Genomic DNA, 57671 nt, shown 5'->3' on the forward strand with positions numbered 1-57671 from the left:
TTCGCATATCGTGAAGCTGATGCTCCACTTTTATGCGAATATCGGGGCGGCTCATTAAGCCATAAAACCACTCCCGTGCAAGCACATCGTGGTTTCAGGCTTTTGACCCTGGCATCATTATATTATAGAAACAAAATGTAGGGTATGGATTTTAGATATAATCCTGTGTGGTAAGTGATGTTTGTTTCTGTAATATCAAGCAGATAATTTGCTTTTATTTTGTGTAAAAATCTTCCACTGCCTGGAAGAACGCATTGATATTTTCCCATGGAGACATCGGAGGAATATCACATCCGGAAGAAATTACAAAGTTTTTGTATTTACAACACTCGTCCATAACTTCTTTTGTACGATTGTATACGCTCTCAGCAGTTCCGTTTCTGAATTCTCCGGCCGGATCTACATTACCCATGGCGATAAGGTTTTCCGGAACATGGCTCATCATCTCCGCCATATTGATGGCATTTCCGAAATGATACATCAGGCAGCCATTTGTCACGATAGTATCAATAGTTTTTACTGCTGTATTTCCACAGTTATGATATACCACAAGGAAGTTGTCATCCTGTACCGCATCTACAATCTGTTTTACATAATCAGCAGAAAATTCCTGTGCCAGATCCGGAGATAACAGTCCTGCCAGCGGCTCAGCCATTACGATTCCGTTTGCACCGACTTTTTTATATTCGTTGCAGTAGTTGATCAGGAATTCAGTTACTTTCTGCAGAACGATATGTACCATATCCGGCTCGTCGTAGCAGTAGATCAGTGCTTCGGATACGTCCAAAAGTCTGCCTGCCAGGGAGAATGGTCCGATAACACCTGCCAGAACCGGACGATCTGTGATGAGTTTGCATGCTTTTTCGATAGCATCAATATAAATCTGGGTACGACCTGCGCCGATTTCCGGAACTTTGAGAGCCTCTGCCTCTTCTTCTGTGGAAACGATGGAACCGATAACGGTTGGAACCTCATCATCAGATACACGGATGGTGGAACCGAAAGCTTCTGCCTCAAGAGACAGATCCATTAAACTTACACTGGCTGCAGTCGGACAGGAATCAGCAATGATCTTCATACCTTCTGCCTGTTTGTCGCTGCTATTGATCAGCTCTGATACGGTGATTCCCATTTTCTGGATGGATGGAAAAGAAAGTACCGGTAATGATTTCTTTTTGTCACTTGCGAGTATGTCTGCTACCCACTGTTTCATGTTCATTGTCATGATAAATGTCCTCCTTAATTTCAATACCTATGGTTTTAGTAGGTAAAAAAAGTAAAAAATAATAATGGCCAAGGTGCTGCATGGGGGCAGCACCTGCCAAAAATTAGATTCTGTTGTAATAAAAATCTGATGAAAAATCCAATATGAAAACCGTGACTGGATTAACCTTCGAATACTGCTGCTGCTGCGTCTGCTGCGGAAGCGGCATCTTCTGTGTAGATATCAGCGTTGATGCTGTCTGCAAATGCCTGGTTTACCGGAGCACCACCAACCATGATGGTTACTTTGTCACGGATTCCTGCTTCTTCTGCTGCTTTTACTACTTCACCAAGCATTGGCATGGTAGTTGTAAGAAGTGCGGAACAACAGATGATGCTGCAGTCGTTTTCAATCGCACATTTTACGAAGTCCTGAGGATCAACATCGACGCCAAGATCAATGATTTCAATGCCTTTTCCTTCAATCATCATACGAACCAGGTTCTTACCGATATCGTGCATGTCACCTTTTACAGTTCCGATACAAGCTTTTCCAAGCGGTTCTGCGGCATCTCCGGAAAGAAGTGGTTTTAAGAGAGCGGTACCTGCGTTCATAGCACGTGCTGCAACTAATACTTCCGGTACGAATACTTCGTCATTTTTGAATTTCTCACCGATGATGTTCATACCACTTAAAAGTCCGTCTTTTAAGATGGTTGTTGCGTCAATACCTTCGTCGATAGCCTGCTGTACCAGCTTTGTTACTTCTTTTTTCTTTCCTCTCTGTAAAGCATCTGAAATATCATTGATAATAGACATAATGTTTTCCTCCTCCTGTTTGTCAGTCAGTTTATATCCGAAAAATCGGGATTCTTCTGGTTAATGTTTCCCCATGATTTTCTGCTGAACTGTCAGTTTTTTATGACTTTATATTCTATATTATATAGCAGCAGGGGGAAAGTGTAAAATAAATAATATGCTTGATGTCATAGCATTCTGTTATACATCCGGAACGTGTTTTTTTGTACATCATAAAAGTAATGTATCTGTTACAGATGTATTTATGCGTCTTTGTAAATTGTTTTGCCGCATTTCATGATCTCATCGATCATCACTTCCGTGGACCATCCACCGAATGGAAGGAACATTGGGCAGTAGCAGTATCCTTCAGCGGTTTTTTCAAATACTTCACGTACGCGTTTGCGCAGATCCTCTTCTGTCAGAGTGCCGGCCAGGGCTTCTGTCTGGTATCCCTGATAATCCGGTGTGGTGTGATATCCGAGGTTCATGCCGGTGATGGATTTCAATTTTGGAATATCATTGATTTCCATACCCTGCCATGCGTCAATGCCAAGTTCTACAAATTCCGGAACGACAGCTTCGATCTTTCCACAGGAATGCATATCAAAGAGTACGCCCAGCTCGTGGCAGCGGTCAACGGCTTTCTTGATCTGTGGTTTGATCAGGGAACGCCATACATCCGGGGAGAAGAACATGTTGTTCTGGGTACCCCAGTCATCATGGAACATCAGAACATCCGGTTTGTAATATTCGATGACTTTTTCCATGAGTTTGATCTTCCATTCCATATAAGTGTTGAAGAATTCTTCAACCTCTTCCGGATCTGTCAGTAATGCACATAATGCATTCTCGAATCCCATCAGCATATGGAGACGTTCGAAAGGTCCGTTTACAAACATGATCTCAAATACTTTGTTCTCACGGTCAATCTCGCTGATGTGATCAATCTCTTCAACTTTGGACCAGTCCCATGCATCCAGATCCGGGAATTTTACCAGTTCTCTCCAGTCACAGATGTCTTCCATGATCGGTTCAACAGAATGATCCGGTGCAATGGCATCTACGCTAGATTCATATTTCCACGGAACTCCAAACCAGTCTACTCCGCCATGCTCATGGGAAGGACGCTCCTTGTAAGCTTCCGGATTGAATAAAACGAAGATACCTTCGTCAGTCGGCAGTTCATCTACCGGCTCATGGCGGAAAAAGGCCATTACTCTCTCTTTTGGTGTCATTTCCTTCATTTTTTCAGTTCTCCTTTTTGTTAGATAATTACAGTGTTAGATTGTTTTTCTTTTTGAAAATTAATTGTTTTTGTCCAGTTCTTTCCGGTTCTTTTTTCCCATCTGATTCCATACTGCAGACAGGATCATTAATAAAACCATAACCCCAACAAAACATAACATCCAGATCTGTGTCGTAGTCATTTTTCATACCCTCCCTTATTTGTCATCCAGGTTGACCAGTTCGTCGCTGTCACCGAATTTGTTGAGTTTACCAATGGCAAAGCCGATACCGGTAATTGCAAATACCATGATGGCAGTATACAGAATTGTTGTCACACACATATGCATAATATCTTCCTCCTTTATGCGCGTTTACCGGCAAACAATCCTTTTTTGCCCGGTAATACGGCGGTTGAGATCACACCAACGATCAGAGCAACGATCAGTGAGATGTAGTTTACATGGAAGTTGGCCCATCCGAGTGCATTCTGTAATCCGAAGGTGGACCAGATACATACAACGATCCATGTGATGATAAATGTAATGACAGAAGCTTTTGTGCTTCGTTTCCACCAAAGTCCGATCACGCCCATGATAAATACCGGGATTCCGAAGGAGAAGCACCAGTTTACCATGTCTACAACTGCCGGCTGGAAGTTACAGATGGCAATACTTACGATACCGATGATGATGATGATCACGCGTGATAAGGTGGATTTCTGTTTTTCTGTTGCATTTGGTTTGTACAGTGTGTACATATCATGTGAGATCAGGGTAGCCGGTGCCAGTGCCATAACAGCGAAGGAAGAAAGGTCTACACCCAAAAATCCTGCAGCTAGTAATGCGATGACCGGCTTCGGCAGCAGATCCAGCAGCATGGCCGGTGTCATCATCATGGAACCTGCGTTTCTGTATGCCAGGATAGAGAAAGCAGCTACACCGATGAGGGCCGGGATGATACAGAATAAACCATTGATCGGGCCTGCAAACCAGAGGGATTTTTTTACTTCATGATTGTTTTTTGCGGTTGCTACCGGCTGATAACCGGTCTGTGCCATACCATGGAACATGGTAGCACCAAGTGCGGACGGAATTGCAAATCCGATGATCAGTGCTTTGTTTCCGAAGATGCTCGTCATCCAGGATGTGTCAGCACTTGCTGTCATGGTTGCTTCTACCTGATCCCAGCCACCCGGGAGTTTGAAGCACAGACAGATGAATACGACGATCAGAGCTGCGTACATTAAAATGGCATTTAACAGGTTCAGCCAAGCAATCTCTTTCATACCTGCCAGTAATACATAGAGCATGGCCAGGATACCGCCGACGATGGCACTGATCATATAAGACCATCCTGTCAGGAAGGAAAGTGTGATGGCGATGGTCTCGACTTCCAGACAGACCATTGCGATACTTAATGCTGCGTTTACACAGGAAATCATCGTTCCAGGTACTTTACCAAATACTTTGTTCAGAAAATCACCGATGGTTTTCGCTCCGGTTCTGCGAATCCATGGACCGGTGATCTGTGTGATGACTACCATCATAATTACACATGCGATACCAAACCATGCAGCGATAACTCCCATAGATGCTGCATTCTGACAGGTTCCCCAGTTGTGTGCGGAACCGAGCAACGTCAGGGCAAGTGTGATACCTACCAGAGAAGCCGGGAGGCCGCCACCGGCAAATGCAAAGCTTCCGCTTTCCGCACCGCCGCTTTTCTTATTTTTGTATGCCATAAAGGCACCGATACCAACGATGGATACCACTTCATAAATCAGTACTGCGATCAGTACACCCCAGTTCATAACCTAGTCCTCCTTAAATGTTTGATAAATAATAACCATAACTTAATAAAACCAAAAATACCAATAGAAATGATCAGTTACTGAAAAAGTGGTCCGGACTTTTTTCTATATCTGTATCATAGACCGTATGGATGTATTTGAAAATTCACTAATATGTTTGACTTTTTTATCATTCATTCGTATATTATGTACGAAGGGATTTTTCACAAAGGAGGGCGTTTATGTATCTGAGTATGATGGTTTTTGAAGAGTGTCTGGCCGAATATCATCCGCGTATGATCGGACATTCTGATCTGATAAAAATAAAATTTATGGGTGTTCAGGAAGCGATGGAAGGACAGGAATATCTGCCGGATCACATGCTTCTGGAACATGTAGAATATTTTGTATCACATCCTGTCCCGGCAGCCTGGGGGTGTCTGTGTATCGGTGAACCGCCGGAAGATCTGTTCAAAAATAACATTTGTCTGATTTTTCCGGAAAATACAGATAGAACAAGGCTTTATCATGATGTCCAAAAGATATTTTTCCTATATAATTCCTGGGAAATGGAGATTCGAAAGGCGATGCAGCGCAATGCTACGTTGGAGGAAATGTGCAATCTGTGCATTCCGATCTTTGAAAAACCGATTTTTATCCACGACAGGAACAACGAACTGCTGGCTATTGCAAATGAGATGGCGGGACAGTTTTCCTGGCAGTATGATGAGACGTTCGATAAGTATTATCTGCCGCTGGAAATTCTGAATACCTTCAAATCTTCTGACGAATATCATAAGACATTGCACACTTATGGGGCACATGTTTTCTCAGCAAAAGCCACCGGTTATCGTACATTATATGTGAATCTGAGGATTGAATGGGTGTACGTGGGACGTGTCTGTCTGGATGAGATCGGTACACCGATTCGGAAGCGGGATTATGAACTGCTGGAATTTTTCGCGGATAATATCGCATTGGCGATGCAGCAGGGAATGTTGCTGGTGAGTGATGTGTCCAATGTGCTGTCGATTCTGTTTAAGGAGATGATTGACGGAAAAAGCTATACGAAAAATCAGCTGGCTAAACCGTTTAGTTATTATAAATGGCATATTGATGATATGTTTCAATGCATCACGATCTTCTGTCGGAAGAGTGATAATGCCATCCATACAGCAACGAATCTGACCCACAGACTGGCAAATATGTTTCCGAACAGCTGTGTATTCCGGAATGAGTATCAGATTATTCTGGTATTGAACCTGACACTGGAGAATATGGCGACGGACCGTTTTTTTGCGTATATTGGTGAGTTCTTAAGACTTGGAAATCTGAAAGCCGGTGTCAGTATGCAGGGACATGATTTTATAAATTTCAGATATTATTACCGGCAGACGCAGATTGCTCATGAAGTGGGACTGAGCGAGGATCTGCAGGAACCGATCTACTACTTTGAAAACTATGCGTTCCACTATTTCTTTCGTCAGGCTTCCCAGGTGCTGTTGCCGGAGATGCTGTGTGCACCGCAGCTGTTGAAACTTATTGAGTATGACAAGAAGCATGATACGGAGTTTACATATACGCTACAGCGTTATCTGATCAATGAACGGAATATCAAGATTACAGCATCGGAGCTGCATATCCACCGAAGTACGATGAATTACCGTATTTCACGGTTGAAGGAACTACTGGAGATAGATTTGGAAAATTCCGAGAATCGGTTGTATCTGCTGAATTCTTTCTATATGTTGGATTTCAAAGAATTGTATCAGAGTTAAAGTTCTCATGTATGTCTGTGAAGGATAGAAAAAGAGATCTTTATATCTGATTCCGGGGAAGAATCGTTATAAAGATCTCTTTTTGGGGTTTCATCTTACTTAAAGGAAGGTATTCTATATTGTGTATATTTCTGATGATAAATTAGCAGAAGCTCTGACGTAAATTGCTTTCTGTGCTGTTGTTTTCTGCCTGCATAATATCAGTAAAAAATGTTTTCTGATCTTTTCTCCAAGCTTCTTTTAAATCATCCATTTCAGTAGATAATGCAGTTATGATACTGTTTGTGTCTAATACTTTCTCTGCGCTCATTTCCTGTGCTTTTGTATATAAATTTCTGAACATTTTCATTGTAGTGTCCTCCTTCTATCTATGTTAATTATTTGTGTTCTGTTCCTTTGTTGATCTTATTATATGATACATGATGAAAAAAGTAAAGCTACTGTATCTTAGGGATGAATTAAGTAAAGCTTAATGATATCGTCTAAATGGTATACATCATGCACAAATACTATTTCTATAATTGTGCATAATAACTTATTCTATAATGGGAGTAGCGAAAGCGGATTGCGAATGTTCGCTTTACAATAGAATTAATTATAAAAACAGTAAAGCTGATTGTGACACAGAATAACGTATATCTTGAGTTTGGGTTGAGTTGCGGATATAATGGTGTCAGATCGTTTTTTACCGTGATTGAAACGCATAAACTATGCGAGTCATAAAATGATAAAATAGTAAGATTTTGTATGAGAAAGTCAGCTTAGGAGGCTATTTTGATTGCAGGATAATAGATACTGGAAACAGGGGGAGTTGTTATGGATACATCGAGATATCAGGCTTTTTTGAGTGCGGCAGAAACCGGAAGTATTAAAAATGCAGCAGAAGAACTGGGCTATACGCCATCCGGGGTCAGCCAGCTGATCAAGGCACTGGAGGAAGAACTGGGATTTACACTGCTTTATCGAAGCAAAAAAGGAGTCAGCCTGACACTGGAAGGACGTCGTCTGCGGCCGACAATCCGTGAGATTTTGGAATCGGAAAACAGATTGTTTCAGACAGCATCGGAAATGCGGGGACTGTCTATCGGTGCGATTAACATTGCCGCGTATCAGTGTCTGGCGGCGGTGTGGATGCCATCGCTGATCAGTGGATTTCAGAAAAAATATCCAAACATCCGTATTCAGCTGTACGAGGGTACACAGCAGGATATTTTACAGTATCTGGATGAACGGACGGTAAATCTCGCATTTTTCAACTGTTCCGATACGATCAATTATGACTGGCTGCCGCTGATGAAAGATCGTATGGTGGCGGTATTGCCGAAGGATCATCCCATGGCGAAAAATGAGGTATTTCCGGTGGAGGCCTGCCGTTACGAGCGTTTTATCATGCCTGAGCATGGACAGGACCAGGACGTATTTGACATGTTGGATGAAGTACATGTCAAACCAGATGTCTATCTGTCAACGTTTGATTCCTTTACAGCGATTGCCATGATTGAAAAAGGTCTCGGAATCAGTATTATGAATGAAATCAGTATTCCGACGCGGACCAGCCGGGATATTGTGACACTTCCGACGGTTCCGGAACATTATATTGAAATGGGAATTGCACTGCCCTCTATCGCGCAGGCATCTCCGGCGGTGAAGAAATTTATCTCTTATGCGGTGGAATCCGGAATCTGCAAAGCCACATCGAAGCAGTGAGAAGGGAATATCATAAATTATGAAAATACTGGATTTGCCAGGAGGCGATGAACTATATCATTATAAAAAATCACTGGTTCTGAAATTTTCCGGTCCAAGGGACGTGGTGAGTACCGGACCGAACAATGGCGGATATCGCCGTGATTTGACGGCAGTGTTTAATAATGACTGCAATCCGGGTGGAGGAATGCCCTGCGGGATTGAGGCAGAAACTTATGAAAAACATATGGAGCTTCTGGCATCAAAGCAACTGGGATTAGATCCGCGGACCTGCACCGGACTTTCTACTGCTGCACATATGGAAAATGCAGCAATCGAATGTATGAAATATGAAGATTTCACAGTTACAGCGATTGTCACAGCCGGAATTAATGTAAATGCCGTGCGTGTGGGGGATCCGACGACCTGGCATGAACGTGCCGGAACTTATTTCGAGGTGATGTCCGGAACGATTAATATTTTACTTCATATTGATGCTGATCTGGCACCGGGGGCACTGGTAAATGCGCTGGTGACCTGTACAGAAGCAAAGACGGCTGCCATACAGGAACTTCTGGCACCGAGCAGATATTCCCATGGATTGGCTACCGGTTCCGGAACAGACGGTACGATCGTGGTCAGCAATCCGGAGTCTGGGGTTTATCTGACGAATGCAGGAAAGCATTGTAAATTGGGTGAATATATAGGTCTTGTCGTGAAAAAAGCTGTGAAACAGGCTCTGTACAATCATTGTTATATGGGACCGGAATATCAGCATGACATACTGAATCGAATGGATCGTTTCGGAATTACCCGGGGCAGTCTCTGGGAACGGTATCAGAAGCTTTGTCAGGAACGGCAGCAGCCGGCAGGAACGAGGATAGATTTTATGACCTGCCTTGACCGGATAAAAAGAAATAACCGTCTTGTGACAAATACGTCTCTTTTTGCACATCTGCTGGATCAGATGGATTGGGGAATGCTGGGAATAGAGGAAGTTTCTGAGGCTGCAAAACAGATGTTACAGCTGGCTGGAATGCCGCTGCAATGCTGGAAGTTCCGGGAGGAAATGTTGCCGGAAGATGATGTTGCGGCTAAGGATGTGATTGAATGGTTAGCAGATAATTATGGAAATTGTCTTGCAGAGTTTATCTCAGTCGAGAAGACTCCCACTTCTGCAAGTGGTGAGTAATAACAAGTCTTTCTCAGTGGGAGTACAATCTCCGACTGAGATAAACGCTCCGCGAGGATGTGCAGTGATTCTGAGAAGAATATGTCAGCTTTCGCTGACCAGATTCACGCACCAAGTCTCACGTGCGTTCGACTTGAAACTTGAATATAAAAGTTGCCAGCGTGATTGATACGCTGGCAACTTTTGAATTTTTCCACATCCTAAAGCAGTTCGCCATAATTTAGATACCGACTACCGAATCTATTGGTAAGGACAGAACAATTCCCTGCGCCTCACTGTGCATGCCACATTTTTCACCAATACATTTCATCAGATCCACTTTGTTAGATGATTCAACCAAAATCAAAACAATTTCTTTTTCATCCTGAACGCTGAGTCCCCAAAAACTGGTTGCTTCTTTGTTTCCTATACGTCGGCTGCGAATTACGGTGCCGCCTTTTACTCCTTGCGCACGCACTACTTCCATAACTTCTTCGCTGAAACCTCTGTTTACGATTGCTGCAACAAGAGTATATTTTGTTTCTGACATACTGTTTTCTTCCTTTCCTGCTATATTCAGCAATTCTTTTCCTGTATTTCGGGCAAGAATGCGTAAAATCAGATTATTTGCTCCACTTAATGGCATAGTAAATGCGATACCACTGTTTGCTCTGTTTAATTGTAATTCAGAATTTAATTTATTTAACAGGATTTCTGATAAATTTTTCGGAATCATACTGATGAGAACACTTTTATCAATGTTTCCAAGTCCAAGTACATCCATAATCTCGCTTGTAGCTGTTCCTTCTGCATGAAAGCGGTATTGCAACGGCAGTGCGCCCTTTCGAAACATTTCCGCTGCCCGGTCAGCAAGTTTGGGTGTAGCGATTAATACTAATAACTGAAAGGATACTTTTTTTTCATTTTCCATTTTACTCATCCTCCTCAAGATCAACGATCATATCACAATCATCGGCTATCACTGCTCTTTCTGTCGGGGTGCCTTTTCCGGTTTTTAGTTTGTATACGAGTCCCATCAGCTGTATTGCGATCAATGGTGTTAATGCAACAAGTGCAACCACGCCGAAGGCATCGGTCATCAGGTTTCCTCCGAGAGCCTCACAGACCCCAATACTAAGCGGCAACAAGAAGGTTGATGTCATTGGACCGCTGGCAACCCCGCCTGAGTCAAATGCAATACCAATGAAGATATCCGGAACAAATCGGGACAATACGAGGGCAATAAAATATCCGGGAATCACAAACCAATGAATGGAAACTCCTGTAAGCACACGAAGCATTGCAAGAGCAACGCTGGCAGCTACACCAATTGACATACAGTGATCCATCATTTTTACGGAAATTGCACCGTTTGTAACTGTTTCTACCTGATGGTTCAGTACTTGAATTGCCGGTTCTGCTTTTACGATATAATAACCAATCAAAGCTCCGAGAGGAAGCAAGATCCAATTAAAAGACAGTTCCGCCAATTGTTTTCCCAGATAAGCTCCAACTGGTGCAAAACCAACATTTGCACCGCAAAGAAACAGAACCAGGCCAATATATGTATATATAAAACCAATCATAATACGTCGGATCTGCCATTTATGATAGCGTCCGGTAAGCATTTGGAATATAAAAAATACTACAATGATCGGCAGCAGTGCTATCAGAACTTCACGGGCATATAATGGCAAGCCCCGGGCAAATATGCGGGCAACATCCTGTGTGGTAACAACTGTTTCTACATCTTCAAGAACATACGCTGCTTGTGTAGGTTTATAGAAACAGCCCAGGATTAAAACAGCCAGTATCGGACCTATACTGGAAAGTGCGACCAGGCCGAAACTATCATCTGCCGAATTCTTATCACTTCGCACAGAAGCGAGTCCCACACCTACGGCCATAATAAAAGGCACTGTCATAGGTCCTGTTGTAACACCACCAGAATCAAAAGCTACGGCTAAAAACTCTTTCGGCACAAAGAATGATGTAAGAATCAGAGCTGCATAACAGATAATCAATAATACAGACAGGCTGATCTTATATCGAATACGAACAAGTGCAAGTGCAAGAAAAAGACCAACGCCAAGTGCCACTGTTATAATCAATACCATATTAGGGACGGAGGGAACCTGATTAGCAAGAATCTGCAGATCCGGTTCAGATATCGTAATGATGATTCCCATAATCAGACCTGTCAGTAAAACAGTAATGAGCTTTTTCAATTTTGAAATCTGTACACCTACCCCTTCTCCGATCGGTGTCATGGACATCTCAGCACCGAGCTGAAAGAATCCCATTCCAACAATCAGCATAATTGCACCGGTAAGGAACATCACAATAGTGCCAAGCTCCATAGGAATCAGAAAAATACTGATCATCAAAACAATACCAGTAATAGGAAGAACTGCAGAAAGTGACTCTCGGATTTTTTCTTTTAATTTTAAATTCAATGTATGCCCTCCTTCTAAAAATCATAGTATATGGAATAATAAAATACATGGTTGAGATTGCTTCCAAGCAATTATATTTAACATTCTATTGCTACCTTGATCACGCCGTCTCTTTTATTTTCAAAAAGATCATAGGCTTCGTCGATCCTGCTAAGTGGATAAGTGTGTGTGATCAGCGGTTCTGTATTGATTTTGCCGTCTGCAATCAATTTCAGTGTTTCTTCACAATCGCAGCCATCCACTCCTCCTGTTTTAAAAGTAAGATTCTTGCCATACATATCCGGTAGTGGTAAGGGCTGGGCTTTATCATAAAGTGCCACTATCGTTACGATCGCATTTGGTCTTGCACATTCCCATGCCAGCCGAAAAGTAGATTCTGCTCCTGCAACTTCAAGAACAACATCTGCGCCACCATGCTCAGTGTTTGTCTGAACAAAATCAAAGCATTCTTCCGGCGAAACAGTAAGAACATCAGGATAATGTTTTTTAATGAAGTGTATACGATTTTCATCTTTTTCGCACATGATGATATGCTTCGGATTCTTTAGGATAACGGACAGTAAGGTACAGATACCTGTAGGTCCGGCACCAATGATCAGGACGGTGTCATCTTCTGTAATCTCGGAAATACGTGCTGCCCAATAACCGGTAGCAAGAACATCTCCTACAAATAAAGCCTGTCTGTCCGTAACTTTATCTGGAATTTTATTCAGTCCCTGATCTGCAAATGGCACACGGACATATTCTGCCTGACCGCCATCAATACGGCAGCCAAGAGCCCAGCCGCCATTTTTGTCGGTACAGTTATTTACATATCCTTTCCTGCAGAAAAAACATTCCCCGCAAAAGGTTTCTACATTTACCGTTACTCGCTCTCCCGGCTTCACTTTCGTTACAGCACTTCCAACTTCTTCCACGATTCCAACCATCTCATGGCCGACTGTAATGCCCGGAATTGCTCTTGGAACGCTTCCGTGCTTAATGTGAAGGTCACTGGAACAAATGCTGGCAAGTGTCACCTTTACAATGGCATCCTTTTCATGCACCAGCACGGGTTTCGGTTTTTCCATTAATTTGAAAATTCCTTTTGAAACATATGTATAAGTTTGCATTATTTTCCCCCTCATTTTCTTATAAATTCTGCTGCCCGGAAGATATCTACTTTACTTGTGCGCTAGATTTTAAGTATTATAGTTCACTCTCCGTTTATGGATTATTACCGGATACGCCATTGCCAAATAATAAACAGGATAAGAAGGTGCGCCGGATAAAAAGCATAGCAGAAATACTTGAACCATTTGCTATGGTATCCCTGTTCTCTGTTATATAACCAGATTGGAATAAGTGCCAGTAATGCAAAACTCTGCTGTGGAATCTCAAAATGATGTCCCAGAATAGTTACCGGATAATACAGATCTCCAAGCATAACTACATTTAAATAGTACATTCCGGCAAATTGTGCCACAAAAGAAACCCATGTCTTTTTTCGGAAAAAGTAAAAAAGCAATACTGTCAGTATTCCCGCTGCATTGTAATCTACCATGGATATGGTTCCAAGCAGATAGTCCATGAAAAGAACAAGACAAATTATAAGAAGCAGTATCCATTGCTTTTGTTTCTTTTTTGCTTTTTCAATAATCTGTATTGATAACAGACCTAACAGAAATGTCCACAGTACGTTTTGATGAAACGGGTAAATTGCAGAACTTCCCATAATCAAGTTGAATGGTATTTCTGAAATTACAGCAAATAAAAAAAGTCGCTGCATATATTTTTTTACATTCGAAGTATAATAACATCCTTCCGCAATCATAAATGCAAAGATCGGAAATGCGAGCCTTCCTATGCATGTCAGCCATTCCTGTGCCGGAAATAGTGTCGCCCACAAATGATCGCATAGCATAAATAACATTGCTAAAATATGTAGTGTAAATGAATTGATTCCTCTTTTTTTTTCCATAGGCTCCTTCCCATCTATCTAGGCATATATATTCCTGCAATTTCTTTATTTCGTAAAATTTAAGCTTGATTAATAACTCCAACTGATTATTTCCAAACTCTTGTTAACCACTGTTCATTTTCTTTCCCAAAAACCGAATATGCACATCAAATCGCTTATTTTATTATATCACAGCGACATATTGTCCCGCCATCATTTTTCAAGACATATGTATCTGACGGATTCGCATATTTGGTTATGTCCGTAATATAAGAATTTAATAACATCTGTCGGATTTCCGTCTGTTCTATAGGGCTGTCTTTTGCAGGAATAGCAGGATGCACTTGATGTTATTAAAAAAAGCCATCAACATTCTGGGAAAATGACAGAAACCATTTACCTCGAAGTTACTCTTTCGCTCTTTTTGACTTCATGTTCATTATTGAGCTTGTTGTTAATTGATAATTCAAGTATAATAAACTCTATACGAGAAATGCACGTCTTGCATGAGGACTTAAATATTGATAATCCTCATGTTTGGAGATATACGGGGAGGAAATTCTCATGGGTAAGCAATCCACCAGGGAAAACAAAACAATTTACCAGCTTTGCCGAGAAGCGGCAGGACTTACAAGAGCAGAGGCCAGTGAAAAAATGGATGCCGTCTCATATTCAAAAATTGAAAAATTTGAATATGAAACACAAGAACCTACGCCTTATGATATCCTCCAGATGGCAGATGCCTATAAAAGACCAGAGCTTTGCAATTATTATTGCTCTCACAAATGCGAAATCGGCCACCGTTATGTTCCAGAAGTAGAAGTGACCGATCTGTCAAATATCATTTTGGAGACAATTGCCAGTCTAAATGAAATCAATCCTCTTACCGGTCGTCTGATCCAGATTGCCCGTGACGGTAAGATCAGCGATGATGAAATGAAAGATTTTGCTTATATTAGTAAAAAACTTGATGAAATTTCTTTAGCCATAGACTCTTTGAATCTTTGGGTAGATAAGACCGCCGGAGAACAGGGGCTTAATCTTGAGCTCTTAAATGCCGAGAAAGAAAAATTGAAATAATCCATAACGCGACAAAAGGCAATGAACCATTTCTGACTCATTGCCTTTTCCTTTACATACGCTGTAATTGATTTACGATACTTTCTGTTCTTCGAATTGCTTCTTCTACCTGTCTTTTTGCATTATTGATTCTATCCTGAACCACCCAGTCCACAATAAAGCCATCAAAGAAATAATCCGCAAAAGAAAGAAAATCTCCAGTATCGATATTCAAGTTACATACCATATTTACATCATTTAATTCTCTACTGAAATTACGAAGATCATACTTTGCCTGTTCCATATTCCGTTTGGCCTGATCCATTTTAGAATGTTTTAACATCGTAGTGAAAAAGCCACCGCCAAACATATCTGCCAGTCCCCAGTTCTTTGCACTGTTTAGATTTTCTTTTGCTGTCTGAAGACTGTTCAAAGCTCTACGCCCAGCTTCAATTGCTTCTCTTTTTTCTTTTTCAATATCATATCCCATTCGTTTTCTACCTCCTGATCCATTATGAATGTGACGTCACCAATGCTATAATGCCACCAATGATCAATAATGGAAAAGCAATGTACATCAGTCCACCTACAACCATACCTATCAATATAACCGGGAAGAAAATAACTGTACAAAGTAATTTCATAATTCCCCAGGATGCTTTTAATCCAAATATAAAAAATTTTCCAACAAACCAAATCATACAAATTGCAAATAATAACGATAACATTTTTTTCTCCTTCTGAAACTCATTCTGATATGCGTCTTTCATTTTTTCTGTTCTTTTTCTGATAAATATTTGGATGTGTTCTTTATACCAAGCTTATTACTGAATGCTTAACATCAAACAATTGTTTAAATAATAGCTTCATAACTTTTCACCGCTCTCTCCAACAGACATAATATGTTCTTTATAAGTACCATAATACCATGCCATTACACCTTAAAAAACATGTAAATCGAAGAATTAACCCATCTTATTTCACAGATTATGATAAAACATAGATTTCCGGCTATAAGTCTCTACTTGTTCACAAAAAAATATAAAAAAGACCATCTACTACTTGTTTACGGTAAATGATCTTTTCATTGCAATATTTAATTAAATATCATACTGAGCCGCTTGTCGTCCCTGCGAACTTGAAATAACCCAGTAACGTAAAATCTGGATAATACCACCTGAATAGTAAGCAGCTGCAACCTGTGGCACAATATCTTTCCGGAGTTTTACCGCATCTATTCTGTGTAGTTTCTCCAAAAAGGAAATTTGGATTTCCTCTGCAAGAATATTTTTGAGAGATGTCAATTATTTTACATTTGCTATTTAATTGTACGTTGCTTTTTTGCTCCATATACTTATCCTGATAAATTAGAAGACAAATGTCAAATAAATACGATATCTCGGTTAAAAAGCCAACAATACTGCAGAGTAATCTATAGATATAGATATCGAAATTGACAGTGGGAGGAAGACATGAAAAAATTTTACAGTGGTGTAATCAAATATCGCTATGTGATTATGGTGTTGTTTCTGATAGCTACATTGTTTTGTGGTTACAGCAGAAACCTGATAAAAGTGGACTATGATATGAATGATTATCTTCCAGAAACGTCGCCGTCTACAGTATCGATATACATTCTTCTGTCATAGATGTATAAAGATTTTGCACAGTTCTTTTTTTTCATAAAACTTATTCTGTTTTTCAACTTCTGTGATATAATGCTTTATTATAAAAATTCCCATGGACAAAATGAGGTGAACCAAGTGAAAAAGAAAACACTTGTGCCTCTTATCACTTTTTTACTGGGCATATGCCTTATTAGTTTGATTGTATACAAAACAGACACCCACGAAAAAGAGCAGAGACACATAACAGCACAATTAAACGTAACCACCTATGGCGAACAAATAAAGAATGAAATTACAAATGGAATTGAGATCACAGATACCTTGAAGCAAATCTTAATAAGTGAAGATGGCGAAATCCATCAGTTTGAAACAATTGCAGGAAATCTTATGTCTGATTCTATTGAAAGTGTACAGCTCGCTCCTAATGGTGTTGTTACAGATATTTATCCGGCAAATGAAAATGAGGCAGGTAAGATTGATTTGATCCATGATAAAGACCGTGGAAAAATTTCCTGTTACGCAAGAGACAACCATACAATCATTACGCAGGGCCCCTTCAAATTAAACCAGGGAGGATATGGAATTGCAGTCCGCAATCCCGTATACCTGAAAGATAAAAACGGACATGAGTATTTCTGGGGATTTACTATTGTTATCCTGCGTGTTCCGGATATTTTTTCAGATTCAATCAGTGCACTTTCAAATTTTGGATACGAATACAAAATTTCAAAAACAGACGCTCCATGGAGTGATACTTATAAAGTGGTTTATCAATCAGATGGGCAAATAAATCATCCTGTTTCTTATACTTTTTCAATAGGCGATGAAAACTGGAAATTTGAAGTAAGTCCTAAAAGTGGATGGAGAAACGCCACACTACTGATAATCATCATCGGAATGTTCCTTACAATAACCCTTCTCCTGTCAGTTCTTACCAGAGTATGGTTAGTAGCAAAAGAACATAAGAAAAAGTTTCAGATACTGGCGCACACAGATTCTCTTACAAATATTTATAACCGCTATGGATTTGATGAATTTGCAGAAAAAATGATTCAAAAAAATCCAAAAGCACATTTTGTGGCCGCGCTCTTTGATATCGATGATTTCAAGTTTATTAATGATATCTATGGACATAATTACGGAGACAGGGCATTAAAAAATCTTGCAGACAGCATGAAGGCTTTTTTCCCATCCGATGCATTACTAGGAAGAAATGGTGGTGATGAATTCTGCATTCTTTTACCAAATTGTACCTTTAAAGAAGCAGATGTACAGCTACAGCAATTTACCAAACTTCCTAAATCATTCTCATACCATGGTAAGGAACATGTATTTTATATTTCTCTAGGATATGCAGAATATCCAACTTTTGCATCCAATCGTTCACAGCTCATGCGCTGCGCAGATGCAGCTCTTTATGAGATAAAGCTTCATGGTAAAAATGGATGTATGGCCTACAGGGAAGGTCTTCGGTCAGGTGCCCGCAAACAACTTGGATTCGCATTCAAGGATATCGCGGAACATCTTCCAGGTGCATTCGTTATATACAGAGCTGACAAAGAAGATGATGAACTATTTTTTGCAAATGATGAATTTCTTCATATGTCTGGATATAAAGATATAGATGAACTGTTCAGACTTACTAAGAAAAGTTTTCGCAACTTGATTCGTGAAGATGAACAGCAACAGATAGAATCAAGTATCTGGGAACAGATTGACAATGGTAATGAAAATGACTATGTTCACTTTCATCTTCGAAAAGCTGACGGAACTTATTTTTCTGTTCTTGATCATGGAAGAATTGTAGAGAGCCCGCAATACGGGAAAGTATTTTATGTATTGTTCATGGATTGGGAAGATATGCATATTCGTTACAATGATAAATTCGCAAGATAAAATATTGCAAAAAACAGAGCGTATAACAACTTTATATGCTCTGTCTTTTTATTCCTACAAATCTTCGTGCAGTTTTACATCGCTATTATCTGCCATGCATCCAGGAAAGCAATTACAGCCAGTTTTCCAGAACATCATTCAGCTTATTCATATCCAGCGGTTTCGCGATATGTCCATTCATGCCTGTATTTTTGGCCAACTGTACATCTTCTGCAAAAGCATTGGCAGTCATGGCAACAATAGGCAGTTTTCCCTTTTCACCCGGAAGGCTCCTGATTGCTGCAGTTGCCTCATAACCATTCATGACAGGCATTTGGATATCCATAAAAACAAGATCATACAATCCTTCCGGAGAAGCTTCCACTTTTTCAACTGCGATTTTTCCATTTTCTGCTGTTTCCACTTCTGCCCCTGTCATCTGCAAAAATTCACCAGCAATTTCTCTGTTCAACTCATTATCCTCAACCAGCAGAATCCTTTTTCCTGTGTAGTCTGATTCTGACAACTTCTCCAGATAATTTCTTGCTGTTTTTTCTTTTCTGCCTGAGGTAAACTGCCGTAGTGTTGCTGTCAGCCGGGAACGGAACAGCGGTTTTGCAATAAAAGCATCTATGCCCGCCGCCTTTGCTTCTTCTTCAATCTCGCTGAATTCATAAGATGTCAATACAATGATGGTGATCTCTTTTCCTATCCGTTTCCGGATCTGTCTGGCAGTCTCTATACCATCCATATCCGGCATCTTCCAGTCTAAAATAACAGCAAAGTAATCATCTTTCAACTCATGCCGTGCATAACAGCGCTCAACCGCTTCCCTGCCAGAGAGAACCCATTCACCCATAATACCGATTTCCTTCAGTGTGGCAACTGTACTTTCACAGCATGTCTTATCATCATCCACTACCAGAACCGGCAGATTCATCAGATTTTTGTCCTGTTCTTTTTCTTTTTCCTGAAGCTCCAGATAAATTGTTACCGTAATTCTGGTTCCCTTATGTAAGGTACTGTCCACTTTAATATTACCATTCATCAGGTTCACAATATTTCTGCTGATTGCCATTCCAAGACCGGTTCCCTGGACTCTGGTTGTCCGGTGGTCATCTGCACGGCTGAAAGGATCAAACATGATTTTCTGGAATTCCGGTGACATACCGATTCCATTATCCTCAATCGTAAATTCATAGCATCCAAGTTCTGAAAATCCATTGGGCTTTTCCTCTATCGAAAAAGTAATATTTCCACCATCCGGTGTATACTTGATCGCATTACTCATCAGATTCACAAATACCTGCTGAATCCTCAAGCTGTCACCACAGACAGCCTCATGTTCAATATGATTGATGTGTATATCAAAATTATGTTTATGTTCATCAAGCACCGGTTTCGTAAGTGTAATAAGATTATCTACCAGATCTGACAGATTGAAATCTTCCTGTGCCAGCGTCATTTTTCCGCTTTCGATACGTGCCATATCCAGCACTTCATTGATCAGTCCCAGCAGATGACGGCTTGATTCTGTAATCTTGCTGAGACATTCAATCACTCTGTCCTGACTCTCAATATTTGCTCCTGCGATTGCCGTCAGACCCACAATGGCATTCATTGGTGTCCGGATATCATGGGACATATTGGAAAGGAATTCCGTTTTCGCACGATTTGCATTTTCTGCGGACCGGTAAGCCTCTTTCAGTGCCTGACGGGATTCAATCTCTGCTTTCTTCTCCTGTGTCACATCCATGGATGCCAGCAATACCTTTTCCAGCTTTCCATTCTTCCATTCCAAGGGAATATAAGAAGCGATTTTATAAGTCTTTTCATCCAGGCTGCAATACTCAAACTTATAAATATCATTTTCACTTTTCAGTTTTTTCCGAATATTATCCGGAGCTATCAGGATATCTATAGCTTCCAATGGTTCCAGTGTCTTATATTTTTCAAGAACCTGCATCTGAAAATCATGATAAAATCCCAGAGGTTTATATATCATCTGTCCATTCAGATTGTAGAATTCATATCTGTCATTTTCCAGATCACAGACAACAAAGCGGTCAACCAGACGCACAATACTCTGAATCAGCTGCTCCATGGAAGCATTATCCGCTGCCATCTGCAGATGCCGTGTGCTCTCTACCTTTGCCTCTGTGATATCACGCAGAAAGATCATGGCATATTCTGAATCCTCTATTTCGCCACGTATAACCACATTGCGGACCCATCGTTCTTCTCCATTCAGAGTGATACGGCACTCTAAAGCCAATTCGGTTTCCAGCCCCTTCAGCCTTTCTGCAATATAACCACGGTCGTAAAAAGAGGATACCGCCTTCTTATCTGTCTCCACAACATAGGAATCCACAAAATGCCGGATCAATTCATCCCACGTATGACTCTGTTCAAAGACGGTCATCAGGGACGGTTCAACCTTAAAGGTATCAAAAGTATTCGCTTCCAGATTCACATAATACTCGCACAAATCTGCTTTCGTAAAAGCCCGGTGAAAAGCAGCAGATTTTTGTGCCTGCATGATTTCTTTTTTCTCCCCATCAATGTTAATAAAAATCCCGGCAATCCTGCTGGCAGAACCATCCAGACGGCGTATTACTTCTGCCGATGCCCGAAACCACTGGTATTGATTATCCTTCATTCTCATACGATACTCTACCTGGTATTTTATCTGGTTCGTCTTATCCTTAATTGCTGCCTGAAGTTGCACCATTACTCTTTCTTTATCCTGTGGATGCAGAAGATCTGACCAGGATTCCAGTTTATTCGGAAAGTCCAGAGTGTCATGATAGCCAAGCATTTTTCGGAATTCATGACTCCAGTTTGCATTCACAATCTCACTGTTTTCGTCACAGTCAAAATACCAGAAGCCGGAATAGATAGCCTCATTGAGCAGTGTCAAATTTACATGATCTCAGTTGACCTGTACGGACATAACCCAGATCTGTCTGCCCGCCTCATCTGTCGCATCCTCTTTACAAAGCCGTACATTTTTCACTGTACCGTCTGCTGCAAGGATCTGTGCTTCCCCTGTTCCGTGAAGCTGCAAAAAACGGTCTCGCTCCAGTATATCTTCCTCGTCATAAAAGAAGTTTCTCAACGAGCCTTTTGTCTGTTCCATGAAAGTGTCAAATGTATACCCTGTACTATGCAACAGCAGATTATTCACAGACAAAATAGACAGGTTTTGGTCATAAGATCCTGTCATTATACCTACCCCGCCATTATTTTCCAGTGTTTTCTGTACGGCCTGTGACATGGCCTGTGTCTGCCCCGTTACAGTCTCACCTAAGGAATATATTTTGTCTTCATAAATTTTCATTTTATAAAAATCCTCTCTCCGTCTTATGCCTTTTTCATCTTGCTTTTATCTGTATACAAAAAACCTGTCCCTGCTAGTTTTGTTACCCATTTTTGCATACAAAAAGGACACTTGCCAAAATCTGCCAGTGTCCCTACTATATTTTTTTAAAATCACACATCTATATAGTATAAAAGGTATCGGAAATTCTTTTGTTCAAACATCTTTTCCATATATTATGATGATATGGAAACAGTGGCAACCGGCTGACATGGTCAAACTTTCTGACTTTAGTCCCTTCTGGCTTTGCGACCCTGCTTTTCAACAGGTTTGCCTTTAAAATAATCTCTTTTTTCAAAAAAACATACCACGTGGTTTTCCTCTCGTCAATAATTTTTTTTGAAATCTACACATATTTTACTTCTATTTTTGCGGATATTCGATCTGTGCCAGGCACAGCTGTACCCCCGCCGCCTTTGCTTCCTCTGCCAGGTTTCCAGATCAGCAAAGAATTCTGTATCATGGATCTGTGGATTCAGATTCTTCCTGTTATAAAAGGAATCTTCCAACAGTGTCGCATTGCGCCGTCTGTCTTCATCTATGCTTAAAATGGAATCATCTTCACTTAATACCCGGATAATCACCGGTACTTTTCGGTATCCCAGTTTCTCCGCGGCATGTTTTCTTCTGTGGCCGGATATGATCTCATAGTATCCATCCGGTACCGGTCTGACAAACTATCTATAATTACTTTTCGTTGGCAATATCCCAGCAATATTTCTAAAACTCCAAACTATCCGCATTAAGCAGAAAATACTTCATTCCCATGATTACAAAGCCTTCCTCATTTCTCCAAGGCTTTTTTGTTCCGTTTACTACCACGATCTTTTTAAATGAATCAGGGATATTTCTAAATGAATTAAATTCCTGCTTCTGCTTTTCCTCAGAGGTCATATCATAAGCCACCTGAATATAATATCTCTGACTACCCTGATTGACCACAAAATCAACTTCAAACTGCTTTCGAGTTGTTTTTCCTTCATCATTTTTCGCATACGCCTCTACAATACCAACATCCACATTATAACCTCTGATAAGCAGCTCATTGTAAACAATATTTTCCATGATATGAGTAGGTTCCTGCTGTCTAAAATTCAATCTTGCATTTCTAAGTCCCACATCTGAAAAATAGTATTTCAGATTTGCTCCCACATATTTTCTACCTTTAATATCATATCTGTCAGCTTTAGAAATCAAAAATGCCTCCACAAGATAATCTATATGGTTGGATATGGTCTTATTGCTGTAATTGATGCCTCGTTCACTTTTAAACGTATTTGATATTTTAGTTGGGTTAGTAGGAGCTCCTATCGCAGAAGCAAGGATATCTACTAAAGTATCAATCTCATCAACATTTCGCAGCTTGTTTCGTTCTACAACATCCTTAATATAAACATTTGTGAAAATGTTTTTTAGATACTCAGCCTTTTGGCGTTCCACAGAAAACTGTAGCACCTGTGGTAAACCACCATATATCATATATTCCTCCCAAGCATCATCATAATCTCCATCGAAAGCCGCATAGAACTCTGCGAAGGACAACGGATATATTCTTATCTCATCTCCTCTGCCTCTAAATTCAGTTACAATATCGCTGGATAAAAACTTAGAGTTACTTCCAGTCACATATACATCAATATTGCTGATTCGAAGCAGGCTATTCAGCACTTCCTCAAATCGTGACATAAATTGTACTTCGTCCAAAAGCAGATAATATTTCTGGTCATCTTTCATTGCATCTTTAATATGCTGGTAACACTTCTTTGGATCTCTCAGCTCCTCATTTTCAATGCCATCCAAAGCAATCTCAATGATATGGTCATTATCTACACCACTCTCCAATAAATATTTCTTAAACAATACAAATAACAGGAATGATTTCCCACATCTCCTGATTCCCGTGATAATCTTTATCATCCCATTATCTTTTCTTATCTTTAACTGTTCAAGGTATGCATCTCTTTTAATCTCCATGAGTTCAACTCCTTGTTTTTGTAAAATTACACATTTTTTAGTAATTGAATTATATCATCTAGGATTTATTTAATCAATATCCATTACTATTTTATGTGTATTTTCACATTTCTATGCAGTTGATAACCAATTAACTATCTTTTCATAGAAAAGCAGGTAGTCTTTGATACTTGTTACATACATGACCACCTGCCGTTTATCTATTCTGACATTTTTTCTGTAAATCATCCGTCCGTCAAACTTGAATTTACTTTAATAAATATTTTTCAAACGCTTTATGATTATCAAAGTGGACTTCTCTAAAAAACAGAACTAACCAAATAATATAGGTTGGTATAGCTATATATGGGGTTAAAAAGCAGGATAATAATGCTCCTGCCAACATTATAATAGCCCACATAAAGCACTGATTTCTTATATCACGAGAGATATGAGCTTTATTATACAATGCCTGTTCTTCTTTAGAAAATGAATTAAATCCTGAAACAAATTTTGCTGCTTTTTCCTTAAAAATCGCAAATAACACACCTATAATCAGAAATGGTATTACCAAAATTATACACGACCAAAATCCTATATTCATAATACATACCTCCGCTTCAAACTCCGATTTTACTTTGTAACTATGACTTTTCCTTCTGAATCCAGAAGAGGTGTAATAGCCGCTCCATATCCAGATTTCCAACAAAGATAGTTAACCCCAGTCTCCTTATCTACAAGGATTTGGCGAACTCCTTCATCCTTAAGCTGACTTCCGTCTCTAAATGTAACTTCAAATCTTTCTTCTTTCTTTGCCATGTTTATTTCTCCTTTTTTCAAGCGTTAAATTCAGATTTTTCGTTCTCTGCGACTTCCCAATAAACGGGAAATTGGCTATTTCGTTGCAACAATACTTATCCAATGATTTTTTGTATTTGAATACGTTTTTATCTCTGTAAAACCTGCTTCTTTCAAAGCAGCAATGAGTTGATCAGATGTGTAAATCTTCATACCATCAATCAACTTTGTCCATTTTTCATCTGCGTCATTCGTTCCGTCAGATTCGTTACAAATCAGGAATGTCCCTCCGTTTTTCAGAACTCGATTTACCTCAAAAAAACATTTTTTCAATCCCGGCCAGAAGTAAACTGTCTCAAAAGCAGAAACATAATCAAAAACCGCATCAGGAAAAGGAATAGCAGATACATCACCTTGAACCACGCAACATTTTCCTTGTTTAATGGCGGCGGCGTTCAGTTTTTGAGATTCTGCCACACTGACCCTCGAATAATCCATTCCTGTCACATGTCCATTTCCGCATTTACCCAACCAGGCTACAATATTTGCACCGCCTCCGCAACCAACATCCAGTACCGCAGCGTCCGGATTCACTGAGATATTTGAGAATCCCCATTGTGATAACTTGGCGTGACCGATGTTCATCATCTTCGTCATCAATTTTCCGCCGAAGCCTTGTGGCTTACGAGTATTTTCAAAGAAGTTCATTGCATTATTCCTCCTCTTTAAATTTCGAGTTGTCTCTATCTTTATCTTTTAATTATACACAGGATTTGAATCTTTTTCTACTTATCTATAATCAAAAAATCCTCTCGAAAAATCCTCTTCCTTATCTTTTATAGAACAACATTATCCGGAAAATATTACTCTTTCTAATATTGCTGAAATTGTAAATATCAGTGAAAGAGAAAATCTTCGTTGTTTCAAAAAAATCACAGGAGAATCTCCTATCCAATATCTGTTAAAATACAGATTGATCCGAAGTGCATCTGTACTAACGGAATACCCGGATAAAAACATTTCTATTGTGGCAGAGGAATGTGGTTTTGATTCGCCCGCATACTATACAAAAAAATTCAAAGAATTTTATCTTTGTAGCCCAAGAGAATACAGGCAAGTTCATCAAGCTGTATTTTAAACATATAAAAAATTGAGAAAACGACAGTTTACATCATCGTTTTCTCAATATCCTATTTATTCCCTAATAATGTCCCCGTTCTTTCACATAACATCTGATTTCGATATAAACCATATGTACCAGTAGCAACAACATAATGAGATCTATAGGAATAACTGATTTTATCCATTCCCCAAAGTAAATTGCAATAGCTGTACTCGTTATCGCCACTATGATACTGAGGATATACCAGCAATACTTGCTATCCCTGATACCTTATTCTTTCTACCAGCGTTTCCTTTTTCAGATTACTGCTTAAAACACAGGAAAGCACAATTTGTAGAATACCAACCAGAAGAATCATAACAAGAATCGGGATAAGAGGAACGTGATAAACGTTCATTCCAAAAATCCCATTATGCTTCGCATAGGAAAACAGTGCATAGCCAAGGGGCAGACCGGCAGCAAGTGCGACGCAGATGGTGCCAACCGTAAAAATCAAGCCCTGTATTTGTAAGCTCAGATTCAACTGCTTATTGGTCATGCCTACCGCTTGCAGCACACCGTATTCCTGCTTCTTCGTGGTGATATTGATGATCATGGTGTTTGCCAGATTCATAAACCCAATGAGACCGACAATTGCCATGAACAGATAGCAGCCAAGCTTCATCATACGGCTTGCGTATTCTGCGGTTTGCAATTCTGCGTGATAGGTGTTCAGCTTGATATGAGAAGTATCGGAGAGCAGGTCATTCAGGCTTTGCTCTACAGATGCCACATCTTTTTTAGCACAATCCACCCACAGGTATCCATAAGATGTCCCTTTTGGATTTACAGAGCGGTATACTTCTTCCGGAATGACCAGATAAGTGTCCGCGTTTACAAAGGAGCCTGCGATTTTTCCATGATAGGTATAGGTTCCGCTTCCGTTATCAAAGTTGAATGTAATCGGTGCACCCGCAGAATACCCGTCAGTTTCCATCCACATGGACCAGCCAAAGAAAACATCCCCGTTTTTGACAGCCTGTGCATAGTCCATGGAACCGATATCGCCATCCCCGCGCATCATTTCAAAATCCTCTTGATTTACGATTGCAACCGGAAATTTTGTTCCGTTCAAATCTGCAGAGACGATTTCTCTCGTCAGTACATCCGTTACACCGGGGATGGATTTGATTTCTTTAATCAAAGAATCATTCAGTGGGTTGTTCTGTAGGATTGTGTCCAGATTATTCTCCGAATAGGCTTCATCATAATTCTGGGAATAATCCAGCTGCAACTCAAATTGTCCATGGTTGATTGCAATCCGCGCCTCGTGCTCCGTGTCAATATTCCCAACATAATTAGAGATAATTACAAACAATACACAGGAAAGCCCCATGGTAAGAATCGTAGCAATGGTTCTTTTCGGATTGCCTGTCACATTTGCCATTGCCATGGAGAAAACGGTGACATCTTTTCTGCCTTTTCGTCTGCCCTGTTTTTGCGTTTTGGAGCCGTCAAGATACCGTGTCGCTTCGATGGGTGAAATCCGGGAAACAATTTTCATGGGTTTGCGCAGAGCCAAAACGACCGTAAGAAATGATACAAAAATGCAGATGAGCATAATTGTCAGTGAAAACAGAGGCACCTGATGGTTCTTGATTCCGGACGATACCAGATTTCCCTGCTCCACCAGCCAGTTGAAGCTGACTTTTGCAATCAGGAAACCAAACAGCAGCCCCAGCGGTATCGAAGGAACCGTCAGAAGAATGCCCTCACGAAAGATCAACTGCTTCATCTGCTTTCTGGTTGCACCCAGCGCCTTGATTTTTCCGTACTCCTGAACCTTCTGGGCGATCCCGACCTGGAAGATATTATAAATGACCACAACGGAAAACAGCACGATTCCGAGGATCAGGGTTCCACAAACCACAATCATTTCATAGCTCGGCTGCAATACCCACTGCAGGTAGAGGTCATTGATGATCACGTTTTTCTGGTCAATGCCGCAGGAATCCGCGATTTCTTTTATAACAGGCGCAACATTATTCATAGATACATTTGCAGAATCGCTCAAGGTAAAATAGATATTATATTGCCTGTCACCCTCCGCAACACGCTCATTACAAAAATCCTGCGAACCGAATACAACATAGGAAGCCTCGATGGTATATTCATTCCGGTCATATAAAATCCCGCTGACAGTAAATTCCACCGGTGCGTATTCCGACTGCATGCCGGAACGGTACTCCAATGTTACGGTGTCTCCGACCTTTACATCATGGTATCCCACTGCATCAAAGAAAGCGCGTCCTGCGGCAATTTCCTGCGCCTTTTCCGGATAGGTACCTTCCTTCAACACATATTCCTGATTATAGGGAAGCATTTTCCTGACCGTTTCATCCGCACTGACAAAGCCGCCATTTTCATTTCCTTTCAGGATGCCCTCCGTACACATGATGCCGATATCAGATATCTCAGCTCTGCGTTCCACTTCCTTTAACTGCGAGGCATCTGCTGCGACAAACAGACCATAATTGCTTCCATATGAGCCTGCCGCCTGACTTTTCTGCAAACGTATCATTCCATTTCCCACAGTACTGATAATCACAAGCAGCATCGTAGTCAGACATATGGACATCATAATCAGTATACTTCTTGTCTTGTTCTTTTTGTCATTGCTATATGCAATCCTGCTTATTGTCTTCATCTGAAATCCACCACCTGTCCGTCCTCAATCACCAGAATACGGTCAGCGACCTGTGCAATTTCGTCATCATGGGTAATCATTACAATTGTCTGTCCATATTTTTTTGCTGTCATCTTAAGCAGGGCGATCACCTCATCACTGGTCTTGGAATCAAGATTTCCTGTCGGCTCATCTGCAAATATAATTTCCGGACGATTCACCAGTGCTCTTGCAATTGCTACTCTCTGCTGCTGTCCTCCGGATAACTGATTTGGCAGATTGTAAATCCTCTTTTCAATCCCCAGAGTTGCAATAATATCATTTACATACGCTTCATCCACTTTTCTTCCATCCAGCCCCAGTGGCAGTACAATATTTTCCCAGACATTAACAGATGAAACCAGATTAAATGCCTGAAAAACAAATCCGATTTTTCTTCTGCGGAAAACAGCAAGGGCATCTTCCTTCATCCTGTATAAATCTTTTCCTGCTAAAGTAACACTGCCTTTTGTTGGGGTGTCAAGCCCTCCAAGCATATGAAGTAATGTACTTTTGCCGGAACCTGACTTTCCAACAATTGCGACAAATTCTCCCTGTTCAATCTGAATGTCCACCTGATTGACCGCTTTGACCTGATTCTCACCTGCGCCATAAAACTTACAAAGCTGCTTGGTTTCTAATATTACACTCAATGTGCTACCTCCTTTTCAATTCTGTAAAACGTACCTTTTCAACACGCTTTCTTTGCCTGTTTATATATTTGGTCATTTTTCAACCTACATCCAAATTGTATCAGGATAATCTTTCATTTCACTTTCAAAAACGAGCAGAAGTCTTACAGAATTGTAAGATTTCTGCTCATTTAAAATTTAACTAACATATGGTAATTGAATCACAAACGTGCTTCCTTTTTTCTTTTTGCCGGAGGTTACCGTAATCGTACCTGCGTGTTTTTCGATAATTTCTCTCGATAGAAAAAGTCCGATTCCTGTACCACTCTTTTCCATGACCTCCCTGGAACTTCCTCTGTAAAATCGTTGAAAAATTTTGTGATACTCATTCTGCGGAATACCAATTCCCTGGTCCTCAATTTCCATTCTTACAAGATCGTTTCTTTTTTGTAACCGGATAAATATTTTTGAACCACACGGACTGTACTTGACCGCATTATCCAGAACGTTGATCACAGCTTCACCAAGCCACCTTTTATCCTGCATAATCGTGCATGTTTCCAGCTCTTTTTCATAGTCAAAAACGAATTCAATTTCTTTCTCATCCGCTTTAGGATAAGTGCGGTTCACAGCAGATATGACAGTATCCATAAGCGGAAGTTTTTTCTTATTCATCTGAATCAGTCCAGTTTCCATCTTGGATATTTCAAGAAGCGACTGCAATAATGTCTCCAGTCCATCCAGAGCACTCCGACAACGGATACGAAACTCCTCCTGTTCTGTGGCACTTAAGTCATTCTGCATCAGCACACTAAAACATGTATCCAAAGCTGCAACCGGTGTCTTTAACTGGTGAGAAATATCAGAAACCATTTCTTTCGTGTTCTCCTTTTCTGCCCTTGCTTCTTCCTTTATCAACTGAATATGATGTCCGATTGCTTCAAGCTGGTCATTCAATTTTTCCAGTTCTGCGTAATTTTCCGTTTTCAGTAAATCATCAAATTTATTTTCACGGAATCTGATCAGAATTTCTTCCAACTGGTCTAATATTTTCTGATGACACGCATCTTCTTTTTTCTTCCAATAAAGTAAAAAAGTCAAAAGAAGCGCGCATATCACAGTGCTTACAGCACCGGTCACCATAACCTGATGCCGGAATTGCGAATAAAATGCATTTCCTTTATTCCCCCAGTATCCATATTGCTCCAATAATCGCCTTCCCTGTTCGTTAGTTTCAATATCCTTATCCTTAAGCAATTCCGAAACAGCATCCAGCCCGGAAAATTCTTCCTTTGCAGCAATCTCTGTCATAAGATTCATTTTATATTTGTAATCTTCATAAAACACATACGTGGTAAAGCAATTTAATATTGCAAACAATAATATGACAGGTAATACCAACGACAAGGCTGATGTGAGTTTCCTGTGATATCTTTTTGTCACTGCCTTACCTCCTGATTCCATATATATCCAAGTCCTCTGATATTCTTTATATAGACCGGTGCAGCCGGATTGTCTTCAATTTTCTCACGGAGTCTTCTGATATTGACAGCGATTGTATTTTCATCCACAAAATCCCCTTCCAGATCAAACACATTTTCCAATATTTGTGTTTTTGAAAGAATCTGTTTTGGATTCTGAAGAAAAAAAGTCAGCATTTTCAACTCCGTTTTTGTCAGACTGATTTCACGACTCTTTATCAAAACTTTCATTTCTCCTGTGATAAATACGATATCTCCCGAAATCATCTTTCCGGCTTCCGTTTTCTCCTGTCTGCGGCGGAAATGTGCTTCTATTTTCAAAAGAAGTACCGAAAGACTAAACGGCTTTGTAATATAATCATCTGCCCCTGCTTCATATCCCATAACCTGATCCATCTCCTGATCTAGTGCCGTAAGGCAGATAATGTATGTATTTTGACTGCATCTCATCCACCTTACAAATTCCAGTCCATTCCCATCCGGAAGATTCACATCACAAATGGTAACATCCACATTATGATCACTTGCAATTCTTTTCGCTTTTTCCATTGATTCTGCTGAAAAAACCTCATATCCGGATTTTTTCAGTGAGAATGTAATTCCACGATTTAAATTTTCATCATCTTCAACCACGAGTATACCTGGCATAGCATATGCACCTCTCTTTATTAACTATATATATCAGCTGGGAGATATCTGAAAATATTTTTTAAATCTCTTTTGGCCCCGGCTGTATACATCACTTTATATTTCATATACCAAATTTCTGCTTCATTTCTGCTTCAACTTCATCCGCTGAATACACTCTGCCAGCCCTAATATCTTCCATGCCTTTTTCTATTTCTGCATTGAACTGTTCCTTTGTCAGAGAGCCATATGCAACAGGCTCCTCATAAGCTGGAAGTTTTATTTCAAAAGGAATTCCTCTCTGGAGTACAATCTGTCTCAGAAACATTCCTACCGCATTGGACATTGGAATTCCAAGTCTATCAAGCACCTGCTCTGCCTGTTCTTTCACTTCAGGCTCAACACGTGCAAATACATTTGCTGTTCTTGCCATAGATATCGCCTCCTTTTTTTCTTCATTATATTTTGCTTGATTGCAAATTGCAAGCGGTTCGCAATCTTTTCTTATCATTCATACGCTGGCAGGCGGCAGACGGCAGATAGGTTATCTATAAAATCTGTATTTGCTTCAATGACTCTGCCACCCATCATTCTTTTAATCGAATACTATTTCCCTGCTCTTTTGCTTTTTCTTCCAGGATGGGAGAGTGCCGCGGAGAATTTTTTGCGAAGAAAGAATTGCTATAGCTTTTGTAATTCCGGGAAAACCTTTATCTAAGAAAAAAATACAATATTAACATGAATATCATGAATATAATATTGGAGGCTGTGAATATTCCCAAATACTTCCCTCTCAGATTCCTGTTTTCTTTTGCAATATATTTGAAACTTATCAGGCTTGCCATGGATGCAATCAGAGTGCCGAGACCTCCAATATTGGTTCCGACAATTAAAGCCCGATAATTATCTGTAAAGCCGGATAAAAGAAGCGCAGCGGGAACATTGCTCATAATCTGACTGGCAAGAACAGCAGTAAGTGTTTCCCTTCCTGCCATGATTCTTTCCAGAAAACTGCTGAATTGCGGAATCCTTCCAAGGTTGCCGATAAAAATAAATAATGCGATAAAGGTGGCAAGCAGGGAGTAATCCACCCTGCTTATATTTTCCCTGTTTCTTAGCAGCATATATATAAGAACCAATACAAGAGGAATCTGGTATGGAATGATACGTGCAACAGTGAGCAGGCAGATTGTAAATAAGATCAGGTAAGCGGCCAGGTATTCCATGTTAAGTTCTTTTCTGTCAGAGAATCCCAAAAGAGTTTTATCTTTTTCGGAACCGCATACGTGAGGTGCTTTGGCAGCGGCTACCTGTATCCATATCAGAAGAAGGATAAGTGCTGTGGCGGAATAGGGAAGCATCAGGGTTATTAATTCTGCCGCGGACATCCCTGCTCTGGCATATAGATAAAGGTTCTGCGGATTTCCGATTGGTGTGAGCATACTTCCGAGATTAGCAGCGATTGTCTGCATGGCTACTATTTTAAGAAGCCAGTAATTGCCCAGTTCCTTTGGCAGTTTATGCACAATGATCAGTGCAAGAGGAACAAAAGTAATCAATGCCACATCATTGGTGATCACCATTGACAGGAAGAAACATAAGAGTACCAACAGCCTGATCACACCCACAGTTCCCGATGTTCCCATCAGCAATTTTTTGGCGAGTATATCAAAAACACCAACAGCCTTCAAACCAGCTACAATTGCCATCAAACAGAAGAGGAGCCCGAGAGTCCTGAAATCGATATAAGTAAAATAAGCCTTATCCGGTCTGACCCAGAACATAGAAAGAAGCGCCAGGATCACTGCAATTGACAAAACGGTTTCTTTCCTGAAAAAAACATATGATTTTTGTAACATAATATTTCCTTTCCGGTCTGATACGACCGCGTATAAGTATATCACAGAAACATCCAGAAAAAAAAGAATATCATTTTGTATTGTGGATTTCCAGTTTTATCAACTCTTTTTAAATGATGGGGACGATGCCAGTAGAATAGATTTTTTTTATCATCATTGGTAGCCAACATGGCTACCATTTCACCACATATAACAATCAAACTCTTTCTCTCTATTTTTTCTCCAAGGATTTAGCCAAGGTAGATAAAAGTGCTGCCATTTCCGGATTGGAAAGAACCTTGACTAATAATTCCGCATCAACATCCGTTGGAAGTTCAACAGTCTTGCCGGCAGCATGGGCATGCATACTCGGATTCAGATCTTTTTTCTCGTAAAAAGCTTCTTCAAAGAGCTCTGCATTCTTCCTGCGGTCGTCATCAATAATATGAGAATACACATCCGTACCCATTCTTTTTTTCCTCCCGTTTTCTCTGTCTTTCTTTGCGTTTGCTTTCTTTTTCCAAAAGTTCTATGATTTCTTCTTTCATCTGTTCTGTGCTGTAATACTTTGGAAAGTATTTATACATCTGAGAATTCTTAAAAATCACTCTACTCATATCCGTCTTCTTGATCTCGTTTAAAATTTCGTTGATCTTCTGCGGACTCAGCTGCTTTTCCTGACTCAGTGCTTCCAACAGACCTTCCTGTGTCTTTCGTCTCTTCCCGGTTTTACGCTTCATAGCTTCATTCTTCATGGAATAAGCAAATGCTTTCTCACTGAACAGAATCTTTTCCCTTTTTCAGCTATTCATTTGCAATAAAAAAACTCATCCACAAGACCATAAACAGATCTGTGAATGAGTATTTTCATTCAAAAATTTATATAGAGTTACAAAAGCAACGATTTCTGCTAAGAAAATGCCGGTTTTGACTGTAATTTACTCTACTTAACGCTAACCGTATCGGCGAAAACAATGTCGTCGCCATAATCTCTTAGAAAAAATTATTTTTTTATTTTAGAAATGGGCCCGTTTTTGTTGGAAAATCAGCTTTGCCTATTTCACCCATTCGTTTGCAATTCCGCTGAAAAAGGAAGCGTTTTTCATACGTTTCCAATAAAAAACGGAATGATTTCGCGATTTCTGCTAATCATTCCGCAACGTCCTGTGCGGGAATCGAACCCACATCTAGTGCTTAGGAGCTCGAATTCACCTTGGAAACATATATAATTCTGAGTTAATCCAAGTCAAGGAAAGCCTTGAGTTTTCTAACTATTCTGTAATTCCATGTCAAAATAAGAAAACGTAAAATCATCTGAGAAAAACGGTTTTCGCTGTCAAATCGCTGACATTGTCACCCTGAGGGTTCAACCATTCCGTTCCAGCGGATTCATATATATGGCTATCATTCCAACTACAGCATAGCAGTAATGATAACACTGTTTTCTTATTAGATTATCTATATTATAGAGTGTATGGGGTCGGATGTCGATGGTTTTTTGACCATAATTTGCTCGCATTTTAATAAAGACGGTCTTTATTGCTATTTCCAAAAGTATACTGCTCTATTGGTATTTACTATTAAAAGTAGTATCATCTATTCATATTCCCTAATAAATACATTAAAATAATGCTTATACTCTAATGGAATAATATCATTCCACCAATTAATTCTGCATTGAATATGATTGAAATATTTTAACTTCAATATAAATATATTGAAGTTTGAGCTGACATGAAAGAAAATATTGGAATTGTTTCCTTTCAAAAATATTATTGAAAAATTATCATTTAATTCTTCTATATAATATTCCATTACATTTATACTATAGATAAAATTGATCGTGTTTTGATTCATATCTGCTAAATCTATCAATGCTGGAACATCCACAAATGAAGGCTCCTTATCAATTATTGATTTGTAATGATTTCTATCGGTAAATGTTATAGGAATATATCTAAACCAATTAACGAAAACATCTCTACTTGCAAATCTAAATGCCCTTTTATTATCTATATCAATCGCTAAATACAGTACTGCCTTTCCCGCATCATAATTATCATCAACAAATAATATTTTACTATTTCTAAAAGCATCTTCGATTTCTTCCTTAGTATTTGCATCCTTAATTTCGTACTTACAACGATTACTCACATAAGCCGAAGCACTTAACAATTCATCAACGCAATCCATATCCATCTGATATGATACATATTCCTCTATTTCTTTGAGATTAAGTGGTTTTAACAGACTCTCTGTTACCCAATTTTTAAAATCTTTCCATTCAAAATCTTTAAAGACTTCCAGATGAAGTATTCTGAATATTTTAGATATACTATTTTCATCAAGATTAGCTAAATTAATATTATTATTTTCAATATACTTAATTACTTTGAAAAATCGATAATTTGCATTATACTTATCTGGTTTTTTTTCAATTATATGAAGATATTTTCCATCTAACAGCGCCAATTCATATAAATTAATATTCATGGCATTTATCGCTATAGTTCTCATAACATCTACAGCACATTTATTTTCCTCTATATTACTATTTTTAAAAAGAAATAGCAATTCGCCAAATCTATACTTATTTATATATGTTCCTGTCGAAATATAATAGCTTCTCAACTTAACATATTCATCGTGATCTATTTCTTCTAAATACTTTAGTTCACAAAACACTGCAAACGATTCCTGCACATTAATTGTCGATTTATAAATTCTCTCATATAATTGATCTAGTTTTCTTTTTGTTTTTTCGTCATTTTCGAGTTTAACAATATTTGTAATCAAAAAATCAAGCATTCCCAAAGTTGTACTCGAAGCCAATTCTTGATGTCCAAGTTCGTGCAAAGTAGATGCTTCTACACTACGCATAGTATTATTTTTATTTATATCTATATGCACTCCAAGCCAGTCAAATTCTCCATATAATGCATCATCTTCCATAAAACACCTTCCTATAATGTCAAACCTCTTCTCCCTCAATCATCGGTATATTCACCAACTCTTGCAATTTTTTCTGCAATACCTTCTTATCCGGTAATTGTAATTTATATTCAGAAACCAACATTGGCGACATTGTTCTGCTCATTGCATATTCAACAACTTCATCGTTCTTTGTTGCACATAACAATAATCCTACACTTGGATTTTCATTTTCTTTCTTTACTTGTCTATCCAATGCTTCTAGATAGAAATCCAGCTTAGAAACATATTCTGGTTTAAATTTGCCTATTTTCAATTCGATTGCTACTAAACACTGTAATCCACGATGAAAAAAGAGTAAATCTATTCTAAAGTCATCTCCACCAACCTGAACCTTATATTCCTCATCAATAAATGTAAAATCTTTACCTAACTCTAGAATAAAATCTTTCATATTCTTGATTAGGGCTTTTCTCAAATCATTTTCATGATATTCATTTGGCAGATCCAAAAATTCCATTACATATGAATCTAAAAAGGGATTTTCCCCCAATCTTTTTACGCTTTCTGGCAATAACGTATCTTTTGATAACATATATCTTTCATAATATCCGCTATCCATCTGGCGCTGTAATTGTCTTTTGGAGTATTTTTCTTTAATACATAGCCGAATATAAAACTCTCTTTCTTCATCGCTCTTGCATCCTGACATAATTAACAGATGGTTTGTCCAACTAATTTGTGTCACCAGTGGTGTCACAACCTCATTTTCAGCATAAGTTTCATAAAATTGTTTCATTCTATACAAGCCTCGTCTATTGAATCCCTTTATTCCCGGAAATTCTTCCTGTATCTCGTTTGCAATAGAATCAATATATGAATCACCAAATGTTGACTTTTGAGCTTCCCTATGCAAATACTCACCCACTTGCCAGTACATGCTTATTAATTCTTCATTCACTTTCTTAAAAGCATTTTCTCTTGCTGTATTAATGATATTTATCAAGTTATCTGCCAAACTAATTTCATTTTTTCCCATATTCCACCTTTCTTATTTGTGACACCACTGGTGACACAAATACAAATGCTTAATCCGTAAATACAAAATTTCAAATCCATCTGCTTGCACTCAGCTTTGAATTGGTTTATTTACATATTTTTCTTATTTCAATTAATGATTTAGTATCTTTAATTAATTTTCGTATCTCGCGTGCATTTTCAAGTTTTGATGACTGCTGTAAAAGTCTCTGTCTAATATCTTCTGATATTATTCCTTCCGTATCCAGTAATTCAAGTTCCTTATTAGCTATTGCTGTTTTTGCCTCTATCGATAAGTCTTCAAATCTTATAACACCATCAAATCTATTAAAAATAGGATTTCCCAATTTTTCTTTTATCTCATCCTTTGATTTATAATTAGACGTACAAATAATTATTGCATGTCTTACATCAACTCTGTAATTCTGATCTTCATATATTCCCACATCAAATAACTGATAAAAAGCACTATGGAATACAGCATAGGCTTTATCAAATTCATCAAGCAGAATGACATTAGAATCTCTTGCAATCAAATCTTTAGCAAAACTCTTTTCATTATACTTTCCACCAAACAAATAGTTTGCAAATTCATTATTCTGATACATCGAAAACTGTTTTCTCAATATCTTTCCTCCAATTTGCTCTGTAAGAAACTGTGCCGTTTCTGTTTTACCAATACCTGAATTTCCGTAAAACAAAAGAACAACTGGTTTATATTGTGCATTATTCATAATAGGAAAAATTGATTTCAATATCTGTTCTTTTACCTTTTGTTGATCTATAACTCTTTTATCAAATTCAGAATTAATCCTTCTAATTGTTTCTTCAGTAACCATATTGTAGTTCTGATGAATCTCTTTTATTATATTCTCTTCTCCAAATGCCCTATTTATTTGCTCCTGCAAATGAATAGGCGGATTTTGAATATACATATTAACTACTTAAACTTCCCACACCAATAAGGTGTGCTGAACCTTGAAAATTCAATATTTCAGCCAATAAAAAAAGGCATAAATACAATCCTTTGGTATAATGGAATTGTCCAGAAACATTAAACGCCCCATACTCTTCCAATAATCTGGAATCTATATTAAAAAAGTCACTAAAATATATTTTATTTGAACTCATTAGTCTCCGTCATCAAATCTTTTTTGCCAAAACATTAATCCAGTTTTGTGTGTTATACTCGTTTCTTACATCACAGGTCAACCAACTATCACAAACATCTAAATCAATTACAGATTTAATTAGTTCATTTATTTTTTTATCTGTCATATCACAAAAATAACGATTCGTTACACAATCAAAACGGTTTTTATCCCCATATTTCCAAGATGCATAGAGTACTCCCCCTTTTTTTAGAGCAGCTGCGATGTTTTTCAGCACAGTTACCACTTCATCTTCCGGAATATGAAGAAGAGAAGCACAAGCCCATATTCCATCAAAACAATCCTGATAGTCCATTTCTTGAAAAGTTAGTTTTCTAACTTCTTGGCCTGTCAACTTTGAAGCATACTCACACATGATTCCAGAAGCATCGAATGCAGTTACAGTATAGCCTTTTTCAATAAAATGTTTACTATCCCGGCCGCTGCCACATCCGGCATCCAATACAGAAGCACCTTCAGACAGATACTTTTCAAATCGATCATATAATTTCTGCATATCCAAGTGTGCCGTACTTTCGGCATACTGCTCATCATAAAATGCAATCGTTGTTTCTAATTCTTGTCTCATAGCTACCTCATATAACCAACTGTTTTGGTAATTTCCATAGTCCGTATCCCTGCAAATAAGCAGAGTCATACAATGGTTTCATGTTATGCTCCAGGATATTTATGAACTGCTCCCTCGAATTCCCCTCAATGTATAATCTTTCAGTTGCCCAAATAGCATTAAGATTGTCTCTACGGCACTTTTCAAAGCTTGTTCGCACTTCTCCATGAGAAAAAATAACTTCGTACAATCTATACTGACTCTCAGCCATTCTCCGAAAATACTCACTCCAATCAGGAAGTTTATTATTCTTGCTTGAGTTCAAACTCTTTTCCATCGGAATCAAATTCCATAACTCGTCATTTGCTACATAAGACCACGGAACAAAGTGATCCAAATCAAAGTGCTGAATATCTAACTCTCTACCAGAGTAAATATCATATACAGATAGCTTTCCATAATTGACTGCTGACTTCCACAAATCACGAGCATTACTTAACTTGCGGGTTGTCTCATTTTCCGGAGATAGTTTGTAAATAATACCTGGCACTCCCGGATTACGATCCTGTAAAAAACGAATTTTTTTTAACTGAATCCAGCTTGTAATTACTGGATAATTATCGTAAATAAGTTGTTTCCAGTATTCGTTCACATGTACCTTTTTCTGTAGGCCTTTTCCGTCAATAATAGTATACAAAAGCGGTGTCTTTTTATTAATCATTTCAAAATAGGCAATTAAACGCTTTTGAGAATCCCAAACACGATCACTGCCACTTACCTCGTCCAAGAAAGACGATAGCAAACGATATGGAACATATATAGTCAGACTATTCTTATCTACTCGAAGCTCTGAATCATTGCGCACAATTGCTTCCATGACATCATTTTTTGAGGATGGTTGCTTTAATAAAGGATCTTTTTCCACGATCCCGATAGCATGCTCAAGAAAGTTTTCAGACTTCCCCTTAATTGTCGGTCCAAGATGTAAATGGTAACGTGTAACTGAATGCCATGCTTCCAAAATCATCTCGTTTATAATCTGATCAAATGTTAAATCCTCTTCAGTGATTGTAATCAAATTCACAATCGCTTCTAACCAATAGAATTTGTAACATTGTGATGGATCATCCAGCATCCTGGCAAATTTATCTGTATCCAAATTATTTTTATAAATCAAATCCGAATGAAGTTCTAACTCCATACATTTCACCTCATTACTGAGCTAACATTTTGGCTATATCTATCAGCTTCCTAAAATCTGTTTTCAGAAGGTTTATATCTGTATCTGGTCCCCAACTGATACGAACAGAGTTTTCAATTCTTTCTGGAGATAAACCCATTGCTGTTAATACATAGCTTGGCGCATAATTTTTAGATGTACATGCAGATCCATTAGAAATTCCACAGTAATTCTTAGTTGAAATCATCAATGCTTCTGAAGATACCCCTTCCAGACAAAGATTTAATGTATTAGAAATACAATATTCCAAAGCACCATTAAACGAATATTTAATTCCAGATTCCTTTAATAAGCCAATAATACAGTCTCTTACAGCCTGTGTTTTTATACGATTATCGGCATAAGTGCTTTCAGCCAACTCACAGGATTTTCCACAACCTGCTACCAGTGCAACCGGAATTGTTCCCGGGCGGATTCCACGTTCCTGCTGCCCACCATACATTATCGCCTTTACTGGAGGTAGCTTATACTTCTTTTTGCGTAACACTAAGACGCCTACCCCTTGTGGTCCTCTGAGCTTATGGGCACTAAAGGAAAGCATATCATACGGTGTATTTCTCAATTCATCTACAAGTTTTCCGCAACTTTGCGTGGCATCGATATGAAATAAAACATTCTTTTCACGTAAAAAATGTCCGATTTTTTCTATTGGCTGAATAATGCCAGTTTCATTGTTTACATGCATTAAGCTGACGAGGAGAGTATCCTCCCTAACTCTGCTCAAAATTTTATCTGGATCAAGCTGTCCTGATTGTTCTGGATCAACAATGTCAATCTCAAAACCTTTTGTAACCATTGCTTTCACTGTTTCCAAAACAGCTTTGTGTTCAATGGATGAAGTAATAATATGCTTCTTGCCACTCCGAACTGCATATGCTTCCAATCCTTGAATAGCAATATTATTACTTTCTGTCGCTCCACTAGTAAAGAAAACCTCTCCTGCTGAAACACCTAATAGAGAAGCAACTTGTTTCCTTGCGTTTTCTACAATCCCTCTTGCCTGATCACCATAATCATGAGTTCTGCTGTCTGCATTTCCAATATGATTTCTATATACATCAATCATTGTATCTAATACTGCTTCATCGATAGGCGCTGAAGCATTGTAATCCAAATAAATGCCCATTTTACTTATTCACCGCCAATTTCAATAAATCATCTATATTTTTTATAAATCCAGTTCCGCAAAGATGTGCAATGCCTCGTTCTAAATTCAGATGAAAATACTTGATAATTGTATCATTATCTGTTGGAAGGCCCATTTTTAGGCACCAAGCTTTTGTTAATGCCTCATATATTTCATAGTATTCTCCACCAAACGTATACCAGGACATTTCCAAATTACTATCTGCAACTATTGGAATATCTGTAGGAATTGTATTCTCTGAAAATGAGTATGATAATGCCCATCGGCAGAGTATATTCCAATTCTTAATTCCAGTTTTTGCCTTTAATCTGGAAAGTTGATCCTTTGCTTGCTGAGATACACGTACTTGTTTGATTATCATTTATCCTGAAAATATCCTTTCAAAATCGTAGTACTCTTTGTTTCTTCACTATAACTTAATGTAAATTCATCACCAACTGATTCCTTCATCATGTTATAATAAGTATGATCTATTTCAGAATCTGTTGAGAGAATGATTGTCTGCTCACTTGCCTGTGGAAAATAGGTAGTAACAAGGGAAGTTCTATGCATAGAATCTAATCTAGACAGTGGAGTATCAATTATAACCGGCAATTTTTTCTTAGAACAAATTGCTAACGCCCAAAGTATTGCGATAACCATTAACTGTTTCTCACCAGCAGATAATGAATCTTTTGAAACGTTCTTACCTAAATCATCTAAATATGCAATATCCAGACTTCTTGGATCCATTACAATTTTCTGAATTAAATTCTTCTTATTGGCAAGTTTTTTATAACAAGCAGTAATCGTATCTGCAAGAACATCTGTCTTTCTTTTCTGAAGTTCTACAGTAAATTCCTCGGCAATATGTAATGCAATATTTGAATATCTCATCATTCGATCGGAATCATCAAGAAGTTCCTCGTTAGCCAAATAAGCTTCCACTGCTTTGGAAAATTCAGATGATGCTGCCATAAGCGCACCGTTAATAGTGGTTCGTTCTTGTTGCTTGGAAGTTAACTTTACATTTAATTGAACTAATTCCAATTCCTGTTCACGAATATCTGTAAACAATTCACTTAGCACCTTTTCATTAATATCCAGGGATAAGTAACTTTCCACCTCATCTAAATTCTTCTGCAAGGCTTCTTTTCTTTCAAGCAATTGTTTAGTAGAGGAAGTAACTTGTGTTAAAATCTCCTCGATCAAACTGTTTAACTGAAAGAGTGCATGATCAGATACTCCATATAATGGCTCAGTTGCTGCAGCTTCTGACATTTCCTTTACGAAATTTACAAATGCTTTATTATGTGGATAACTTTCGGTATGCTGAACCGAATACTCTTGGAGCAAAATCTCGATCTGCCACATTGCTTGTTGCATTATAAGATCGTTATGTTCATCTTCAGCTTGCAATTTAATATCAAGTATTAGGTCTTTAACTAATACTAATGGAAGTGCATCTGCAGAAGCGTCAATCAGCAAGGCTTGATTCTGGTCAATTTCAGCTAATAAATCAGATCGTTTTTGCATCAATGCTTTTCTTTGTTCAATCACATCTCCACCTTTTAATTCATATTGATGATGAAGCTCCTCAATTTCATTTTGCTTTTTAGCAACATCCTGAGTAATTTTTTCGATATCTTTATCTGTCTTTTGCAAGGCAATTTCTAGTTCTTCTTTTTTCTGCCTAAGTTCTTCTAAATCCATCCCTGCCCGTCCATGAGTTGTCTTCTTTGATGATTTTCTAAGTACACGACTTAAATCATTCTTTAAAACATCCAACACACTAATGCCAAGCATTGAACGTATAGATTCTTTCATTTGAACATTGGTATCATCTACAGCAAGTTCAGCTATTTTTTCGCCATCAAAGAAGTAAAAACTTGACAGTGCGCTTGGAAGAATATTTTCAATGAACATTGCCCAGTTTTTAGTAAGGAATTCATTGTATTGACCATTTTCCTTAACAGTAATGGTTTCTGCAGTTCTTCTGCTCAACGAGTCCCATTTTCTGTTAATTACATATTCTCTACCAGTGCTTTCACTCATAACAAATTCAAGTTCAACAGAAGCTTGCTGATTCCAACTACTTTTATTAATGTATGAACGCAGGTATTTACCGTAAGTCGAATAATTACTTTCTTTGTATGCAATAGAGTTTGAACCATATAAAGCTAAAAGTATCGCCTCAAGAAAAGTAGTTTTTCCTCGACCATTCATACCTCCGACTAATACAATCGGCTTATCACTTGTAAATTCAAATGAATTTTGACCAGCATAAACACCGAAATTATTTAACGTAAGTCTTTTAATTATCATTCTTCCACATCCTCGACTTCTGAGTCTTCCTCAGATATATAATCCAGGAATTTTTCATTATACTTTCCACCCATTTGTTTTTTTCGATTCATACGATCTGAATAGTATGCTGTTGCATCTTCTTCATTCATGTAAAAAGTACGTCCAATTGCCTTCTCAATATCGTTAAGAATACCCTTTCTTGCATTTAATCCCTGCGCACGATTCTCGATATCTACCAGATTATACATCATCTCAAATGCGAGTTCTTCTTCTCCATATAGTCTGCTGCAAACAGATTGCAATATTTTCCATTCTTCTGAACCGAAATTATCAAAACAAATCCAATCTGGATCATCAAATTCCATTCCAGTAACCTCTTTGTAAATAGTTGGTACTGAATCACAGAATTCATGTTTCTCCTGAACCCAAATACGGCGTATAGCTCGCAGTTCTTCAATTCGAATAAGTTTCAGTGTACTAAATTCTTCTGGTCCATTCAGATTGATATCCTGCTGAATTTCTAAAAGTTCTTTAAGCCATGCTTCGCGAACCTCTTTCTTATATGGTCCATGAAACAATTTGCCGTAATTACCTTGTAAATTTCCATGCATTCTTCGAAAACTTCTCCGTTCACGATCACCTTCAGGATTTCCAAATTTATTTCTAAACTCTAATAATGGAGTCATCCATTCTTTTTCTTCATCATTAGCGATCATGGCCTCCATTGATTTATCGTTTTCTACCATTGTACAAACCCAACAACCAAAACGACTTTTGCCACATGATGGCATACTTTTATCAACCATCAATGGGCATTCATTATCAGCTGTAGCTCCACGATACATGGTCATTAAATCCATATTAGAGTAACCCCAAGGATTTTTATACTGCATTAGAAATACCCAAACATCATCATTTGACCAGGTTTCCAAAGGAGAAAAAACTAATTCATTGGCAAGTGTAGGATTTGGACTCAATAACTCTCGAACACGCTTTTTTTCGAGAGTTGTCATCGTTCTATTTCTACGAGAACTTTCTTGCTTTCTAGTTCCTAATACAAGAATAATTTCTCCATGTTCTGCTATTTTATTTTTTATAAAATTATTAACAGGTTTGATTTTTAAACGATCTGTGCACCAACGATATTTCATTCTTGGAAAAGGATATCCTCTTCCAATCAGATTCACCCAAAACGTATCATTAAAGTCTGGAATCAATTTTTCAGGAATGAATGGAACCTGTTTTTCCTTTGCCATTTCTCTCATAGCATCTAATGATTTTTCAACCCATTTTGAGACGACCGGAGATTCAACTAATGTATCCGTATTCATGATATGTATTGGTTTTTTTCTTAACTCAACCGGAAGTCGTTCAATCGCCATCCAGACTAGCTGAACAGCTGCAGTACTATCTTTACCTCCTGAATAACCAATCATCCAAGGAATATCATCCGATAAGTATAGATTTTGAACTGTGGTAATCAGACCGTTTATATATTCTTTTGTAATTGTAGCCATATACTTAATTCCTATTCTGATAATGTCTTTTTCAGCGTTTTTTCAGCTGATTCTTCGTCCGAAGATAACGGAAGATTCAGATTATTTTTAAGGATATTAGCAATTAACATTGCTGCCTTTTTATTTGTAATGATTCTTCCATTTTGATTAATTGCACGCATTAGCCATTGATTAGAACTTCTGTGCCAATCAACCTTCTCAAGCCCCTTTAAACAGCTATCCAAGTCAATTTCTGGATGAATAAACAAATAATGTCCAATCCTTCCCAGTGCTTGTATTACAATACTTTGGGTAGCAATATAGTTTTCTCGTAAATCTACCTTTGTTATCTCTTTATTTTCTAATTCCTTCCATTGCGACATATGAAGGCAAACACATGACCAAAAGCGGTATAAGAAGACATCAGCCGAATCCAATGAACGACGTCCAATAATAGCCTTGTTGGCAGTATAAAATGTATTCAGTGTAAAAAGGCTTGAAGAGTATTTACCTAGAATATCTTTTTCCTTATCTGTATATGTATTTAAAAATGGGATCTTCCCTATTACTTCTCGTGTAATTACCGCCATTCCATCTCTAGAATCGTATAATTCAGAAATGGAGTTTGATGTCTTTACAGCATTTTTATTTAAATCTGTAAAAATTTGCTGACTTTGAGCCAATCCTTTATCAGCAAAGAATACAATAGAAATTGTTTCATCTCCTAAAGATGGATCTTCCTGAAGAGCTTCCAGTATTGCTGATTTTCTATGCTGTCCATCATTAATTAAAAATTTTGCATCCATACTTATTTCCAAAACACCAACATCTGGTACCTCAGTGGACGAACAAAATTTAAAATCTCCATCTATTGAAGCTGCTAGAGCGGAAAAAACGTAAGATTCTCTGTTATCTAAAATGTACTTACTAATTACAGGAATTCGAGTCTCATTAAGTTTTCGCTGAGCCCTATACTCTGGCAGTACATATTCATCATCTGATGGGAATAACCTAGACAGCATTTTTAGCGGCACCATTGCTATATAGTATTCCTTTTTTGCTTGTTTTCCCCTCACAACAGGGAATTTATATACAAACTCCATTTTCTCTCCTAAAGCATCAAACGAGATATACTTAAGTATCTACTTAAGTATATCTCGCAGACTGAAACATGTCAATATTCTTGTGCTATTATCAGAATCTGTCCTTCTTCAAAATCACATTAATTTTTAAAGTTTATAACAAATTTATTCTCTAAATGCTCCTTCTTAATCCAGCGTATAATATTATCCGTAACATCACTCACGTTAGCTTTTTTATTTGTTACAGAAACAATAAAGGATCTTATTTCATCACTCAGATTCAAGCTTTCCTCTAATTGATCAACATCATCTATACTTTTCTTCAGAAGAGTTAATCTTGAATTAACGCCATCATCAGACAACGATAACCCATTCCAGTCACTTCCATTGGCTATATTGATTCTGATTTTTGATACGCTTTCCGAATCTGATGCCAAATTCCCCAATGTATTGATCTTCGAAATGCTTCCGGCCGTCTTCTTCTGATGGTATGATTTCCATTCCTTCGTAAGATTCGCATTTACCTTTTTGTTTATATGCTGACGTGCGCCGTTCAAAGAATCGGCATCTACTACACTGGACGATATCACATTTCTCAACTGTGTTATGCCTTCTTCTAGGTTTGTGACTGTCTCGCTAGTGATTGAATAATCCATCAACTGAGTGGCCTTTTGTAATTTACTCATAGAAGATGAAAAATCCTTAACTATAGTCGAATAGTCCGAATCATTTTTTGCCTTCTTCTCAGCATCTAAAGCCGCATTTTCAACTATATCTAACTGCTTCATCTTTTTAATAGACTTGTTTAAGCTATCCGATAACATGATTTTTCTTCACCTCCTCGATAACCAGCTGACATTCATCAAGCATTTTAGTCTCGTCAAGATACTTGGTTTCATATGCTTCGCCAGATCCCACTCCCTTATGTTTCATTCTTGTCTCAACCTCACTATTTGCCTTTTCCATATCATTTGCTACAAGTTTCAACAAATCAACGAACGGTTTCAATGTCTGCATTGGATCACGGCTTAACCTAATTAAAGCCTCGATAGAATCTTCTATTTCTGCTATTTGCATTGCATTCTTTATTGAACTCAATATTGATGTCGAATTCTTTTTACAGTTATTAATCCAAGTTGAATCATAATGTACCGCAATGCTGACATGACTCTTTTGAGCCTGTTGATAGAAGCTTCCCACTTTTTTGATGATGTCTTCTATATCGCTGGAATCTTCAAATTCTTCCAGATCAATATATTTCTTCAACACTTCTATTTGTAAAGAAAGCGCAGCTTTCTCATCTCCAACAACGATATCTACTCGATCCAAAACTTTCTTTAAATATTCGCTGAAAATTCGTCTTTTCTTTACCGGATCATTGAGCTGTAAATCAGACTCTTCAAATCGAAGACCTGTTTTGATGGTTTTTCGAACAGCCTTGTTAAACGCAATATGATCGAATTCATAATTAGTGGATGTCAAGGCAGTTCCTTGTGGCAGATTATAATACTGTAATACGCAATTACGTGCATCTTTTCCATCCGCCCCATTCGTCATCTTCATCAGGTCATTCCAGTTTTTTGTATGCCCGTTGTTTGTTTGAACTGAAGGGTTTTTATGCAAAAGCATGTCTGGTGTGAAATTCTGCGGATTCTGATAATTCTTACAGTATCCATTCAAAATCAACCTCAGAAACTCCGCTGCTGTTGCATATGTAAAATAATCAGCCTGAGTATCATCATAATGCATAATTGCATTTACTATGAGCGGCTTTATGCTATCACTCCATTTTTGAACTCGATAAAGGTAGTCTGTAGATCCTTTAAAATTCCATGACTTTTTACCCACTTCACTCCATCGCACAAAGGCTTCAATGATTTTTCTTGATTCTATAGAGGCTGGCAGAGTAACAACGGCATCACTTTTCATAGTCTGACGTTCAAATGCAACTAGGTATTTATTTCCAGTATCGCGGATTTTTAGCATTGCATCAATAGATATTCCCTCGGAAAGCCAATCAATAGTGTTATACAGATAATCATTTATATTCTTTCTCGCATCATTTAAGGCTCGAACATTCTTTGTGGTAGCTCCTATGCTAAGCTTATAATCCTTATTTTCGATCCAGCGATCCACTTCTGCCAATGCAATAAGCACTTGTTCGTTTTCTTTTTCAATTGGCTCATCCACTTTAGGTGGATGCGTTGTATCACCTCCTGATGTATCAGTCTCTACACCTGGCTCATCAGGAACTGATACCTCGTTACCATCAATAATTGGTAAGCCTAATTCTTCATATACATCTGAAGGAATTCCTGCAATATGCTTTATTCCGTTCTTTTCATAAGTTTGTAACTTACCATTTCCCCAGATATACATGAAATGAGACAACCTAATTTTAGTTGCATCATTTAAAGAATTGTTATTATAAATCGCATTCTGTAACTCTGGATTCGCTGCATGAAACGATGGTCGTTTTACTGGGAACTCATCCAAATGATCTAACGCATCTTTTATATATGGCTCGATAATCTCTCTCATCAATGCACGGGGATTACGTTTGGCAATGTCTTGTTTTTCATACAAGAAAAGAATAGCGTTCTTCGTAAATGGGAATAGATTTATACTTTTTCCCTCAAGCTTATACTCTCCCCAGCCTTTTCCATTTGTAACTGTATGAACTGGATAAGAATCCATGCTTGCCTTACCTACTTCAACCCATTTCTGTATAACGTCAGATTCAAGAGAAATAGTGTTCAAATATTTTGCAAAAAATTCAATTAGTCCATTCTGATTTCCGGAAAACAGATCGTCTGGAACATATACAAAGTTATGAATTCTTCCCTTAGTATTTGTCTTAAACTTCTCACGGTAATAACCATCCGTAGAACCAACGATTGCATTTATTCTGCACATGTTCTTGTCTGGGTATTCGATCTTATCTGTTAGCAAAGCATCAAGAAGCGAGTCATCTACACCGGATGCAGCGGTTATATCTTCTATAAGGATCGTTAGTGTCTTTCCCTGTTTAAACAATTCCTGACGAATCTCTTCTATTACATTCGCCAAATCACCCGGCTCCAGACCAGCACATCTCTGAATTACTTTCTCAACAAATAAGTTCACATATGCTTTAATTGAATTAATAAATGGAACATCATCTATCATATTCTTTGCAATTTTACGCGCTTTCTCATCTGCACTTGCTAAGATTTGATAATAGAGTTCTGTGTCAATCTGTAAATCCTCTTGATGGAACTCAGGAATAGAATCATTTATTTCATTTGACTTATTCTCAGCAAACCTTGTATATATACGGTCAATAGGGCCGTCATCTTCCATTAATTTTTCTTTGAATAATGAATTTTGGAGTAATGCGATTAAATGCTTACGATTAACATTACTTATTTTTCTTTCTCCATTCTCATCACCAGCTTTTCCATTATCATTAGTGATTTGAATAATAAACTGATAATAAATGGTTTCTTTAAGTTCGTTTTCTGGAACAGTTGTTGTTGCGGAAACAAGCTTTTTGTAAAGTTCTTTATTCGGAAGATTTTTTATCTCTGGTAACTCGATTAATTGTTTGATGGTACCTTTTAAAGTATTATCCGCTCTTCGAATAGGGAGTACGATTTCATTATCTGATTTTCTAATCTCCAAAACCGTATTGATCCATCTGATCAAATGTGATTTACCTGCACCACTATCTCCGATAACAAGAACAAACTGGTCTTCTTCTCTTTCCGTCATAAACTGATCATATACTTCCTCTTCAGTTTTTGGATATTTTTTGTCCTGTTCCGGAACTTCAGCATGATCTGTTAAATGCTCTGTAATATAAAGCTTTTTCATCGGAACATGTGTCGCAAGGAAATCGCCTTGAGAGTTATGCATAACATCCGGACGAATAACATCCATATACCTTTTTCTGGCTACTTCTTTATTCACGTTTTACCCCCTTATACACAATCGATGAAACTGGTTGATTAAAAAGTTCTTTAGATGGATACAAAATCCACTTCATGTCTTGGTCGCTACCAAACTTAAGAACAATTTCCCCATTCTCATGAAGTTCGCGCAATGCACTGGACATTGCTATATTAAAATTCCTATCTCCCGTTTTTTCAGATAGAATGACTTTACCATATTGCATAAATTTTGACATAAAAACATCGATTGGATACTCAGTTTTCTTTTCCAAATTCAGTAGACTTATTACGTTTTTACAGTAAACATACGCATTAGGTAAAAACGTGAATCCGTTCATGCAGCCAAATCCTAAAAATTGGGACCAAAAACGCCATCCTCGAATCATTGGAGCCTTTATCGTTTCTCCTGTACGTTCTGACAAAAGATTTAACATATTTGAATCTGAAATTGCTCCATATTCGTAAACTCTTTCATTTAAATTCACGATAATATTCGAGCATTTCCAAAATTGGCTTTCTTCAAATTCTGGTAATACAGTAATTACATGTTTTCTAAATTCATTTATATTTTTTAGCTGCTTATTAGAATCAACCAAAGAGATTATGCCATCTTTATTTTCTACTAGTTTCAGCTCAGTGGCAGTCTTAAATATCGCAGAAAAGTAGGAAGTTCCTTCATATATTTCAGGCGGCTCCATCAAGGCCTGCAGTTCGTTTCGTGGAATACTCTTCTTATTTTCCACTATCTTATATAAGGCAAAAACTCTAGCTGGAATTGCCTCTGTAACCATGCTACCTACAAACATAACATTCCTCCTCTATCTAATCACTTTTCCGTCAATATCTAACGAAATCGTCTTATCAGAAGTATTTGAAATACAAAAATCATTTTTCGATATATGGATTACCGTATTTCCTTTTTTTATGCACTTTCTAACCTGTTGATATTCTTCCCTTGCCACAACAGGATCATCACTATAAACAGCCATAACAACTCCTGAAATATAATACCCATTATCATATTTTAGAAGTGTTTTTAATTCCTGATAATTGACGTATATTAATTCAGGATGGCGGTCTTCATCATATAAGATGCTATCATTCGTCACCACTACATTAGGCTGATATTGCTTTATTATTTCTGTTGAATCCTGTTGTGAAATAATCAATGCCTCTCGAGTATGCGAAAAAAACTCTTTAACACTCGGTGTCAGCGTTTTTCTTGGAATATCTACACCAACCAGTAAAGGAAAACGATTTATTTCATCACGGACAACATTAATATGTTGCCCACATCCAGGACAGTATTCTGAAACCAATGGATATGTCTCATAAAACATAGAAGACCAACATAATTGTGCTTCCTTTTCTATTGCATTTCTCATAAGAGAAAATGAAGATAATGATTTAGCAACCTCTTTTTCTCGAACCGCTTCAAATAATGTTTTTGCCTCTTCCGTATTTGAAGTGATCAAATCATTTACTATTTTCACTGTAAATATATATCGATTATCATCGTCCAGTTCGATTGCCGATATCCGAATCAAGTCATATCTATTAAGCAGTAATAATACATTGATATTCCACTTCTCGTCAGTATCATTTCCTTCTTCAAAATAATTAATCCGGCTATAGTTTGGCTTAGTCGAGGCAAAAATTGATATTTCTCCTCCACTCCACATGTTAGCTGGATTCTTGTACATGCTCCACCAACGTCCCCATAGTTTTTCAGTAGTTAGCACTTTACTTACATGTTTATATGCCTTGTTAACATCATTCATCTCAATGCACATAATACTTAAACACTGAAGGCCATCTCTTCCACCTCTACCAAGCTCCTGGTAATATGAGTCTGGACCATCTGGAACATATAGATGTAATACGGTTCTCACATCTGGTTTATCAACACCAACTCCAAATGCAGAGGTCGCGATCATAATCTCATATTGATTATCTGACCACTCATTAATTAATACTAATCTCTCATCTGATTTTGTATCGCCGGTAAATGTTTTTATATTAGAATATCCATATCCCTCAAAAAAGGTTTTCCATTGTTCCGCTTCATATGGAGAATTTACATACAAGATTAAAGGTTTCGGCATAATATTGATTAGATTTAGAACTTTTGCTCGCTTCTCTTTATATGACTTTGCTTTAACCATTATAAATCTTGGTTCTTTGCGCAACGCATCACATCGGATTTCCAACCACTTTCCAGGCTCTGAAAACATTTTTTTCAGAGTTATAACTGTATCATCCTTGAATGTTGCAGACAGCAAAAACGTCCTAATGTCAGGATTTACTTTGAGCAGATCTCTTCTCCAAGGTCCCAAACATTGATAATCAACTCTAAAAAAGTCACCCCATGCTACAACAATATGTGCTTCGTCAATAATGATATTTTTAATATACCTTAAAGAATTTGCATAGCTTATCAATTCTTTAAAGTGTTCATTTTTTATCAATGCTTCCGGCGATATAAATAATAATTTAGCGGTTTGGTTCTTGATCGCATTTGATATTTTTTCAATATTCTTAGAACCGCTGTAGTAACAAAAGATTTCTCCATCCTGAGATATTTTGATATTTTTCTTAGCAACTCGCTCTTGATCAATAGCCAACGATACAGTTGGAACAACCACTATTGACAAGCCTGTTTTTTCATAGCTTATTGCCTGAGTCACTAAACTCTTTCCACCACCAGTCGGCATAGATACTAATGTCGTGTAAGTTTCTGGTGTATTCAATGCCCCATATACGCACAACTTTTGTTGAATAGATTTAAATTCCTTAAATCCAGTCAATTCACGAAGATATTTATTGGTAGCCAAACAATATGGAGAGTTGTTTGTCGGAATTTCCGTACTGCTATTGATAAATGCCTTTTCTACGAATTCTTTATGTTCTATGTATTCCGGAATCTCATAGGTTGTATAATACTTATGTGATGAAGGATTGAAATAGATTCCGTAGTGATTATCATCTAGCAAACCATATTCTTCAATTCTCAATTCCGTTTGGTATGAAAGCATGAAATTTCTCAGCGAACTAATATAATCGGATTTTCCTGCTGTTCCCTCTCTATACTTTTTATATGTATTAAGCAAACGAATAGCCATGTTTTCCAGAGCATTATCAACAGCATTCGGATACTCTGCTTTCGTTAGGAACCAGTCCCCTTCAGCTTCTTCATTTATGACCTTTTCAATATTTTCTATAATATTATGCTTCTCTATCATTTTTTTACCAACCACATAAAACATGCAGATTCCATTCTAACAATTGGCTTTGAAAGGCTCTCAAAGATTATTTCATATTGATGTTTCAATTGCTCCATAGAATCACTATCCTGAGTTCCGTAATAATTTGCCCTAGCTTCTTTAGTAGATAATATTTGATCTATCATTTCCTGAGCACCAGCAAGATTAGACTCGCTTTTGAATTTTTCAAATGCTTTCTTGCGTGCGATTTTCTTACTCTGCTCCACAAGCGTGCTCCAATGTTCCTCTGGATACTGTGCTTTAAACCATTCCAGATTTGTACATTTATATTTGTTTGAAATTCCCATAAAAGCACTACCATATCCACGTTTACCCAAATGTTCAATACCATCATTTCCGTTGAAATATCCAGTCTGAACCACTCTTCGATGCTCGTCCAAAACGCTTTTAATAGGAACTTGACTGGATGTAGAGAACGGCACAGGTATGATCTGTATCGATGTTGCCAAATACTGTCTAAACAAGCCTAATGCAAACAACGAAATGCCTTCATCTAAAAGTAATCTCTCATTTGGCTCAATTGAAAAAGTGTATATGAATCCTCTCCAATTGATAGAAGATTCTGCCGCGAATGCTGTAGCCATTCCCTTATAGGAATGCATAGCATTATCAACAATACAGTCAAATATTTCGTCGCCTGGAGCATAAAAATGAATATAATCGTTCTTAATAGCGACATCACGATCAAAGGATCCCACAATTGTTCTGTCATTTTTGGCGATGTTCTTCTGTTTCTCTTCTTGCAGTCCTCTCTGTACTCTAATTGAAATTTCGTTTTGTTTTTTACTTAGATAATTATCCCAGCTTGGAGGCAACAAGAACGAATTTTGAGCTGATTTTATCGAAAAGTTTCTCTCATCAAAAGCTACTAATCCAGAATCTTTATTTTGATTTAACATTCCAAAGCCAGCCAATGAAGCCCAGCTCATCATAGTTTGAGCAAATAATTTGTTTTCATTGAACTGATAATTAGATAACAAACGTTCTAATTGAACATATAACGGGCGATATCTCAAAGCTGCAGTGTCAAAAATCTGCTCTCTTTGAACTGTTTCTCTCATATTACTTGCTTCTTTAATAAGATCTGGAACCAATCGATATAATCCATATTCAAAATCAGATCTTATAGATTCAATGATCTTCTTATTAACATCATTCATGATTATTTCCAAACCACTCAATGACTGTCTAAACACGTTTAATCCCTGATTCCAGAAATTAAATAACTGATCTTCGTAGCTTTCAGTTGTGTGAATCACGACTGATGTAACTGGAACAGAAACATCTCTTCCCATACGATCTAATCTTCCGATCCTTTGTTCAATAGTATTTATGTTCCATGGAAGATCAATATGAATTACATAATCGGCAATCTGAAGATTTCTTCCTTCACCACCAGATTTATCACATAACAGTATCTTGCAGTCATCATCCGATTGGAACCGATAAATATTAATCTCTGCCGCTTCACGATCTATGCTTGTTGAGAATGCCGTAACTTCATCTCCAAACGCATCTTTTAATACTCTGTAATAAACATTGAATGTTTCTATCTGATCCGTAAAAATAACAACCTTTTTATTAAGCAACTCTGTTTCAATATAATAGATTAGCTTCACAAGTCGCGATGGATGTGAATCAACATCATCCAAGACATCAGCCATCTGTTCTATTATTTCATTTTCATCTTCAATCCATCGATCAGCGCTTTTCCATACGCTTTCAGGCAAGGATTGATTTTGTCCATAAATCTCAACTAATCTGGCTTTATATGCCCACGGAGAGCTAAAGAACGCCTCTAAAACAGGTTGGACTTCTCGTTCTATTTGAATACTTTCAAACTGATTCTGTTGTGATACAATCCAGTCTGTTAGAGTCCTATAGGCTTCGAATTCATAATAATTATTGTTCTCATCAATGGTGTACTTAATTTCATATAAATCCCTTGATGCAAATTCACCTTCCTCATCTTTAGGATATACTCCCAAAACGGCACGTCTTCCTCTTATGATGCTTCTTTCTATCTGATAATTATCACAGACATACGAAATAACGACTTGCATATCATACAATCCAAAATCATCGTTGTCAGAATATCGTCATTGATTAAGTCTGACAGCTCATCCAAACTATCCCTCAGTTCTTCTAATTGATCCTGTACATCTTCATCATCATGAGGATTTTCTTCTTCAACCTCTGGCAATAATTCATATTTGAAGCTATCGATATCATCCAGCAGCGAATGTGTCAAACGAGAAATTTTATTCTGTTTCTCTATTAATTTAGAAAATTCGCCAATGGTAACAGAATCATATAAATCAGGTTGGATTAACCTTAATAATCTAAGATATTCTTCCTTTCTTTGTTGAATCGGTGTTGCACTTAATAAAATGATATTATCGGCATTTTTGCTAAGACTATGAATTTTTGCATAACTTGTGGAATCTTTTATATAATTATGAACCTCATCAACAATTACAAAATCCCATCGACAATTATATGCCGATTTATCTAAGTCCTCAGCTGCTCTTAGCATGAGAAAATGACCGTTTGGATTTTCCCCCTCCATTATTCCAAATTTAAAAAGCAATTCCGTTCTCCATTGAGCCACCAATGCCTTGGGAACTGTAATTAATACTCTTTTTTCAGCTTTATTACTAAGGAACACCTTAAGCACAGAACAAGCCTCTATTGTTTTTCCAAGGCCTACCTCATCTGCAAGCATATATCTATATTTATCATTTTGAAGGCATCTCATAATGGTATTAATCTGAAATGCTTTTAAATAGATCTTGCAGCCTGCCAATTCCTTAAATCCAAAGATAGAATTATCAAGAATATTCATCGTCTCCTTGACTATTTGCCGACCCAAATACCAACAAGGATTCTGAAACTCATATTTTTCTAATTGTCGATCAGGGTTTGCAGCACCAGAAAAAAAAGAAGCCGTTATTTTTTCTTCTTCAATACACCGATAAGTTTTTGTGGCATCATCAAGGATATAATAATCATATCTCCCATCCTCTCGAACTTTATACTCCACTATTTCAGCCGCAGCTTTTCCCACTTTAACTTTAGATCCTTTAAACAAATGACAGTGATCTAGAATAGACAGCGGTGCCTCCTGAACTTCTTTTGGAATAAATTCAAAATATTTTTTGTATCCAAATGGATCCTCAAATATTATGTGAGCAGATTCATTAAACTCATTAACACTAACCACTTTTCCTGTTGCAAATATCCTTGGTTCCCGTGGATGTTCTAAGTCTATTGGACATCTTACGAATGATCCTTTGTGTAACATAATTGCTCCTTAATCCGCTTATTTCTTTGCAGTTCTAAAAACTTCTAAACAAATATCTTTATCTGCACATTTATCGCAAAGGATATTATGCATTTTTACATATTTATCTTTATCTAAGTTATTTTCATTTAAAACTGCATCCACTTCTGCTTGAGTAGAATTTTTAAATACCTCTCTAAGATTTTCATCAGCAGACTTGCTGTTCGGAACAGTAAGGAAGAGCTCTCTTTTAAGCATATAGTCTATCTCATTTGATTTTATGCTTGTGAATTTTCCATGCTGCACAGCAGCTTTTTCGATATAGCTTTCAGCCACATTTATGATGTCGATCACATCAGATGGAGATACAAACGGAAAATCAGAAGACAGTTCATCCATTTGCTCACTTAAATAATTTCTCACAATGCTCTTAACATACGTTTTTCCCGAAAATTCTTTTCGTGCTCTGTGTTCCAAAATAATTGTCATATATTGACCCAACAGAAATTCATCTTTATAGATTGACTTTCCCTCAATCACTGACTCTAATAAAAAGCGGTATCTGCATAATCTATATTTCATTAAATCGTACTGTGAAAAAGTCTCATACAGTGGCGTTTCTATACTAATATAATTATCGTTTTTCATATAGCCATTAGGATCATCTACTTGATATGGTTCTGGCTTCGCATTAAGAATCTTCAACAAGTAATACAACTCATTTTCTTTATCTGATGAATTCTTAATATAACTCAGCACGATATTGCATCTACTAAATGCTAATCCGTATACCAAGGCGTATCGACGGAAATTCTTGTACTCCATTCTAGAGGTAACATAAACCTGATATTTCCAATCAACCGGTGCCTGTGCTATCTCAAAAAAGCTTATATCCAACGGCCAAGGGAACTCGTCCCTATGGGTAATACTCATGTCCTGATCTGAAAGACATGCGAAATGATACTTTTTTTGATGATCCTTCGAGTTCTTTCTAAGCACATCACCGTCAATCTGCTCAAAATTTCTAACAATCCAGTTTGCTCCTTTTCCTTCTTTCGGAAGCTGTTGGAGATATAACGGCATCGT

53 protein-coding genes, 1 pseudogene and 1 riboswitch (1 of these 55 only partly in view) are annotated in these 57671 nt (G+C 37.9%); of the genes and pseudogenes, 7 read left to right on the top strand and 47 right to left on the bottom strand.

The genetic code is table 11. From position 1 onward, the window contains the following. Positions 1-214: 214 nt before the first annotated feature. The 6 genes from HMPREF0373_RS11290 to HMPREF0373_RS11305 all read right to left on the bottom strand — a co-directional run bounded on the left by HMPREF0373_RS11290 (position 215) and on the right by HMPREF0373_RS11305 (position 5041). Positions 215-1225: a uroporphyrinogen decarboxylase family protein gene (locus HMPREF0373_RS11290; protein WP_021739846.1), complete on the bottom strand. Its 1011-nt coding sequence runs from the start codon at positions 1223-1225 to the stop codon at positions 215-217. A gap of 161 nt (positions 1226-1386) precedes the next feature. Continuing rightward, the gene (locus HMPREF0373_RS11295) at positions 1387-2022 is read right to left on the bottom strand and encodes a corrinoid protein (RefSeq protein ID WP_021739847.1); all 636 of its coding nucleotides are present in this window, start codon (positions 2020-2022) and stop codon (positions 1387-1389) included. Between the two features lie 242 nt (positions 2023-2264). Continuing rightward, on the bottom strand, positions 2265-3248 hold the full coding sequence (locus HMPREF0373_RS11300; protein WP_021739848.1) for a uroporphyrinogen decarboxylase family protein: 984 nt from the start codon (positions 3246-3248) through the stop codon (positions 2265-2267). A gap of 60 nt (positions 3249-3308) precedes the next feature. After that, positions 3309-3431 carry a hypothetical protein gene (locus HMPREF0373_RS17540; RefSeq protein WP_022035613.1) on the bottom strand — a complete coding sequence of 41 codons (123 nt, stop codon included), beginning with the start codon at positions 3429-3431 and terminating at the stop codon, positions 3309-3311. 15 nt (positions 3432-3446) lie between these two features. Further along, complete coding sequence (locus HMPREF0373_RS17545) at positions 3447-3578, bottom strand: hypothetical protein (RefSeq protein ID WP_021739850.1); 132 nt, start codon at positions 3576-3578, stop codon at positions 3447-3449. Positions 3579-3592: 14 nt separating this feature from the next. Continuing rightward, a complete protein-coding gene (locus HMPREF0373_RS11305; protein WP_021739851.1) occupies positions 3593-5041 on the bottom strand; it encodes a sodium:solute symporter family protein in 1449 nt (482 codons plus the stop codon). 221 nt (positions 5042-5262) lie between these two features. Between HMPREF0373_RS11305 and HMPREF0373_RS11310 the strand changes: the two genes are divergently transcribed. After that, on the top strand, positions 5263-6798 hold the full coding sequence (locus HMPREF0373_RS11310; RefSeq protein WP_021739852.1) for a PucR family transcriptional regulator: 1536 nt from the start codon (positions 5263-5265) through the stop codon (positions 6796-6798). Between the two features lie 142 nt (positions 6799-6940). On the opposite strand, the gene HMPREF0373_RS11315 is transcribed toward HMPREF0373_RS11310, so the two are convergent. After that, positions 6941-7147 carry a hypothetical protein gene (locus tag HMPREF0373_RS11315; RefSeq protein WP_021739853.1) on the bottom strand — a complete coding sequence of 69 codons (207 nt, stop codon included), beginning with the start codon at positions 7145-7147 and terminating at the stop codon, positions 6941-6943. A 467-nt stretch (positions 7148-7614) separates the two neighbouring features. Here HMPREF0373_RS11315 and HMPREF0373_RS11320 point away from each other — a divergent pair, with 467 nt between their 5' ends. Together HMPREF0373_RS11320 and HMPREF0373_RS11325 are read left to right on the top strand one after the other, a co-directional pair. Beyond that, positions 7615-8505, top strand: coding sequence for a LysR family transcriptional regulator (locus HMPREF0373_RS11320; protein ID WP_021739854.1), 891 nt, complete (start codon positions 7615-7617; stop codon positions 8503-8505). Positions 8506-8524: 19 nt separating this feature from the next. Then, on the top strand, positions 8525-9676 hold the full coding sequence (locus HMPREF0373_RS11325) for an adenosylcobinamide amidohydrolase (protein ID WP_021739855.1): 1152 nt from the start codon (positions 8525-8527) through the stop codon (positions 9674-9676). 220 nt (positions 9677-9896) lie between these two features. On the opposite strand, the gene HMPREF0373_RS11330 is transcribed toward HMPREF0373_RS11325, so the two are convergent. From HMPREF0373_RS11330 to HMPREF0373_RS11345, 4 genes are all read right to left on the bottom strand, one after another. After that, positions 9897-10586 (bottom strand): P-II family nitrogen regulator, encoded by a 690-nt coding sequence (locus HMPREF0373_RS11330; RefSeq protein WP_022036618.1) that lies wholly within the window; start codon positions 10584-10586, stop codon positions 9897-9899. Between the two features lies 1 nt (position 10587). After that, positions 10588-12111 (bottom strand): DUF1538 domain-containing protein, encoded by a 1524-nt coding sequence (locus tag HMPREF0373_RS11335; protein WP_021739857.1) that lies wholly within the window; start codon positions 12109-12111, stop codon positions 10588-10590. A gap of 77 nt (positions 12112-12188) precedes the next feature. After that, complete coding sequence (locus HMPREF0373_RS11340; protein ID WP_044964138.1) at positions 12189-13223, bottom strand: alcohol dehydrogenase; 1035 nt, start codon at positions 13221-13223, stop codon at positions 12189-12191. Positions 13224-13327: 104 nt separating this feature from the next. Further along, a complete protein-coding gene (locus HMPREF0373_RS11345; RefSeq protein WP_021739859.1) occupies positions 13328-14071 on the bottom strand; it encodes a TraX family protein in 744 nt (247 codons plus the stop codon). A gap of 543 nt (positions 14072-14614) precedes the next feature. Between HMPREF0373_RS11345 and HMPREF0373_RS11350 the strand changes: the two genes are divergently transcribed. Continuing rightward, positions 14615-15130, top strand: coding sequence for a helix-turn-helix domain-containing protein (locus HMPREF0373_RS11350; RefSeq protein ID WP_044964141.1), 516 nt, complete (start codon positions 14615-14617; stop codon positions 15128-15130). A gap of 52 nt (positions 15131-15182) precedes the next feature. Here HMPREF0373_RS11350 and HMPREF0373_RS11355 read toward each other — a convergent pair whose 3' ends face one another. The 3 genes from HMPREF0373_RS11355 to HMPREF0373_RS11365 all read right to left on the bottom strand — a co-directional run bounded on the left by HMPREF0373_RS11355 (position 15183) and on the right by HMPREF0373_RS11365 (position 16365). Next, entirely contained in the window at positions 15183-15599 is a 417-nt protein-coding gene (locus HMPREF0373_RS11355) for a hypothetical protein (protein WP_021739861.1), read from the bottom strand. A 22-nt stretch (positions 15600-15621) separates the two neighbouring features. After that, positions 15622-15837, bottom strand: a complete 216-nt coding sequence (locus tag HMPREF0373_RS11360) for a hypothetical protein (RefSeq protein ID WP_044964168.1) — start codon at positions 15835-15837, stop codon at positions 15622-15624. Between the two features lie 372 nt (positions 15838-16209). Continuing rightward, positions 16210-16365 (bottom strand): hypothetical protein, encoded by a 156-nt coding sequence (locus HMPREF0373_RS11365; RefSeq protein ID WP_154301445.1) that lies wholly within the window; start codon positions 16363-16365, stop codon positions 16210-16212. Between the two features lie 216 nt (positions 16366-16581). Here HMPREF0373_RS11365 and HMPREF0373_RS16805 point away from each other — a divergent pair, with 216 nt between their 5' ends. Continuing rightward, positions 16582-16758: a hypothetical protein gene (locus tag HMPREF0373_RS16805; protein WP_021739864.1), complete on the top strand. Its 177-nt coding sequence runs from the start codon at positions 16582-16584 to the stop codon at positions 16756-16758. 114 nt (positions 16759-16872) lie between these two features. Then, positions 16873-18633 (top strand): diguanylate cyclase domain-containing protein, encoded by a 1761-nt coding sequence (locus tag HMPREF0373_RS11370; RefSeq protein ID WP_081695265.1) that lies wholly within the window; start codon positions 16873-16875, stop codon positions 18631-18633. A gap of 112 nt (positions 18634-18745) precedes the next feature. Here the strand turns inward: HMPREF0373_RS11370 and HMPREF0373_RS11375 are convergent, their stop codons facing one another. From HMPREF0373_RS11375 to HMPREF0373_RS11400, 7 genes and pseudogenes are all read right to left on the bottom strand, one after another. Next, the gene (locus HMPREF0373_RS11375; protein ID WP_021739866.1) at positions 18746-21532 is read right to left on the bottom strand and encodes a hybrid sensor histidine kinase/response regulator; all 2787 of its coding nucleotides are present in this window, start codon (positions 21530-21532) and stop codon (positions 18746-18748) included. Between the two features lie 12 nt (positions 21533-21544). Beyond that, positions 21545-21952, bottom strand: coding sequence for a hypothetical protein (locus HMPREF0373_RS17655; protein WP_021739867.1), 408 nt, complete (start codon positions 21950-21952; stop codon positions 21545-21547). Positions 21953-22185: 233 nt separating this feature from the next. Then, positions 22186-22276: riboswitch (cyclic di-GMP riboswitch) on the bottom strand. A 41-nt stretch (positions 22277-22317) separates the two neighbouring features. Then, a pseudogene (locus HMPREF0373_RS17365) lies at positions 22318-22653 on the bottom strand (ParB N-terminal domain-containing protein); the annotation flags it as partial. Positions 22654-22711: 58 nt separating this feature from the next. Continuing rightward, positions 22712-23965 carry an ATP-binding protein gene (locus tag HMPREF0373_RS11385; protein ID WP_021739870.1) on the bottom strand — a complete coding sequence of 418 codons (1254 nt, stop codon included), beginning with the start codon at positions 23963-23965 and terminating at the stop codon, positions 22712-22714. Between the two features lie 247 nt (positions 23966-24212). Next, the gene (locus HMPREF0373_RS11390; protein WP_021739871.1) at positions 24213-24548 is read right to left on the bottom strand and encodes a DUF3784 domain-containing protein; all 336 of its coding nucleotides are present in this window, start codon (positions 24546-24548) and stop codon (positions 24213-24215) included. 29 nt (positions 24549-24577) lie between these two features. Then, positions 24578-24763: a DUF6440 family protein gene (locus HMPREF0373_RS11395; RefSeq protein ID WP_005342831.1), complete on the bottom strand. Its 186-nt coding sequence runs from the start codon at positions 24761-24763 to the stop codon at positions 24578-24580. 75 nt (positions 24764-24838) lie between these two features. Continuing rightward, complete coding sequence (locus HMPREF0373_RS11400; RefSeq protein WP_021739872.1) at positions 24839-25450, bottom strand: class I SAM-dependent methyltransferase; 612 nt, start codon at positions 25448-25450, stop codon at positions 24839-24841. A gap of 130 nt (positions 25451-25580) precedes the next feature. Between HMPREF0373_RS11400 and HMPREF0373_RS17800 the strand changes: the two genes are divergently transcribed. After that, entirely contained in the window at positions 25581-25880 is a 300-nt protein-coding gene (locus HMPREF0373_RS17800; RefSeq protein ID WP_081695263.1) for a helix-turn-helix transcriptional regulator, read from the top strand. 63 nt (positions 25881-25943) lie between these two features. Here HMPREF0373_RS17800 and HMPREF0373_RS17370 read toward each other — a convergent pair whose 3' ends face one another. The 26 genes from HMPREF0373_RS17370 to HMPREF0373_RS11525 form a co-directional block, all read right to left on the bottom strand. Beyond that, a complete protein-coding gene (locus tag HMPREF0373_RS17370) occupies positions 25944-26132 on the bottom strand; it encodes a DUF6040 family protein (RefSeq protein ID WP_278244323.1) in 189 nt (62 codons plus the stop codon). Next, positions 26122-28551, bottom strand: a complete 2430-nt coding sequence (locus tag HMPREF0373_RS11405) for an ABC transporter permease (protein WP_021739874.1) — start codon at positions 28549-28551, stop codon at positions 26122-26124. Before HMPREF0373_RS11405 ends, HMPREF0373_RS17370 begins: the two co-directional genes overlap by 11 nt. Then, positions 28548-29222, bottom strand: a complete 675-nt coding sequence (locus HMPREF0373_RS11410) for an ABC transporter ATP-binding protein (RefSeq protein WP_015520995.1) — start codon at positions 29220-29222, stop codon at positions 28548-28550. Before HMPREF0373_RS11410 ends, HMPREF0373_RS11405 begins: the two co-directional genes overlap by 4 nt. Positions 29223-29399: 177 nt before the next feature. Then, positions 29400-30665, bottom strand: a complete 1266-nt coding sequence (locus HMPREF0373_RS11415; protein ID WP_021739875.1) for a sensor histidine kinase — start codon at positions 30663-30665, stop codon at positions 29400-29402. Next, positions 30641-31330, bottom strand: coding sequence for a response regulator transcription factor (locus tag HMPREF0373_RS11420; protein WP_021739876.1), 690 nt, complete (start codon positions 31328-31330; stop codon positions 30641-30643). Before HMPREF0373_RS11420 ends, HMPREF0373_RS11415 begins: the two co-directional genes overlap by 25 nt. A gap of 103 nt (positions 31331-31433) precedes the next feature. After that, the gene (locus HMPREF0373_RS11425; RefSeq protein ID WP_044964146.1) at positions 31434-31742 is read right to left on the bottom strand and encodes a type II toxin-antitoxin system RelB/DinJ family antitoxin; all 309 of its coding nucleotides are present in this window, start codon (positions 31740-31742) and stop codon (positions 31434-31436) included. Positions 31743-32019: 277 nt separating this feature from the next. Beyond that, complete coding sequence (locus HMPREF0373_RS11430; protein WP_044964148.1) at positions 32020-33168, bottom strand: SLC13 family permease; 1149 nt, start codon at positions 33166-33168, stop codon at positions 32020-32022. A gap of 211 nt (positions 33169-33379) precedes the next feature. Then, entirely contained in the window at positions 33380-33616 is a 237-nt protein-coding gene (locus tag HMPREF0373_RS11435; RefSeq protein ID WP_044964151.1) for a hypothetical protein, read from the bottom strand. After that, complete coding sequence (locus HMPREF0373_RS11440; RefSeq protein ID WP_044964154.1) at positions 33585-33887, bottom strand: hypothetical protein; 303 nt, start codon at positions 33885-33887, stop codon at positions 33585-33587. The genes HMPREF0373_RS11435 and HMPREF0373_RS11440 overlap by 32 nt, the downstream gene beginning before the upstream one ends. Positions 33888-34743: 856 nt before the next feature. Beyond that, positions 34744-36099 carry a hypothetical protein gene (locus HMPREF0373_RS11445; RefSeq protein WP_021739882.1) on the bottom strand — a complete coding sequence of 452 codons (1356 nt, stop codon included), beginning with the start codon at positions 36097-36099 and terminating at the stop codon, positions 34744-34746. A 19-nt stretch (positions 36100-36118) separates the two neighbouring features. Further along, positions 36119-37117, bottom strand: a complete 999-nt coding sequence (locus HMPREF0373_RS11450; RefSeq protein WP_021739883.1) for a PDDEXK nuclease domain-containing protein — start codon at positions 37115-37117, stop codon at positions 36119-36121. Between the two features lie 106 nt (positions 37118-37223). After that, the gene (locus tag HMPREF0373_RS11455) at positions 37224-38051 is read right to left on the bottom strand and encodes an AAA family ATPase (RefSeq protein WP_021739884.1); all 828 of its coding nucleotides are present in this window, start codon (positions 38049-38051) and stop codon (positions 37224-37226) included. Between the two features lie 208 nt (positions 38052-38259). Beyond that, positions 38260-38856 carry a class I SAM-dependent methyltransferase gene (locus HMPREF0373_RS11460; RefSeq protein WP_021739885.1) on the bottom strand — a complete coding sequence of 199 codons (597 nt, stop codon included), beginning with the start codon at positions 38854-38856 and terminating at the stop codon, positions 38260-38262. A 7-nt stretch (positions 38857-38863) separates the two neighbouring features. Continuing rightward, complete coding sequence (locus HMPREF0373_RS11465; protein WP_021739886.1) at positions 38864-40036, bottom strand: HNH endonuclease domain-containing protein; 1173 nt, start codon at positions 40034-40036, stop codon at positions 38864-38866. 13 nt (positions 40037-40049) lie between these two features. Next, complete coding sequence (locus HMPREF0373_RS11470) at positions 40050-41201, bottom strand: cysteine desulfurase family protein (protein WP_021739887.1); 1152 nt, start codon at positions 41199-41201, stop codon at positions 40050-40052. Position 41202: 1 nt separating this feature from the next. Beyond that, a complete protein-coding gene (dndE, locus tag HMPREF0373_RS11475; RefSeq protein ID WP_021739888.1) occupies positions 41203-41583 on the bottom strand; it encodes a DNA sulfur modification protein DndE in 381 nt (126 codons plus the stop codon). After that, on the bottom strand, positions 41580-43526 hold the full coding sequence (gene dndD / locus HMPREF0373_RS11480) for a DNA sulfur modification protein DndD (RefSeq protein WP_021739889.1): 1947 nt from the start codon (positions 43524-43526) through the stop codon (positions 41580-41582). Before dndD ends, dndE begins: the two co-directional genes overlap by 4 nt. After that, positions 43523-45025 carry a DNA phosphorothioation system sulfurtransferase DndC gene (gene dndC / locus HMPREF0373_RS11485; protein WP_021739890.1) on the bottom strand — a complete coding sequence of 501 codons (1503 nt, stop codon included), beginning with the start codon at positions 45023-45025 and terminating at the stop codon, positions 43523-43525. Before dndC ends, dndD begins: the two co-directional genes overlap by 4 nt. A gap of 11 nt (positions 45026-45036) precedes the next feature. Next, a complete protein-coding gene (dndB, locus tag HMPREF0373_RS11490; protein WP_021739891.1) occupies positions 45037-46107 on the bottom strand; it encodes a DNA sulfur modification protein DndB in 1071 nt (356 codons plus the stop codon). Between the two features lie 119 nt (positions 46108-46226). After that, positions 46227-46910 (bottom strand): hypothetical protein, encoded by a 684-nt coding sequence (locus HMPREF0373_RS11495; RefSeq protein ID WP_021739892.1) that lies wholly within the window; start codon positions 46908-46910, stop codon positions 46227-46229. Next, positions 46897-50037 (bottom strand): ATP-binding protein, encoded by a 3141-nt coding sequence (locus HMPREF0373_RS11500; protein WP_021739893.1) that lies wholly within the window; start codon positions 50035-50037, stop codon positions 46897-46899. The genes HMPREF0373_RS11495 and HMPREF0373_RS11500 overlap by 14 nt, the downstream gene beginning before the upstream one ends. Continuing rightward, positions 50030-50824, bottom strand: a complete 795-nt coding sequence (locus tag HMPREF0373_RS11505) for a hypothetical protein (RefSeq protein ID WP_021739894.1) — start codon at positions 50822-50824, stop codon at positions 50030-50032. The genes HMPREF0373_RS11500 and HMPREF0373_RS11505 overlap by 8 nt, the downstream gene beginning before the upstream one ends. 12 nt (positions 50825-50836) lie before the next feature. Further along, positions 50837-53284 carry a DEAD/DEAH box helicase gene (locus HMPREF0373_RS11510; protein ID WP_021739895.1) on the bottom strand — a complete coding sequence of 816 codons (2448 nt, stop codon included), beginning with the start codon at positions 53282-53284 and terminating at the stop codon, positions 50837-50839. Beyond that, entirely contained in the window at positions 53257-55290 is a 2034-nt protein-coding gene (locus HMPREF0373_RS11515) for a C-terminal helicase domain-containing protein (protein ID WP_044964158.1), read from the bottom strand. The genes HMPREF0373_RS11510 and HMPREF0373_RS11515 overlap by 28 nt, the downstream gene beginning before the upstream one ends. A gap of 32 nt (positions 55291-55322) precedes the next feature. Further along, positions 55323-56606, bottom strand: a complete 1284-nt coding sequence (locus tag HMPREF0373_RS11520) for a type III restriction enzyme, res subunit (RefSeq protein ID WP_021739897.1) — start codon at positions 56604-56606, stop codon at positions 55323-55325. A gap of 18 nt (positions 56607-56624) precedes the next feature. Further along, positions 56625-57671, bottom strand: partial view of a hypothetical protein gene (locus HMPREF0373_RS11525; RefSeq protein ID WP_021739898.1) — the 3' end only. Its footprint extends 1623 nt past the window's final position; 1047 of the gene's 2670 nt are visible here — the last part of the coding sequence; its start codon lies off the right edge, out of view; the stop codon is at positions 56625-56627.

The sequence above is a fragment of the Eubacterium ramulus ATCC 29099 genome (genome assembly GCF_000469345.1).
In the GTDB taxonomy this organism is placed as follows: Bacteria; Bacillota; Clostridia; order Lachnospirales; family Lachnospiraceae; genus Eubacterium_I; species Eubacterium_I ramulus.

Bases quoted from the DNA above. Each gene is read 5' to 3' on its own strand.
- HMPREF0373_RS11295 (WP_021739847.1), bottom strand. From the start codon at position 2,022: ATGTCTATTATCAATGATATTTCAGATGCTTTACAGAGAGGAAAGAAA.
- HMPREF0373_RS11345 (WP_021739859.1), bottom strand. From the start codon at position 14,071: ATGGAAAAAAAAAGAGGAATCAATTCATTTACACTACATATTTTAGCA.
- HMPREF0373_RS11390 (WP_021739871.1), bottom strand. From the start codon at position 24,548: ATGAATATAGGATTTTGGTCGTGTATAATTTTGGTAATACCATTTCTG.
- HMPREF0373_RS11430 (WP_044964148.1), bottom strand. From the start codon at position 33,168: ATGTTACAAAAATCATATGTTTTTTTCAGGAAAGAAACCGTTTTGTCA.
- HMPREF0373_RS11320 (WP_021739854.1), top strand. From the start codon at position 7,615: ATGGATACATCGAGATATCAGGCTTTTTTGAGTGCGGCAGAAACCGGA.
- HMPREF0373_RS11360 (WP_044964168.1), bottom strand. From the start codon at position 15,837: ATGTTATCGTTATTATTTGCAATTTGTATGATTTGGTTTGTTGGAAAA.
- dndB (WP_021739891.1), bottom strand. From the start codon at position 46,107: ATGGAGTTTGTATATAAATTCCCTGTTGTGAGGGGAAAACAAGCAAAA.
- HMPREF0373_RS17545 (WP_021739850.1), bottom strand. From the start codon at position 3,578: ATGCATATGTGTGTGACAACAATTCTGTATACTGCCATCATGGTATTT.
- dndC (WP_021739890.1), bottom strand. From the start codon at position 45,025: ATGGCTACAATTACAAAAGAATATATAAACGGTCTGATTACCACAGTT.
- HMPREF0373_RS11520 (WP_021739897.1), bottom strand. From the start codon at position 56,606: ATGTTACACAAAGGATCATTCGTAAGATGTCCAATAGACTTAGAACAT.
- HMPREF0373_RS17655 (WP_021739867.1), bottom strand. From the start codon at position 21,952: ATGAAAATTTATGAAGACAAAATATATTCCTTAGGTGAGACTGTAACG.
- HMPREF0373_RS11415 (WP_021739875.1), bottom strand. From the start codon at position 30,665: ATGGAATCAGGAGGTAAGGCAGTGACAAAAAGATATCACAGGAAACTC.
- HMPREF0373_RS11290 (WP_021739846.1), bottom strand. From the start codon at position 1,225: ATGACAATGAACATGAAACAGTGGGTAGCAGACATACTCGCAAGTGAC.
- HMPREF0373_RS11305 (WP_021739851.1), bottom strand. From the start codon at position 5,041: ATGAACTGGGGTGTACTGATCGCAGTACTGATTTATGAAGTGGTATCC.
- dndD (WP_021739889.1), bottom strand. From the start codon at position 43,526: ATGATAATTAAAAGACTTACGTTAAATAATTTCGGTGTTTATGCTGGT.
- HMPREF0373_RS17540 (WP_022035613.1), bottom strand. From the start codon at position 3,431: ATGACTACGACACAGATCTGGATGTTATGTTTTGTTGGGGTTATGGTT.
- HMPREF0373_RS11355 (WP_021739861.1), bottom strand. From the start codon at position 15,599: ATGGGATATGATATTGAAAAAGAAAAAAGAGAAGCAATTGAAGCTGGG.
- HMPREF0373_RS16805 (WP_021739864.1), top strand. From the start codon at position 16,582: ATGAAAAAATTTTACAGTGGTGTAATCAAATATCGCTATGTGATTATG.
- HMPREF0373_RS11455 (WP_021739884.1), bottom strand. From the start codon at position 38,051: ATGTATATTCAAAATCCGCCTATTCATTTGCAGGAGCAAATAAATAGG.
- HMPREF0373_RS11450 (WP_021739883.1), bottom strand. From the start codon at position 37,117: ATGGGAAAAAATGAAATTAGTTTGGCAGATAACTTGATAAATATCATT.
- HMPREF0373_RS11465 (WP_021739886.1), bottom strand. From the start codon at position 40,036: ATGGAGTTAGAACTTCATTCGGATTTGATTTATAAAAATAATTTGGAT.
- dndE (WP_021739888.1), bottom strand. From the start codon at position 41,583: ATGATAATCAAACAAGTACGTGTATCTCAGCAAGCAAAGGATCAACTT.
- HMPREF0373_RS11435 (WP_044964151.1), bottom strand. From the start codon at position 33,616: ATGGGTACGGATGTGTATTCTCATATTATTGATGACGACCGCAGGAAG.
- HMPREF0373_RS11350 (WP_044964141.1), top strand. From the start codon at position 14,615: ATGGGTAAGCAATCCACCAGGGAAAACAAAACAATTTACCAGCTTTGC.
- HMPREF0373_RS11445 (WP_021739882.1), bottom strand. From the start codon at position 36,099: ATGGAAGATGATGCATTATATGGAGAATTTGACTGGCTTGGAGTGCAT.
- HMPREF0373_RS11460 (WP_021739885.1), bottom strand. From the start codon at position 38,856: ATGAGACAAGAATTAGAAACAACGATTGCATTTTATGATGAGCAGTAT.
- HMPREF0373_RS11505 (WP_021739894.1), bottom strand. From the start codon at position 50,824: ATGTTTGTAGGTAGCATGGTTACAGAGGCAATTCCAGCTAGAGTTTTT.
- HMPREF0373_RS11420 (WP_021739876.1), bottom strand. From the start codon at position 31,330: ATGCCAGGTATACTCGTGGTTGAAGATGATGAAAATTTAAATCGTGGA.
- HMPREF0373_RS11425 (WP_044964146.1), bottom strand. From the start codon at position 31,742: ATGGCAAGAACAGCAAATGTATTTGCACGTGTTGAGCCTGAAGTGAAA.
- HMPREF0373_RS11315 (WP_021739853.1), bottom strand. From the start codon at position 7,147: ATGAAAATGTTCAGAAATTTATATACAAAAGCACAGGAAATGAGCGCA.
- HMPREF0373_RS11470 (WP_021739887.1), bottom strand. From the start codon at position 41,201: ATGGGCATTTATTTGGATTACAATGCTTCAGCGCCTATCGATGAAGCA.
- HMPREF0373_RS11310 (WP_021739852.1), top strand. From the start codon at position 5,263: ATGTATCTGAGTATGATGGTTTTTGAAGAGTGTCTGGCCGAATATCAT.
- HMPREF0373_RS11405 (WP_021739874.1), bottom strand. From the start codon at position 28,551: ATGAAGACAATAAGCAGGATTGCATATAGCAATGACAAAAAGAACAAG.
- HMPREF0373_RS11495 (WP_021739892.1), bottom strand. From the start codon at position 46,910: ATGTTATCGGATAGCTTAAACAAGTCTATTAAAAAGATGAAGCAGTTA.
- HMPREF0373_RS11510 (WP_021739895.1), bottom strand. From the start codon at position 53,284: ATGTTTTATGTGGTTGGTAAAAAAATGATAGAGAAGCATAATATTATA.
- HMPREF0373_RS11340 (WP_044964138.1), bottom strand. From the start codon at position 13,223: ATGCAAACTTATACATATGTTTCAAAAGGAATTTTCAAATTAATGGAA.
- HMPREF0373_RS11400 (WP_021739872.1), bottom strand. From the start codon at position 25,450: ATGAACTTCTTTGAAAATACTCGTAAGCCACAAGGCTTCGGCGGAAAA.
- HMPREF0373_RS11325 (WP_021739855.1), top strand. From the start codon at position 8,525: ATGAAAATACTGGATTTGCCAGGAGGCGATGAACTATATCATTATAAA.
- HMPREF0373_RS11385 (WP_021739870.1), bottom strand. From the start codon at position 23,965: ATGGAGATTAAAAGAGATGCATACCTTGAACAGTTAAAGATAAGAAAA.
- HMPREF0373_RS11330 (WP_022036618.1), bottom strand. From the start codon at position 10,586: ATGGAAAATGAAAAAAAAGTATCCTTTCAGTTATTAGTATTAATCGCT.
- HMPREF0373_RS11300 (WP_021739848.1), bottom strand. From the start codon at position 3,248: ATGAAGGAAATGACACCAAAAGAGAGAGTAATGGCCTTTTTCCGCCAT.
- HMPREF0373_RS11395 (WP_005342831.1), bottom strand. From the start codon at position 24,763: ATGGCAAAGAAAGAAGAAAGATTTGAAGTTACATTTAGAGACGGAAGT.
- HMPREF0373_RS11440 (WP_044964154.1), bottom strand. From the start codon at position 33,887: ATGAAGCGTAAAACCGGGAAGAGACGAAAGACACAGGAAGGTCTGTTG.